Consider the following 55,743-nt stretch of genomic DNA (forward strand, 5'->3'; position numbering starts at 1 on the left):
CACCGTGATCAGGCTGCGCGCGTGCCGGAGCCCGGCGGCGATGTGCGTGCCCCCGCCCACGCTCACCTCCAGGAGGAGCGCGAGGGGGTCGCGCACATGGCCGGTGAGGTCGACGACCTCCGTGGAGAAGGCCAGGAAGTGGGTGCTCAGGGCCGGTACCCCGGCCAGCACGGCGGCGGTCAGCGCGGACCAGACCGTCGACGCCTCCATGGATCCGGAGACGTCCGTGACCAGGATCAGGCGCCAGTCGGCGGACCGGCGGGCGCGGCTGCGGAACACCGGCTTCTCGGGGACGACCTGGACCGTACCGTCCTTGGTGCGGCGGGCGGTGGCCAGGTTGGCGCGCAGCGTACGCGGCAGGTCCAGCCGTCCGCCCGGGCGGCGGGTGGGCCGGGCCAGCATGGTGCCGGTGAGGGCGGGCCGCAGCCGGGTGGCCAGTTGCCGGGTCAGTTCGTCGACCAGGCGACGGACCAGCGGCCGGAGCGCCGCGAGGCGTGCCTCGGGGAGGCCGCCCGCGTAGCGCAGGACCGTGCGGAGCAGCTCCACGGAGGGAGTGGCGGCTGCCGGGTCGAGTTCGGTGAGCACGTCCTGCCGCCCGGTCGCGGCAGCGGCGGCGAGGACCTCCTCCCGGACGCCGGGGCCGAAGAGCGCGGCGAGTTCCTCGGACCACTCGCGGACGCCGGGGAACGACGCCTCGCGGCCGCCTCGGCCCTGGCCGGGCAGGGGCAGGCAGCCGCGGGAGCCCTCGCCGCGCCCCGCGCCGTACAACTCGTCCAGGGCGGTGGCCAGGCGGGCGGCACCGGAGGGCAGTTGGTCAGGGCGGCGACCGAGGACGAGCCGCCACCGGTCGGCGGGGGCGAGGGTCCGCACGAGGGCAGGGGCGGGAACGGGGGCGGGGGTCCCCTGGGGCCCGGTCCCGGGGCCGGCCGACGGGGCGGCGGTCCCGGTGGTGCCGTCGGGGGCGGCGGGACCGGATGCCGGGGCGGTGCCGGTCGTGGTCCCGGTCCCGGCCTCGGTCCCCTCCTTGGCAGTACGGGGACGGAGGTGCGCCGGATCAGCGGGAGACGGGGCGGTGGCAGCGGGGGCCACAGGCTCCGGCGCGGCTGCGGACGTCGCCCGGCCGGGCTCGGTGGCCGCCTCGGTGGTACGGGAGTGCTCCGGGTCGGCGGGAGACGGGGGGATCGTGGCGGGGGCCGAGGGCACGGAGGCGTGCCCCTCGGTGCCCCCGGGGGCCGGGGCCGGCAGGCCGAGGCCGGTCAGGAGATCGCGGGCCGCGAGGTCGGCGGCCGTACGGCGAGCCAGCTCAGCCGGGTCCTCGGCACCAGGGATGTCCACCCGTTCCCCCAAGCGCTCCTCGACGGTGTCCAGCAGGCGGTCCCGGGCGGCCGGGCTCAGGGTGTCGAAGCCGCCGCGCAGGGCGGGCAGCCGGGCCAGGAACGCGGCGTCGTCCAGCTCGACGACCCGGTGCAGCAACGGGTCCAGGGCAGCGACACCGACGGTCAGGAGCGGCCCCGCCGCCGTCAGGACGCCGGTGAGACGGGCGGTGAGGGCAGCCCTCGACGGACTGTCCACCGCCGCGTCCACCCAGGAGGCGACGCGCACCCCGAACGTGCAGGCCTGCTCGTGGCCCGTGAGCACCCGGACGGCCCCGGCGGCCGCGGCGATCAGCGGAGTGCCGTCGGCGGCCAGCCGGGCGAGGGCGTCGGCGAGCCGGATGCCACCCACCCGGTCGGCGCGCTGCGCCAGTTCGAGCAGCGCCCGGGCGTCCGCGGGCTCCTCGGAACCGGTGAGGCCGTCGACCTGGCGGACCGCCGCCGAGGTCAGGAGTTCCACCGCGTGCGCGATGCGGGTGGGAAGGGTGGAGAGGGCGTCCGGGGTGTCGGAGGGAGACGGGTCGCGAAGTGCCGCCAGGCCGGGCAGGGAGCCCGCGGCGACACGGTCCAGGAGGTCGAGCCCGGCGAGGAGTTCGGAGAGGGTCCCGCTCGCGGGGAGTACGGCTGCCAGCTCCGTCAGGCGCTCGTCGGCCAGGGCGGGGAGCCCGCACTCCGCGGCCTCCGTCAGGCCGCGCACGACCTGCGCGGCCGTCGGACCGCCCTCCGCGCGTTCGGTCGCGTGCCGCCCGCGCAGTACGCCCTCGGCCGCCTGGGCGGGGGTGACGCCGCGGGCTCCGGCCGCGGTGAGCATCGCGGCCGTGGCCGGGGTCCACCGCACCTGCCAGCGCGTGGTGAGCCCCTCCGAGCCCGCCGCGCCGCTCACCTCCTGCTCCTGCGCGTACGGGACGCCGCAGACCGTCAGCCGGCGCAGCAGCAGTTCCCGGCGGCCGTCGAGTGCGGAGCGGGCTGGGTCGAGCCGCAGGTCGCGCGAGGTCTTCTCGGCCGCGTCAGCGGGGCCGGGAAGGGACAGCGCTTCGGTCTCGGCCTCCACGGCGGGGCCGAGGCCGCTGCGCGGGGCGGCGGACGTGGGGCGTCCGCCGCGGGTGCCGACCAGAACGCGTTCGAGCGCGTGGGCGACGGCGCGGCCCGTGCCGTAGGTCTCGCCCCGGCCGAGCACCGTCTGCACGGCCTCCAGGAACTCACCGCGCCCGGGGGCGGGCAGGTCGCGCAGCCGGGCCAGGTCCCCGGCGACCCGGACGACTTCGCGGCCGTCCGCCGGGCCGTAGGGGTGGCCCTGTTCGCGCAGGGCGGCGCAGACCCGGACCGCCGTACGGATCAACGCCTCGTGCAGGGCGGCGGGGTCCCCGGCTGCGTCCAGGACCATGTGCTGCCATTCGGGGTCCCGGATGCCCGCCGGGTAGCCGGAGCGGGAGTCCAGCAGGGGGTAGGTGTACGGAATCAGGGAGACGGTGCAGGCCGCCCCCGCGCCCGGTGCGTGCGCTGCCGGGTGTCTGTCCGACCCTGGCGCGGTGGACGACAGCAGCGCCGGGGTGTGGAAGGCGCCCACCACCACGGCGGGGCGCCGCCCGTTGGCCAGGGCCTCGGTGATGTGCCGGCGCATGCACGCCTCGCGCGCCAGGTCGGTGCCGTCGACGCCGTACCGCGCCTCGGCCTCGTGCCGCAGTGCCCAGCCGGTGAGCAGGGCGGCGCGGCGGAGCGCCTCGGGTGAGGAGCCGGGGGCGGGGGCCTCCACCAGGCGGTCCCACAGGTCGTCGCCGTCGCGGCCGGTGAGCCGGGACCGGAGGGCGGCGGACAGCCCGCGGCCCTCCCCCGGGACGCGTGCGGAGTCGGCGCCCGGGGTGGATGCGGGTACGGGTGTTCCCGGACCGCCCCGCGCCCAGGCCCGGTCCGCGAGCGGGAGGTCGCAGGCCACGGCCGGGACGCCGTTCCGGGCCGCCCAGCGCAGGGCGGCCAGCTCGGGCGAGAAGTCCGCGAACGGGTAGAAGGCGGGCCCCCGTTCGCCGTGCGCGCCCTGCCCGGTGGCGGGCACGGCGGCCAGCGCCACCGGGGCCCGGGTCTCCTCGTGGGCGAGCCAGCCCAGCCAGGGCTGGAACTCTCCGGGCAGTTCCACGAGGAGGACGTCGGGGGCCGCCGCGTCCAACAGGGCGGGGACGGCTGCCGCGAGGGAGGGCGCGTGGTGGCGCACTCCGATCAGGAACGGCAGCCCGGGCCCGTCCGCCGCGAGCGCCGCCACCGCGGCCTCCGGGCCCTGCGCCGGGACGGCGGTCGGCGCGTCGGCGACCGGCCGCGTCGGCACGGCAGCCGGTGGCGTCGTCCCGGCGACGGCCGTCCGCTTCTCGGGGGTGGCCGCCCGGTCCTCGGCGGCTGCCGTCCGCCCTTCCGGCATCGTCGCCCGCCTCTGCGGGGTGGCTGTCCGCGTCTCGGGCGTGGTCGGCTCGCTCATCCGTCAGTTCTCCAGCACCGCGCGCAGGTCCCACAGGGCGCGCCAGGTGGCCGACCCCTGTTCGGCGCGCCTGCGGACGGGGCCGTCCCAGTACCCCAGCAGCCGTGCCGCGTCTGCCGGGTCGTCCTTGCGGACGACGCCGAGCAGGTGGCCGGGCAGGAGGGAGAGCACGTCCCGGTCCCCCGGGAAGTAGGCGGCGGCCAGGCCGAGGGAGCCCGCGACGGAGACCGCCTCCGCCGTGCTCATCACCGTGGAGGGGCGCTCGACCTCCCAGCCCTCCGTGGAGCGGCCCTCCCGCAGGTCCCTGAAGGCGGTGACCAGTGCTTCGAGGACCGCGTCGTCCACCTGGTAGGCGGCGCCCGCGCGTTCCACCGCGGCGCGCGACTGGCGGCGGACGAGCGCGGTCTCGGCGTCCACGTCCCCGATCGGGCCGACCGTCTCGAAGTTGAAGCGCCGCTTCAGCGCGGCGGACATCTCCGAGACGCCCCGGTCCCGCAGGTTGGCGGTGGCGATGAGCGTGAAGCCCGGGGACGCGTGCACCTGGGCGCCGTCGCCACCGGCGAGTTCGGGGACCGCGATCCGGCGCTCGGACAGCAGGGAGACCAGGGCGTCCTGGACCTCGGGCAGGCAGCGGGTGACCTCCTCGACGCGGGCGACCGCTCCCCGGGTCATGGCCGTGAGCACCGGGGAGGGCACCAGGGCCTGTTCGGTGGGGCCCTGGGCGAGCAGGAGCGCGTAGTTCCACCCGTACTTGAGCTGGTCCTCCGTGGTGCCCGCGGTGCCCTGCACGGTGAGCGCGCTGGTGCCGCAGACGGCCGCCGACAGCAGCTCGGAGAGCATCGACTTGGCGGTGCCGGGCTCGCCCACGAGGAGCAGTCCGCGCTCCCCGGCGAGGGTGACCACGCACCGTTCGACCAGGGCTCGTTCACCGACGAACTTCTGCTCGATCACCAGGCGGCGCGCCACCCCGGCGTCCGGCCGGGCGTCCTTCGGCAGGCTCAGCGCCTCCCCCGCGCTGCCGGTCACGAAGGTGACGACGGCGCGCGGGGTGAGCCGCCAGCCGGGCGGGCGGGGGCCGGTGTCGTGGGCGGCGAGGAAGGCCAGTTCGGTGGCGTACCGGTCCTCGGGCGGGGTGACCTGGCGGTGTTCTCTGCGGGGTTCTGCCGCCTGGTCCGTGGCGCCGGCCGCGGTGGTGCTGTCCATGTCGCTGCTGCTGGTGGTGGTGTCGCTCGTCATCGGCGGCGGCCCTTCCGGGAGGTGCGGGTGTCCAGTTCTTCGAAGGCGGGGCCGTCGCCGCCGCGCACCCGTGCCCAGGCGGCCGCGAACAGCGCGGGCAGGGGGAGGTGGGGGATGGTGCGGACGTCCCCGATCACCGGGTACAGGCCTTCCTTCCAGGTCTCCAGCGGCAGCGCGGGGGCGTTGCGCTCGATCCAGCCGCAGGGCAGGAACAGGGTGCGGCCGGCGCGGGAGCGCTTCGCCTCCACGACGAGGTCGGTGGCGGCGAGTTCGGCGCGTGCCTTCTTGACGCGGGCCGGTTTCCACTCCGTCCAGCGGACGCAGTTGCGGTCCGTCGGGTCGGGCAGGGTGAGCAGCATCAGGTGGAGGGCGGCGGCGTCCGCGCTCAGGCCGAGGGTCTCGGCCGCCTCCGCCACCAGCCCCGGCACCGCGCGCGTCGGGTCCTGCGCCGGGTAGTACGGCAAGCCGTCAGGACCGGGGGCGCCTTCGGAGGACTCGGTGCCGTCACCGGGCACGGTGGCGTCAGCCTCCGGAGAGCCTTCGGGGAGGCCCGCCGAGACCAGCGCGTCGGTCTCCTCGTCGAGCAGGGCACGCAGGGCGAGGAGGTCACCGGTGGCGTGCGGGGCGACCGTGCCTTCGGCGAGGCCGAGGGCCGGGTCGTCGGGGCCCGTCAGACCGGCCGGGCGGATCAGCAGCTTCTCGTTGTTGCCGTAACCGGCGCCGAGGAGCAGCGCCGCACCGGCCCGGACCAGTCCGTCCGGGCCCGCCCCGCCGGACTCGGGCAGGCCGAGGGCGGCACGGATCGGGGCACCGATCGACTTGCCCTCCTCCGTCCAGTCCAGACCGAGGTCCAGGACCAGCGCCGGGTCGGCGAGGCGGTCGCGCAGGGCCGCCAGCCCGGTGGGCAGGTGGGCCCGCAGGGGGTGCCCGTACGGCAGGGTGTAGGCGAGGGTCCGCAGCGCGGTGAGGGCGGAGGCGACCGCGCCATGGGCGCCGACCCGGCGCAGGCCGGGGCGGCCGGTCCCGTCCGGGACATCGGTGCCGTGGGTGAGCCAGCTCCGGGAGCCTGTGTTGAGGATCAGGTCGACGGCGCCGGGGGTGGTGCCCGACAGGTCGAGGTCCAGTTCCTCGGGGACGCGGACGAGGGAGGCCAGGCGCTCGCGCCAGACTCCGGCGGCGGCTTCGACGTCCGGGCCCTTGGTCCACAGCTCGGCCGGATCCTCGGGCAGCAGCGCCCTGAGCAGGGCGTGCCGCTCGTCGCGCGGCAGGGCGTCCAGCCTGGCCCGGGCGGCCTCGAAGGCCCGGGTCTTCGCGCCGAGCAGGGCGAGCGCCTCGGCGCCGGGCTCCGCTACGGCGGCCGAGAGCAGGGCGACGGCCTGGAGCGGTCCGATCCCGGTGGCCGAGTGGAACGCCTCGGCGGCCTCCGGGCGCCAGGGGGCGGGGCCCTGTTCCCGCAGCAGGGCGGTGAGCCGGGTCAGCCGGTCACGGGCGATGCCGTGGCGGTGGACGTGCTCGCGGTCCAGGGTGAAGCCGGGGACGGGTCCGAAGGCGCCGGTCGGGTCGTGGTCCAGGGCCAGCCAGCGGGCCGCGTCGTCGCGGCTGTTCCGGCCGTGTTCGGCGATGACCACCACCGTACGGGCGCCCTTGCGCAGCACCTGGCCGAGGCGTTGCACAACCTCCTGCCCCTGCCCGGGCGTGCTGCTGCACGGCTCGATCAGCTCCACCTGCCGGACGGTGCCCGCGGGGTCGGCCAGCGGGCCCGCCGCGAGGGTGTCCAGCAGTACCAGGAGCCCGGCGCGGTGCTCGGTGGACAGGGCCGACGAGGCGGCCCGGTAGGCGAGTTCGGGCAGCTGGTCGAGGAGGGAGGTCCAGGGCAGGGAGCCGCCGGGCACGGTGCTCTCGTCCCGCTGCCAGCCGTCGACAGGGGTGAAGGGGGCCTTGGACGGCACGGGCGGGCCGAACGCGGGTTCGCCGCCCAGGACATGGTTGACGGCGAGGATCTGCCGGATGGCGGTCCACCAGGGGCCGCCTCCCCACCAGCCGCCGTACAGACGCTCGGAGCCGAATGCGGTGGCCTCCCGCAGGGTCGTGTCGTCGCCGTGCTCGGGCGCGTGGTCGAAGAACATGCCCTGGGTGCGCGCGGTGTTCCGGGGGGTGGCCGGTTGCGCAGGCTCGGGCGGTGTCACGTACCGCACGGCCGCGGCGGCGCGGTCCACCGCGTTGCGGACGAGGCCGGTGACGCCGGCGAGGAGCCGTACGTCGGACACCTCGGGCAGGACCCGGGCGACGGCCTTCTCGCTCAGCTCCCGCGACGAGGGCCCGGTGTACTCCTCGACCGCCCGGAACGCCTCCCGGTGCCGGGCGACCGCGGCGGCGACCTCCTTGAACAGCTCCCCCGCCCGTGAGTCCGTCAGGGCCCGCAGGGCGGCGGAGCCGCGCTCGTCCCTCGGACGCAGGGCGTGCCAGTAGGCGACGGGCGGCACATAGGGGGTGCCCGCCGCGTCGTTCCCGCCGGAGGAGTCGGGGGTGACGGACCACAGGGTGCCGCCGGTGCCGTCGGTGTTGGCCGGGCGCGCTTCGACGGAGCGGTGGTGCAGGGCCATGACCGGCAGCGATCCGCCGGGCAGGGCGAGGGCGCCGAGGGGCACCGGGGCGCAGTCGGCGCAGAGCGGGTACGGCAGGGTCACCGCGCGGCCGTCAGGGGTGCCGACGACGATCCGGTGCCCGTCCGCGGGGGCGGCGGTGCCGGGCTCGGTGACCGTACGGCGGACCCAGCGGCCCAGGACCGTGCCGTCGGTGCCGAACGGGGTGTTCTCCAGACCGGGCTGGAGGGGCAGCACCTGGCAGTGCTCGGTGAGCAGCCGGGTGCCGTCCTGGATGCCGGAGCGGAGGAAGGCGGGCAGGGAAGCACGGCCGTGGGTACCGGTGGCGGGGTCGTACTCCAGCCATACGCGCTGTTGGCCCTGGTGTCCGTCGCGCCAGTATCCGGTGCCGTCGGAGATGACGGCACGCCGCGGCGGGAGGGAGGTGTCGCCCGCGTGCAGGGCCTTGCCGCCGGTGGCGCGGCCGCCGCCGGGCAGCGGCAGGCAGACCTCGTCGGAGGCGCCGGAGCGGCCCCAGCGGGGGATCTGCTCGCCGCCGACGGTGAACACCTCGGCGGGGCGGTGCGACCAGTAGCCGCGCTGCTTGCCGTCTTCCCACCAGATGACGAGCAACTCGCCGTCGACGTAGCGGAAGCCGAGGGTCCACCAGCGGTCCAGGGTGGCGGGCAGCCGCAGGGTGTGCCGGAGCAGTACGCCCTCGGGGCCGACGACGACCGCGCGTTCGAAGGTGTTGAGGATCAGCGCGGGCCAGGCGCCGGTGAGGCCGACGCTCTCCGAGCGGTGGCGGTGGCCTGCCGAGGCGGCGGCCGCCTCCGCGGCGAGTTCGGCGTACGTCTCGTCCAGTGCGGGCCAGCCCAGTTCGTCCAGGATGCCGGTACGCAGGGTGGCGGCGAGCAGCGGCACCACGTCGTGGGCCTGGAGAAGCCGCACCGCCTCCGGGGCGACCTCGGCGGCCACGGCGCGGAACCCCGAGAGCTTGTTGAGGGCGGACTGCAGTCCGGAGAGTCCCCTGGCGGCCGTGTACTCCTCGGCTCGGGCGGTCAGCCACTCGCGCAGGACGCCGGAGAGCACGGGGTGCGCGGCCAGCTTGCCCATCCCCGCGTCGCTCACCCGCTGGCCGCGTCCGCCGCCGAGTCGGCCGACGGCGCGGCTCAGCAGGGCGCGGAAGACGGGGTGTCCGGCAAGGGTGGTGAGGTCCCGCGCGCCGGGCGCGGTGTCGGTCAGCCAGCCGTCGAGGGGGAAGCCCGGGGAGTACCTGGTGCCCTGGTCCCCGTCGTCCGGCTCGGCGACCGGGACTCCCGAGGCGAGGCAGAGGTCGAGGATGTCCAGGTCGGCGGTGCGCTGCCAGCGGCCCTGGAACAACTCGACGGGGCGTCCGTCGGCGCGCAGGCGGTCCGCCGCGCGGGCGACCAGCGCGAGGGTCTGCGGACTGCGGCCGGCCGTGGCCCGGTTGCGGCGGCGGTGCGCCTCCCAACGGGCGAGCCAGTCCGCCGGGGAGACGGCGGGCGCGCCCTCGCCAGAAGCGCCGGAGGCCGAGGTGCCGACGGTCCCGGAGGCGTCGGAAGCGCCGGGGAGGGCGGTCAGCAGGTCCTCTGCGCCGGACTCGGCCAGCAGCGTGAGCCAGCCGCGCTCGCCGTCCTCGCCCCGGCCGCCGTCCTCGGTGAAGGTCTCCGGGAAGAAGCCGAGGAGCCGGGCGCGCACGGCCGGATCCCGCTGGGCGAGGGCGACGACGGCGGGGCGGTAGGCCGTCCAGAACGAGGCGGGGGCGCGGACGACTCCCGGGGAGCCGATCAGATCGGCCACCAGCTCGCGTTCGGCGCTCTCGCGGTCCAGCCCGGCGGCCTTGACCAGGGCCCGCACGTCCTGGGGCAGCGCCGCGTAGGGCGGCATGCCCGCCGCACAGCGCTCGACCAGCAGACGGCGGAACTGCGCCCAGGCGTCCGCCGGGGCGAGCCGGGCCACCAGGTCGCGTACGTGCTGCCGCAGCGCCTTGACGGTGAGCGCACCCGCGAAGGCGAACTCCAGGAAGACGGCCCGCTGCCGGTCCTCGTCCACGGCGAGGCCGTGGACCCGCTCGGCCTCGCGGGCCTTGCCGAAGAAGGAGGCGGCGTAGACGGTGTTCTCCGCCTGGAGGAAGAGGCGGGCGACCTGCTCGTAGTAGGTGGGAAGGAAGTGGGGCACGGCCCGGCCGAGCCGGGCGCCGAGGTCGTCGAAGCCCTCCTTGGCGGCACCGGCGCGGGTTCTGGCCTGCCGGCCCAGCCGCTCGATGTCCTTGACCAGGGCCAGGGCGTGGTGCCCGTTGGCCGGGTCGTTGACCAGGGCCCAGGCGGGGAAGCCCAGGGTCTCGCGGCGGACCTGGCCCACGACGGGGGCCTCGGCGGCCCGGGACAGCCCCAGGAACTCCAGGGCCAGGTCCTCGGCCTCGCCGAGGGTGCCGGGCACGAGGCGGACCACGGGGCGGTCACCGAGGGCGGGGTGTGTGTAGGTGCGGGCGGTGAGCGCGTCGGCGTCGTCCCGGTCGGTGGTGCCGGCCCGGAGGACGGCGCCCGCGTCCAGCAGGGCTGCCGCGCGGGCGTCGGCGGGGTTTCCGGTGGTACGGCCACGGGCCTGGTCGCCCGCCTGGGCGGGGAGGGCCGCCACGCCCACCGCCGTACCGGTGCCGGTGGTGGCGTCGGTGCCCACGTTGCTGTTCGCGGTGCTGTTCGCCTCGGTGTCCGTAGTCGTGGTGATCATGCCGCTCGCTCCTCGTCCTCCACGTCGCGACCGGCGTAGAGCGCCGCCGCCATGCGCATGCCCTCGGACCACGCGACGGGGCCGACCTCGGCGGCCGTCAGCGCGCGCCCCGAGGGGTCGGTCCAGCCCAGCGGGCCCGTCTCGGTCCCGTACTCGCCGTATCCGTCGTGCTCGCCGATCCAGATGCGCGCCTCGACGGTGGTGCCGTCCTCGATGACCGGGCAGACCGCGTAGCCACCACGCGACCGGTAGCCGAGCTGGGTGACGCGGCCGTGCAGGAACCGCAGTTCCCTGAAGGCCCCGCCGGCGTAGGTGTCCACGGAGGCGGTGTCCGGGGCGAGGCCGGGCGGGCGGCGCCACACCTCCCGGAACAACTGCTCCACCTGCTGGCTCACCCCCAGCTCGACCGCGAACTCCCGCAGCTCGTCCAGGTCTTCGAGGAGCACGGGGTGCGGAACGCTCACCACGTCCGGGGTGATCCGGACCGTGTCACCGTCCAGGTCGACGAGCCCGAGGCCGCGGTCGGGGTCGACATGGCGCAGGAACCCGGCGACCCCTCCGTCCGCGCCGGTCACCACCACGTCCCGCAGGGCCGCCTGCCACGCCGGGTCGGGCCAGACGCGGGCGAGGACGGCGGTGGGGACGGGCAGCGAGCGCACCATCCACTGCTCGACGTCGGTCAGGCACCGGTGCTCGTGCCGCTCCAGCCACTCGGTGAGCTGCCGGAGGCCGACGACCGCCGGATCGTCCTTCAGTTTGGCCGGGACGGACTTCAGCCGCCGCCCCTTCCCGTTGCGGCAGACCACCTTGCCCGCCTCCAGGGCGACTTCGTAGTCGCCCGCCGGTACCCACCCCATGCGCTGTTCTCCCCGTGTTCGGTGCGGCGCCGCCGAGCGGCGGCACGCTGATGAGACCCGACGACGGCAACGCACCGTGACGAGTGGAAAAAACTCTAGGCGCCGCCACTGACAATGCGGTCGGATCCCGTCCGCCATCCCTTACGGCCCCCGGCCCGGCCCAGCCCAGCCCGGCCCCGGAAACGATCAAGGGCTGGTCCCGGATTTCTCCGGAACCAGCCCTTGTTCTACGACTCTCACGAGTCGGGACGACAGGATTTGAACCTGCGACCCCTTGACCCCCAGTCAAGTGCGCTACCAAGCTGCGCCACGTCCCGCTGCGGTTCCTCCCGGTGGTCCGGGTGGCCGCGCAGGACAAACATTACCTCACTCGGAGGACCGGATCGACGTCCGTGCCTGCTGCGCGCGGGCCGCCAGCCCCTCGGCGCCGCAGGCCATGGCCTGCTTCTGGGCCCGGGCCAGTTCCCGGTGGGAGCCGATCGCGATGCCGTAGTCGACGCGCGCCAGTGCGTGTTCGTAGGCCGAGGAGGACCTCTCCAGGTGGCGGACGGCCTCCGCGAGGAGCCGTTCGGCCTCCTCCGGCGGCGCGAAGAGGGCCACGCAGCGCAGGGCCTCACCGATGGCGGTGTCCGTACCGAACCGTTCGGCGTGCACCCGCGCCCGGGACGCGAGGTGGGCGGCACGCACCGGGTCGTCGTCGGCCAGGGCGCGGGCGAGGTCGCCGGCCCAGGGTGCCCAGATGCCGTTGAACCGCTCGCGCGACTCCAGGGCGGCACCCGCCGCTTCGAGTTCGGCGATCGCCTCCTCCTTCCGCCCCTCGGCCAGCAGCAGGCGGCCCAGGATGCACGGGCCGTCCGGCAGGACCATGGCGCTCGGGTAGGGCGGGCCGAAGTGGTAGCGGTCGGCGATCCTGCGGGCCTCCGCCGTACGGCCCCGGGCCAGCAGGGTGTCGATGAGCAGGCACGCCGCGTCCCAGTGGACCGGCAGGCCGGAGCCGACACGGTCGGCCAGGCGGAGCCCTTCGCGCAGGAAGCCTTCGGCCTCCGCGAGACGGCCGCGACGGCGGTGCACCATGCCGAGCAGGGTGTGCGCGAACGCCAGGTGGGCCCCGCTCCAGCCGGAGATCTCGAAGGCGCGTACGGCCTCGCCGAAGAGACTCTCGGCCCGGTCCAGCTGGTCGGTGAACGCGTAGGTGATGCCGACCATGGTGGGCAGTTCGAAGCCCCACTCGGAGTCGGTCCAGCCGAGGCCGCGGGCCGGGCTGCCGTCGATCAGGGCGCGTTCGCAGAGGTCGACGATGAGCTGGGCGTTCTCACCGCGCAGCATGGCGTCGAAGGCCCGCAGGGTGAGCAGCGCCCGCTCGGCGTTGTCCCGGCCCTTGAGGTGGTCGGCGTTGCGGGTGAGGCGGCGGGAGCGGGTCGGACCGTCGTCCTCGGTGGCCTGCATGCCCTCCCACATGAAGTGCGCGGCCTGCAGCCGCATCAGGCCGGGGCCCGGTGCCGTACGAGCAGCTTCGGCGGCCAGGGCGAGCGCGGCCTCCTTGAGCTGGTTGTTGTGGGCGAGCGCGGCGGCGAGCCGGAACGTGGCGTCGACCCGCAGGCCGTCGTCGAGGCCGGGCATGTCCAGGGCCGCGCGCAGGTGCTGGACGGTGGTGGGCGGGGAGCTGAGCAAGGTGGCGCAGCCCAGTTCGTACAGGAGGACCGCGCGGTCCTTCGGGCGGGGCGGCTCCTCCAGGGCCCGCTCCAGGCAGCGCCTTGCCGCTTCGGGGGCGCCGACGGCGAGGTGCTGGCCGGCGGCTTCGCGGAGCTGGGCGACCAGTTCCTGGTCGTCGTCGGGGTGGACCTCCAGCAGGTGCCGGGAGGCCGCGGCGGCACCGAGGCCGGCCCGGGTGATGGCCCAGGCGGCGCGTCCGTGCATCGCGGTGCGGGTGGCGGGCGGGATGGAGCGGTAGACGGCGGTCGCGATCAGCGGGTGGACGAACTCCAGCGGGTCGAATCCGGTGACGATACGGGCGTCGCGCAGCCGGGCCGTGCAGTCGGCGGCCTCCGCCGAACTCATCCCGGCGAGGGTCGCGGCCAGTTCCTGGGAGATGTCGGTGCCGAGCACGGCGGCGGCCCAGGCGAACCGGTTGGCGTTGGTGCCGAGCCGTTCCAGTCGGGCGACCAGTCCACTGCCCCGGGCGGAGGCGCCCAGCTCCCGCAGCTTCCCGGCCGACTCCTCGACCGGCGCCAGCTCCTGGTCCTGCACCTTGGCGACCAGCTCGACCGCCTCGTACGGGTTGCCGCCGGTGACCGCCCAGACCTCGCGGCAGAAGGGGTCGTCGGCGTGTTCGCCCAGGGCCGCGCGGGACAGTTCGGCGGTGGCGTCAGGGGTCAGCGCCCGCAGGGCGACCCGGGTGACCGTGCTGTCGCCGTCCGAAACACGTTCGGCCTCGCGGTCGACCACATAGCTCGCGTTGCGCTCGGCCATCTCCTGCGGCCGGTACGCCTGGACGACGAGGAGCGGGAGTTCACCGAGGCGGGCCGTGAACGAGGAGAGCCAGGTGAGGGATTCGCCGTCCGCCCAGTGGGCGTCGTCCACCAGTAGCAGTAACGGCCGGTGGCTGAGGCGCGAGGCGAGCCGGGCGACGACGAAGTCCAGGCCGTCCCGGACGCCTTGCGGGTCGGGCTGCGGGCCACTGGGCTCGGCCAGTCCGAGGGCCGGTGCCGTGGTGTCGTACCAGTCGCCGAAGAGCGCCCGGGTCTCGTCGGGCGGGAACTGGTCGAGTGCCGGCTGGAGCAACTGCCGTACGACGTGGAACGGCACGGACGTGACGGTCTCGCCGCCCCGGGCGGACCAGATCGTGCAGCGGTCGGCGGCCATCGCCCGGATCTCCGCGAGCAGGGCGGTCTTGCCGAGCCCCGCCTCTCCACTGAAGACCAGGAGCCCACCGACGGCCTGCGCTCCGCACAGGTCGTCCACCGCCCTCGCGGCAGCGGCGAGTTCCGGTTCACGTTCGTACAACGGCCGGGACGGCTTCATGCCCACCCTTCCCCACATGGCATGCAGTGACGACGGTCGAGCCTAGTCGTGCGCGGGTGCTCACCGACAGGGTTCGGCCGATTCCCTGCAGGTACGAGGCACAATCGAGTGGTGAACGAGACGCACAGGGACCGTGACACCGAGGGCCGGGCGCGCAATGCGCGCCCCCGGGACGGGCTGGGGCGACCCCTGCCGTACGGCAGCCCCGGCGTAGAGCGGCAGCCCGAGGGCGTCGTCCGGACGCCGGACGAGACGCTCCGGGAGGCGCAGCGGCTGCTGGACGCGGGGATGCCGTTCCACGCGCACGAGGTGTTCGAGGACGCCTGGAAGTCGGGGCCGCAGGATGAGCGCGAGCTGTGGCGGGGGCTCGCGCAGTTGGCCGTGGGGCTGACCCATGCCGCGCGTGGCAACAGGGCGGGCGGTGCGCGGCTGCTGCGCAGGGGCGCCGACGCGCTCACCTCGCAGGGGGAGGCATGGCCGTACGGGATCGGGGGCGGCACACTGGCCGAGTGGGCGCACGAGTTGGCGGGACGGGTGGAGGCGGGGCATCCGGTGGACGCGGAGACCGAGGCTCCGCGACTGCTGGGGTAGGTGGCCGCGGCCCGTGGGCGGGTCCGGTGGCGGAACCCCGTGGCCCGGGAACGGGTCCGACGTGCAGCCGTTACGATCCGGCCCTATGAGCACTTCTGACCAGGACCGGGGCCGTACCCAGCGCCAGGGGCGGGACCGGGGCACCGAGACCCCGACAGCCGAGGGCACGACGGCGCAGGCCACCGAGGACACCGCGAGCGACGCCCGTACCGGGGCCGACCCCCGTACCGGTTCCGCCGGTGCTGGTGCCGATGCGCCTGTCGAGGCCGGTCTCGATGACGGCGCGGACACCGACGGCGATACCGAGAGGAGGCTGACCCCGCGTCAGGCACGTCGGCTGCGGATCGTCCTCTCCTCCGTGGGCATGGCCGCGATGGGCGTGGTCCTTGCCCTGCGGATCGCGAGCCGGTCGTCGGTGCTGGTCGTCGGGGTGTACGGGCTCGCGCTCATCCTGTGCGGCGTGGTGATCGAGCTCAGCCGCAACGGCCGCACCCGGCTGGGCAGCTGGCTGCTCGGGGCCGGTCTGGTGGCGGCGGTCGGGGCGGACTGGCTGCTGCTTCCCTGAGTGCCGGGCCGGAGCCCTGGTGAGGAGGGGCGGGGCTGCTTCCCGAAGACATGGCCGCCTGGCGGTGGGCCGGCTCGGGCGGGGCGCTGCTCGACCTGTCGGGGCCGCCGTCGCGCTCCGACGGGCCGGAGTGCCGTGCGCGGACCTTCCTGACAGCCGCCTTCCGGGTCGCCGGGGCCGAGGGGAAGCCCCCACAAATGGCTGGATCGCTACGCGCGCGGCCTGGCGGCCGGGGCCCGTACGCCAGGGCGGGAGGACTCCGAGTCCTGGCCGGTCGTCCTGGACCGCCCTCTGCGGGGGCGGCCCATGGTGGAGTCGGCCTCCCTCGCACTCGGGCTGCGGCCGACCCGGCCCCGGTTCCGGAACCGGCTGGGGCCCGGGGCCCAGGACCGCGAACGGGCGCCGTCCAACCTGCTCCGGGAGCTCGGGGGCGCGACCGTCCGGAGCTCAGCCGGTACGCGGTCGGCGCGGGCCTGATCGAACCGTGAGGCGGTTCGGTCATGCTGCGGTCGGTTCATACGATTCTCACCCGGCCCGCATAAGGTGCACCCGTGACCCAGATGACCCCGCCCGGCTGGCACCGAGACCCCGGGCACTCAGGCAAAGGCCCCGTTCAGGAACGCTGGTGGGACGGGGCGCAGTGGACCGGCCATGTCCGCCCGTCGCCCGCCGCGGTCCGCCGCCGTGGTCTCCGTGTCGGCGTCGGTGTGACCGTCGGTGCGGTGGTGCTCACCGCGATCGGGGGCGGGATCCATCTGCTGGGCGAGCGAGACGGTGACCGGCCGGGCATCGCTGCCGCCTCACCGTCCGCCGCCCCCTCCGCCCCGGGCGAACCCGACGGCCGTGACCACGGAGGCGGGAACGACGGCGGCGACGGCGGGACCGAGGACGGCGGCTCTCAGGGCCCGGACGGGCAGCTCCCGCCGACGGAGCCGGGTTACGCCACGGACCTGGCCGCCGGAATCAGCATGCCGGTGCCCCAGGGATGGAAGGGCAGGTCGGCCGCGGTCGGCGCGGGGCTGACGACGGGTGAGCACCCCTGCCCCGGCGGATCCGCCAAGACGTGTGTACGCGGAGGGGTCTTCTCGGCCCCGGCCGCGGCCCTCAAGCTCACCGCCCGGTCCCCGGAGGAGGCGGCAAGGAAGGACATCGCCGCCAACGCCGCGGAGTCCTACGGCGGGGACGCCTACGGGAAGATCACCTCGCACGAGGAGATCAAGTCCGCCGAGGTGACGGTGGCGGGCCAGAAGGGGTACGCGGTGCGCTGGAAGGTGGTGACGGAGAAGGGCGACGACGGATACGTGGAATCGCTGGTGTTCCCCTCCCCCGCCTCCAAGGACATGCTGGTGGTGGTCCGGGCCGGGTTCGACATCAACGAGGACGCGCCGAAGCTGTCCGTCCTGGACGAGATCACCAAGGGGATCAAGAAGGCCGCGCCGGGTACGGGCGCGGACAACGGCAGAGCCGCCTGAACGGCAGCACAGCACCGACACGGAGGCGGACCGGACCCCACCGACGGGCAGCCGGGCCGTACGGTCCGGCCCGGCCCCTCCCACGGGTCAGCCCGTGACGGTCGCCGGATCGCTGACCCCGGCGGCCCCCGTCTCCACATGGCCCGCGAACCTCCGCAGGAAGCCCGGCTCCCTGTCGAGGGTGACGGACACGTCGTACCAGCGCCTGCCCGCCCGCAGGTCCACCGTGCGCGAGACCGTGGCTCCGGGCCGTACCGTGAGGGCCTGCGCCGCTCCCCCGTAGGCGTTGGCGATCGTCAGTACGGCGTCGGTGGCGCCGGAATTGGTGAGCGTGAGGTCCAGGTTGCCGCTGGTGGCGTTGTGGCGCGCGGTGGCCTCGGGCCCGGCGGTGGCGCCCGGGCTCCGGAACGTACGCAGGAAGCCGTTCGGGCCGTGCACGGTGAGGTCGTGGCTGCCGCCGGAGTAGGCGGAGTTCCAGCGGTCGGTCAGGGTGCGGCCCGCGCCCGCGGTGTAGGTCCACGGAGCGTCGGTGCGGTTGCCGGAGGTGACGTAGAACTGCGCCCCGGCCGCCGTGCCCGAGCTGAACGTGAGCGCGATCCTCCCGCTCTCCGGCTCCACGGCCGCGTCCACGTACGGCTCGTACGGCAGCGGCCGGGCCGGGCGGCTGCCGGGCTCCTGGGCGGGCATGGCGCCGACGGCCGGCGGGTGGGCCGGTAGTCCGGGTGGCGCTCGCGGTCCGGGGGCTCGTACGCGGAGGTGTCCGGCAGGTCGTCGGGGGCGGGCGCGGACCGGCCGAAGTCGAAGGCCGAGGTGAGGTCGCCGCAGACCGCCCGCCGCCAGGGCGAGATGTTCGGCTCGTGCACGCCGAAGCGCTGTTCCATGAACCGCAGCACGGAGGTGTGGTCGAAGACCTCGGAGCAGACGTAACCGCCGGTGCTCCAGGGCGAGATGACGAACATCGGCACGCGTGGGCCGAGCCCGTAGGGGCCGGGTCCGTAGGAGGGTCCGCCCGGGTGGATCTCCGTGGTGGTGTCGGCAGTGGAGAGGCCCTGGGCGGCGGAGGACGGCGGGTAGGGCGGGACGACGCGGTCGAAGAACCCGTCGTTCTCGTCGTACGTGATGAACAGAGCGGTACGGCTCCACACCTCGGGGTCGGAGGTCAGGGCGTCGAGCAGCCCCGCGATGTACCAGGCACCGTAGTTGGAGGGGAAGTTGGAGTGCTCGCTGAAGGCCTCGGGGGCGGCGACCCAGGAGATCTGCGGCAGCTTCCCGGACCGTACGTCGGCGGCGATCTCGTCGAAGTAGCCGCCTCCGGCCGACACGTCGGTGCCGGTGCGCGCCTTCTCGTACAGCGGGTCGCCGGGCTCGGCGTTGCGGTAGTTGTGGAAGTAGAGCAGCGAGTTGCAGCCGTAGTTGCCCCGGTAGGCGTCATCGATCCAGCCCCAGCGCCCGGCCGCGTCCAGCCCGTCCCCGATGTCCTGGTAGATCTTCCAGGAGACCCCGGCCTCCTCCAGCCGCTCGGGGTACGTCGTCCAGCCGTACCCCTGCTCCTCGTTGCCGAGCACCGGCCCGCCGCCCGCCCCGTCGTTGCCGGTGTAGCCGGTCCAGAGGTAGTAGCGGTTGGGGTCGGTGGCGCCGATGAAGGAGCAGTGGTACGCGTCGCAGATGGTGAAGCGGTCGGCGAGCGCGTAGTGGAACGGGATGTCCTCGCGCGTCAGGTAAGCCATGGTCGTTGGCGTCTTGGCCGGCACCCACCGGTCGTAGCGCCCCCCGTTGTACGCCCGGTGGCCGCCGGGCCAGTCGTGGTTGAGCCCCTGGAGGAACCGCATCCCGAGGTCGTCGGCGGTCGGGTGGAACGGCAGTGTCACCTTCCCCGCCGCATCCGCCTGGTGCCAGACGGACTTCCCGCTCGGCAGCGTCACGGGCCGCGGATCACCGAACCCGCGGACGCCCTTCATCGCCCCGAAGTAGTGGTCGAAGGAACGGTTCTCCTGCATCAGGACCACGATGTGCTCGACATCCCGGATCGTCCCGCTGGCGCGGTGCGCGGGGATCGCGGCAGCCCGGTCGATACTGCTCGCCAGGGCGCCGAATCCCGCGGTCGCACCGGCTATCTGGAGAAACCGGCGCCGATTCATCTCAGTCATGCGTGGGGCCTCTTGGAGTGGGGGAACAGAAGCGAACAGAATGCTCCAAGAGAAGCGAACAGAAAGGAAGAAGCCGTGGCCTGCCGGTGAATGCGGGAGGTACGGCCCGCCACGGGCCGGGCCCCTCGCCCCCGGCCGGTCAGCCCGCCCGGCCGCTCGGGGCCTCGCCTTGATGCGCAGCGGCGCGGGACGGGCGTTCCGGCAGTCCCGGCCGTCCCGGCCGTCTGGACTGTCTGGACTGTCCGGGCCGTCTGGGCTGTCGAGCGCCCGCGCGGCGTCCGGCGAGGGCTTGGGCAGTGCAGGGCCGTTTCGCCGGTCGTGGAGGGCGACGACGTCGCCGGACACCAGCCCCGGGCCCGGACGCGACGGCGACGGTCGCGAAGGGGCTGTGGGGCCCTGGCCCGGCTCCGTGCGACGATGCGCGCGGCCCCGGGCGTGGCGGGCCTGCCCGACGGCTGACGGCCCGCCCGTCCCGGCAGCCGCCCCTCAGCGCAGGGTCTTCAGCATCTCCGCGCCGAACGGCGTGATGTCCCCGGTCCGACCACGCAGGGTCTTGGCCGCCCACTCCGGGTCCGCGATCAGGGCGCGGCCGACGGCGACCAGGTCGAACTCGTCGCGCTCCAGCCGCTCCAGGAGCCGGTCGATGCCGGTGACGCCGGAGTCGTTGCCGGCGAAGGCGCCGAAGAAGTCGCCGTCCAGGCCGATCGAGCCGACCGTGACCGTCGGCCTGCCGCTGATCTTCTTCACCCAGCCGGCGAGGTTCAGGTCGGAGCCCTCGAACTCCGGGAGCCAGTAGCGGCGGGTGGAGGCGTGGAAGACGTCGACGCCCGCAGCGGCCAACGGGGTGAGCAGGGCGTCCAGTTCGGCGGGGGTCTGCGCGAGCTTGGCCTCGTAGGCGTTCATCTTCCACTGGGACATGCGGAAGAAGAGGGGGAAGGAGTCGGAGACGGCGGCCCGGCAGGCCGCGACTATCTCGGCCGCGAACCGGGTACGGGCGACCAGGTCACCGCCGTAGGCGTCGGTCCGTCGGTTGCTGCCCGCCCACAGGAACTGGTCGATCAGGTAGCCGTGGGCTCCGTGGAGTTCGACTCCGTCGAAGCCGAGGCGCTCGGCGGCGGCCGCCGCGTCGGCGAAGGCGGCGATGACGTCGTCGAGATCCTTCCGCGTCATAGCGCGCCCCTTGGGCTCACCGGTCAGGGAGATCCCCGAGGGGCCCACCGGTTCGGCATCGGCCACCGGCGGCGCGCCCTCGGCGCGGGTGACGCCCACGTGCCAGAGCTGCGGGATGATCGTGCCACCCGCCCCGTGCACGGAGTCCACGACCCCGGCCCAGCCCGCGAACGCGTCCTCGCCGTGGAAGCGCGGAACCCGGTCGCTCGTCCCGGCGGAGTCGTGGTCGATGTAGGTGCCCTCGGTGATGATCAGCCCGACACCGCCCGCGGCACGCCGGGCGTAGTAGTCCGCCACGTCACGGCCCGGCACGCCCCCGGGGGAGAACTGCCGGGTCATGGGAGCCATGGCGATCCGGTTGCGCGAGGTGAGCCCGCGGACCGTGAAGGGCCGGGAGAGTGCGGCGTCCGCGCGGCCGGTTTCGAGGTCGGTCACATCAAGTCCTGTTCATCGGCTTCGACAGCTTCGACGACTGTGCCGGCGCGAGGCACGCGCCACCCCGTGCCAACGTCGGAGCCGGGCGAAGGCATCCCGGCCGGACCCGGATGTGGTCCAGGTCTCGCCCGCGTACCTACGCCGTCCGGGGCATCTGCGGAGCTGTCGGGCGGGCGGGAAGGGCTCGCCCATCAGGGCGTGCTGTCGTGCCGGATACGGGAGATGATCGGGGCATGAGCGGCGAGGAACCCCTGGTGTGCCGTACGGCGCCGAACCGGTACCGCTTCGCGCCGGCTCCGGCGGGCGCGGCGGGACCGCTGCCCCGTCATGCCCGCACCGTGGGCCGCGGCCCCGCTCCCGGCCCGCACAGAGTTGGTCCGCCGCCGGACGGGGCCGAGCCGTCGCCGGGTGGGCGCCGGAGGCGGGGCCGGTGAAGCAGGAACGTCTCCTCCGGCACTACGCGGCACTCATGGAGGCCGTGCCGCAGTCGGTCTGGGTGCTGTCGGCCGACGGGGTCGTCACTCTTCTGGCGGGCAGCGGGATCAGGGAGCAGCTCTGGCACCCCGATGGCGGGGCCTCGTGGATGGACGCCCTGCACCCCAAGGACCGGGACTGGTTCGGGCGGGCCTGGCGCAGGGCCGCCAGGGAGAGGACTCCGCTCGACACGGTGGTGCGGGTGCGGCTCCAGGGCGCCCCCGACCGCTTCCGCCACATCAAGATCATCGCCGCCCCCGTGCCGGACGAGGACGGTGCCGTGGAGTGGGTCGGCACGGCCAGCGACGCCGAGGACCACTGGCGCCTGCGGATGCGGGAGAAGCTGCTGGCCCGGATGGCGGCGGTCCCGGCCGCCCACGATCTGTCCGAGGCCTTTCTGACGACCGCGGCCGCCGTCGTCCCCGAACTCGCGGACGCCGTCGCCATCTTCCACGTACAGGGCGAACCCGGACCGGGCGCCGGGCTGCCCGGGGGTGCGGCGGACCCGGCGCCGACGGGGAGTGTGGGACTGGCACCCGGGCTGCCCTCGCTGCATCCGCTGGACGGGGACATCCTGTGGGGGGAGGCCTCACGGCGGGTCATCGAGAGCCAGGAGGCGCGGCTGTTGACCTTCCCACCCGGGGAGCCACCCGAGGACGGCCTTTCCGACGCGGCCGTCCGGTGGCTCCGCAAGGCCCGTGCGACCAGCGTCGCGCTCCTTCCCGTCGTGGTGGACGGCAGGGCCGTGGCGCTGGCGACCACGACGACCTGCCGGGGGAACCCGCCGCCGGACGAGGCCGACCTCCAGCTGTTGCGGGACGTCTTCCAGCAGATGAGCGGGCCACTGCGCCGGACCATGGAGCTGCAGAGCATCCGTGACCGGGCGCTCGCCCTGCAGCAGTCCTTCCTCACCCCTCCGCAAACCGTCGACGGCCTCGCGATCACGGCGCTCTACCATCCGGCGGACTCGGCCGCGGAGATCGGCGGGGACTGGTACGACGCCGTCCGCCTCTCGGCCGACGCGCTCGCCCTGTCCATCGGTGACATCGCGGGCCACGACCTGGACGCCGCCACCTCGATGGGCCGCGTCAACAGCCTGCTGCGGGGACTCGCCTACGAGAGCGGGCCCGCCGCGGGCCCGGCGGGCACCCTGAGCCGGCTCGACCGCATCGTGCAGGCGCTCGACGGACCGTCGATGGTCACGGTGGTGCACGCGGTCATCCGCCGACTGGGCCCCGGCGTCTGGCGCGTCACCCTGTCCAACGCGGGTCACCCGCCGCCGCTGCTGCTCCCCCGCGACGCGCCGCCTCGGTACCTGCACGACCTCGCGGCACCGGACCCGCCGCTCTGCGTCACCGACGCCCTGACGCGTACCGACCTTCATACCGTCATCAGGGAGGGCGACACGCTGGTCTTCTACACCGACGGGCTGGTGGAGGCCCCCGGGACGGACATCGGTGACAGTCTTGAGGGGCTGCGGGAACGGACCGAAGCCCTGGTACGGGCCGGGGTGCCCCTGGCGACACTGATCCGCAAGCTCCTGCCGCCGGTCCGGAGCCGCCGGGACGACATCGCCGTCATCGCCCTGCAGGCCCGCTCGGAGCCGTAGCCGGCCCCATCCGGCAGGCTCGCTTGCGGACCCGACACCGCGTTCCTACCGTCGAACAAGCCGTACCTGACCGAAAGAGGCCCCGCATGAGCACCTCCCCCGACCGGCAGAGCGGACTCGCCACCTCCCGGGCGCACTCCGCCCGGGTCTACGACTACATCCTGGGCGGCAAGGACCACTACCCCGTGGACGCCGACGCGGGCGACGCGATGTGCCGCCACTGGCCCGCCCTGCCCGTCCACATGAGGGAGAACCGCCGCTTCATGCACCGCGCCGGTCGATTCCTCGCCGAGGAGTGCGGCATCCGGCAGTTCCTCGACATCGGTACGGGGCTGCCGACCTCACCCAACCTGCACGAGGTCGTGCAGGAGGCGGCCCCGGACTCCCATGTGGTCTATGTGGACAACGACCCGATCGTTCTCGCCCACGCGCGCGCCCTGCTCCAGAGTTCGCCCGAGGGCGCCACCGCGTACGTCGACGCCGACATGCACGACCCCGACGCCATCCTCGGGAGCCAGGAGTTCCAGGAACTGATCGACCTGGACCGGCCCGTCGGGCTGATGGTGATCGGCATCATGCACTTCATCCTGCCGCCCGATGACCACCGGCTGGTCAGGCGGCTGCTCGATCCCCTGCCGTCCGGCAGCTATCTGGCCATGACCATCGGCACCGCGGACTTCGCACCCGAGGAGGTCAACCGGGTGGCGCAGGAGTACCGCGAGCAGGGCATGCCCTTCGTCCTGCGCGATCTGCCCGCCGCCACGTCGTTCTTCGACGGGCTGGAGTTGCAGGAGCCGGGGGTCGCCCAGGTGCACGCCTGGCGCCCCGGCCCGGAGCAGGACGGCGTCGACGGCGGGGACATCGCCATGTACGGCGCGGTGGCCAGGAAGCCCTGAGACCGGGGCGCCACGTAGACCGGCCAGCGGGACAGGCCCGACTATACACTCCACGTATAAACCACATGTATAGTCGGGCCATGTCCACCACGCAGTCCCTTGAACACCCCGTCTCGCCGTTGACGAAGGCGGCGGGCCCACCGGCCGCCTCCCTCGGCGCGGGCCTCGCGCTCGGCGTCCTCACCAACCTGCTCCAGGGCTGGCTCCCCTGGCCATGGAGCCAGTCGGCGAACTCCGGCGGCGTCTGGTCCGCGTTCGCCTTCGTCGCGGGAGCACTCCTCGCCCGCCGTACCGACAGCCTCCGCGGGGTGGCGGTGGCCGGAGCGCTGACCGAGATCGGGCTCGTGGTCGGCTACTACGGCTACGCCGAGTTCGGGCGGGACGGGATGGGGTCGCTCATCTTCCCGTTGCTCTGGCTGGCGATGGCATGCGTCGCGGGGCCGCTGTTCGGCATCGCGGGCTCCTGGTGGAGGCGGGGTACGCGGCGCCGGCAGCGGTACGCGGCGCTGGGCGCGCTCGGGGGCCTCTTCGGGAGTGAGGCGCTCCACTCCTGGCTCGCCCTCGGGTACGCACCCCAGGCGGCGGCCTGCGCCGTCGTCGCCTGCGGCCTCCCGTTGCTGCTGGGCCGCACGGGGAAGGAGCGCGTGTGGAGTCTGGCCGCGACGCTCGCGGCCTCCTTCGCCGCGTACCTGGCCGTCTACGGCCTGCTCGACAAGGTCTCCGCCTGACGGAGGCCGCCGGCGCTCGGCGCCCGTACCGGCGGGTCCGCGGGCGGAGGGCGCGACGCGGGTCAGCCCCGAGTTCCCCGGCCCTAGATACGCGAGTTGCGCAGCGACTGCCAGGCGGCGCCGGCCAGGGCGCGCGTCGACCGGGCGACCGACAGATGCTCGTGCTTGCGGTACAGGGCCCAGTTGTACTGGACGAGTGAGAGCTTGTTGGAGGAGAGCGACCCCGCCTGGTGGGCCCGGTACACCGCGAGCGGCTCGGCCAGCCCCCGGGCGTCGGCCCCGTTCCGCATGATCGAGAGCCAGAGGGCGTAGTCCTGCCGCTTGCGCATCTCGGGCATCAGCCTCGTGCCCAGAACGGTGCGGTCGTACATGGCGGTGAGAGCGCCGATGTGGTCCCGGACCAGCATGGCTCGGTAGTCCACATGCTCCCGAGCGTGGATCACACGGTCGGTCGGGACCCAGTCGGTGCTCTCACCTGCGTGGTCGGCGTCCATCTTGAAGTACGAGGTGAACGTCAGGGGCGCATCGCCTTCCGCGGCGAAGGCCAGCTGCTTCTCGGTCTTCTCCGGCAGCCACATGTCGTCGGAGTCCAGAAAAGCGATGTACTCCCCGCGGGCCCGCTGGATCGCGAGGTTACGGGCCCGCCCCGCACCACCCTGTTCGGGCGCCCTCTCCGGCAGGACCCGCTCGTCCCGCTCGGCGAACTCGCGCAACAGGTCCATGGAGCCGTCGGAGGACTGGTCGTCCGTGACCAGCAGCTCCAGGTCGGCATGGGTCTGGGTGAGCACCGACCGGACGGCAGCGCCCAGGGTCGCCGCCGAGTTGTACACGGGCATCACGACCGACACCAGGGGCACAGCGCATCTCCTTGACAGATCAGGACCGACGGGTTCATTCAAGCATCGCCACGGAGGAGTACCTGACGCGAGGGCGGTCCTCACCGGTCAGGGCCGCGGGGGCTCCACCGGCCGCGCGCCACCGGGACAGGGCACCGCGTCGTCGGTGACGCCGTGGACGTGCACCACCCCCGCAATTGAACAAGAGAGCAGCCATCCGTCGCCATCCGCCGTGTTCAGCCAGGCCCTCGCACGACAACCGGTCGGCCCATAGCGCCGGCCCCGGCGATCCTCCGGCATCAGCAGAACCCGGATTCACGCCTGGCCGCCCCGCGCCGGCCTCAGGCCGGTCCCGGGAAACGATCAGGGGCCGGTTCGGATGTCTCCGAACCGGCCCCTGATCAACGACTCTCTCGAGTCGGGACGACAGGATTTGAACCTGCGACCCCTTGACCCCCAGTCAAGTGCGCTACCAAGCTGCGCCACGTCCCGGTGCCCGTCTGACCTGGGGTTTCCCCTGGCCGAACGCGCATGAGAACAATACCGCACTTCAGCAGGTGGTCACGAACCCCTTTCCCCGCTTGACCTCAAGTCCACTTGAGGTTGAATGCTCGGAGCATGACGAACCTGACCACCGCGCCGGTACGCGGCCTCCACGACTCCTACGGCTTCCACGACCTCGGGCGTCTGATCTCCCTGATGACCGGCGCCGAGAAGCACGCCCCCGCCGCGCACTCCACCACGGACGCGCTCTGGGTGCTCTACGACCGGGTGCTGCGCGTGACGCCCGCCACCGCCGACGCCCCCGGGCGGGACCGCTTCCTCCTCTCCAAGGGCCACGGCCCCATGGCGTACTACGCCGTCCTGGCGGCCCGCGGGTTCTTCGACGAGGAGGTGCTGCGCGGCTTCGGAACGTACGGTTCCCCGCTCGGGCACCACCCGGACCGGCTGCTCGTCCCGGGGGCGGAGATCGGCAGCGGCTCGCTCGGACACGGTCTGCCGCTGGCCGTCGGAACCGTCCTCGGCCTGCGGGCACAGGGGCTCACCGACCCCCGGGTCTGGGTGCTGGTCGGCGATGCCGAGCTGGACGAGGGCAGCAACCACGAGGCCATCGCCCACGCCGGACCGGCCGGGCTGGAGCAGCTCCACACCCTGGTGATCGACAACGCCTCCGCCACCCACGGCTGGCCCGGTGGCATCGCCTCCCGGTTCGAGGCCGCCGGCTGGTCGGCGGCGACGGTGAACGGCCGCGACCACGACGCCCTGTACGAGGCCTTCACCGCGCCCCACCCCGGTCGGCCGCGCGCCGTGGTCGCCCGCGTCGAACCCAAGCACTGACCCTCCCCCTACACCCCGGCCCAGGCCGGTCCACGACCGGCGGATTCCCAGGAGGACCCTTCCCATGGAAACCATGCGTGACCGCTTCATCACCACCGCCTCGCAGCTCCTGGAGGAGGAACCCCGGCTGGCCGTCGTGCTCGCCGACATCAGCGCCGACGGTTTCGCCCCGGCCCGGCGGGCGCACCCGGACCGGGTGGTCAACGTGGGCATCAGGGAGCAGCTGCTGATCGGCGCCGGGGCGGGCATGGCGCTGACCGGGATGCGGCCGATCATGCACACCTTCGCCAGTTTCCTGGTGGAACGGCCCTTCGAGCAGGTCAAGCTGGACTTCGGCCACCAGGGGGTGGGCGGAATCCTGGTGAGCGCCGGGGGCTCGTACGACTGGCCCGCCGGGGGCTTCACCCATATGTCACCGGGGGATGTGGCACTCCTGGACACCTTGGAGGGATGGAGGGTCCATGTGCCGGGCCACCCGGACGAGGCGGAGGCGCTGCTCCGGGGCGCGGTGGACGGCGATGACCGGGTGTACGTACGCCTCTCCCTCCAGGCGAACCGGGAGGCGCGGCCGATGGGCGGTGACGGAGGGTTCTCCGTCGTACGCGAGGGGCGGGGCGGGACCGTCGTCGCGGTCGGCCCGATGCTCGACAACGTCCTGGCAGCGGTGGAGGGGCTGGACGTGAGTGTGCTGTACGCGACGACCGTGCGGCCGTTCGACGCGGCGGGCCTGCGCCGGGCCGTGGGGGCGGGACCGGGTGCCGACGTGGTGATCGTGGAGCCCTACCTGGCGGGCACGTCGACGGCCCGGGCGAACGAGGCCCTGGTGCAGCTGCCGCACCGGGTGCTCGGCCTGGGGGTGGGTCGCGCCGAGCTTCGACGGTACGGGCAGATGGACGAGCATCTGAGGGCTCACGGGCTGGACGTGCGGGGGCTGCGGGGGCGGATCACCGGGTTTCTGCGCGGCTGAGACGGAGACCCGGGCCGGGACCGGTGTGCGTGTGCGCGAAGGGGGCCCGGTCAGCACCCGCCGGGGCGTGCTCCGCACCGGATCCCAGCTCGGCCAGCCCCTGGCGGGTCGATCGGCGCCGGACACGGGCTCGGTCCGCTCCACTCCGGCAGGTCGAAACGCGGCTCGCCTCCTCGCGCTTCGGCGTGGACGCGCGGTGCGGCCGGGACCCGTGCGCGGGCCCAGAACCGGGGACCGTGTGCGGAGCGAATGCGGTGATGGTCATGATGTGCCCCTTGCCCCCGTCGAAGGCCCCTCACTTTCGTCAGGGGAGGCGACTTCGGCGACGGCCCCTGGCAAGCGTGCTTGTTAGGCTCTGCAACAGGGGCAGGCACGGTCGGCGAGAGGGGATCGCCATGGAACGGGCCCAGCAGCAGGGACCGCGCGCCCGGTACCGGGAGCAGACCCGCGCGGAGATCAAGGGCCTGGCGCTGCGGCAGCTCGCGGCAGGCGGTGGCGGCGCCCTCGCCCTCACGCGGATCGCCAAGGAGATGGGCCTCTCCGGCCCCGCCCTCTACCGCTACTTCAGCAGCCGGGACGATCTGCTCAGCGCCCTGATCAGGGACGCGTACGACGATGCCGCGGCCGCGATGGCACGGGCGGCGGTCCGCTCGGCACGAGGTTCACACGGCGGGCGCGCCCGGCTGCACGACCTGGCCTCCGCCTACCGCGCCTGGGCGATCGCGGAGCCGCACCGCTATCTGCTGATCCAGGGCGATCCGGTCCCCGGTTATGTGGCCCCGGCCGCCACACTGGAGCGGGCCCGTGCGGTGCTGGGCCCCTTCCTGCCGCTCTTCGCCGCCGGGGAACCCGGCCCGGCGGTGGTCGGCACGGTGGAGGAGATGGCCGCCTGGCTGGCGGCGGACGAGACGGTGGGGGCGTGGGTGGCCCGGTACGCACCGGACGCGGTCGGCCCCGACGCGGAAGCCGACGAGGCCGAGGAGGCCAGGAGGGACAGGGCCGTCGTGGAGGCGGGGGCAGGCGGTGGAGCCCGGGCCGGTGGGGCGGGCCGGGCTGCTTCGGCGCTGGCGGGGGCGGTGCTGGCCTGGACCCAGTTGCACGGCTCGGTGAGCCTGGAGGTGGCCGGCCAGTTCGCCGGGATGGCACACCGGGGCGGCACGCTGCTGGGCGCCCACATGGAGCTGCTGGCGGACGCGTTCGGGCTGGAGTGAGGCGCCGGGGGCACGGGAGGCAGTGCCGTCGGCGGCCGTCCCACGAGAAGGCCGGGGATCGCACGCCTGGCGCCCCTACCGTACGGACTCACGCCCACCCCCGTACGGCTGCCGCCCACAGCCCTGCCCCGCGCCCCCTCACTCCTGCACCGACACCGCCCCCGCAGCCCGCGGGAGCGTGCATCGGGCCGCGTCGGGTGGCCGCGGGGCGCTCGCCCGGGAGTCGGGGCGCGCGGTGCGGGGGCTCAGGGGTGTTGGTAGCCCTCCCGGTGGTCGATCTGGCGGACGAGTTCCTGGGCGAGGGACTTGATGGTGTCGAGCCCGGCGCGGCCCCAGGGGCGCGGCACCGTGTCGACGGCACAGACGGTCCCCAGGGCGATGCCCGTACGGTCGATGAGGGGTGCGCCGAGATAGGAGCGGACGCCTATGTCGTCGACGACCGGATTGCCGGCGAAGCGCGGGTAGTCGCAGACGTCGTCCAGGACGAGGGCCTTGCGCCGCACGACGACGTGCGGACAGTAGCCCCGGTCGCGGGCCATGTAGCGCGCGCTGCGGCTGCTGCTCGCCGCGGTGGCCCCCAGGTCCCGTCCGCCGCTGTTGCCCGCCGGGGTGTGCAGTCCCGCGAAGAACTGCCGGTTCTCGTCGATGAAGTTGACCATCGAGAAGGGCGATTCGGTCACTTCGGCGACCTTGTCGGCGAAGGCGTCGAAGTTGTCGAACGAGGCGTCGGGCCGTTCACCGAGGTCCAGCCTCCGCAGCCGCTCCGCGCGGGCCGGGCCGTCCCGGTCGGCGGAGGTCAGCAGCATTCGGCCGGTGGCGAAGGACGTCACTGGCGGGCTCCGAAGGCCTGGAGCGGAGCGGGCGCGGAGGTCGCGTTGATCAGATGCTGTACGAGGGTGACCAGCGCTCCCGTACCGGAGCTGGCGATCCGGGCGTCGCACAGGACGACGGGGACCTCGGGTCCGAGGTCGAGTGCGGCCCGGATCTCGTCGGGTTCGTAGCGGTAGGCGCCGTCGAACTCGTTGACGGCCACGATGAAGCCGATGCCGCGCCGCTCGAAGAAGTCCACGGCGGCGAAGCACTCGGCCAGCCGCCGGGTGTCGGCGAGGACCACGGCGCCGAGCGCGCCCTGGGAGAGTTCGTCCCACATGAACCAGAACCGCTCCTGTCCCGGCGTGCCGAACAGGTACAGCACATGCTGTTCGGAGAGGGTGATGCGGCCGAAGTCCATGGCGACGGTGGTGGCCGTCTTGGACTCGACACCCTCCAGGTTGTCGGTGCCCACGCTGACCTGGGTGAGCAGCTCCTCCGTGCTCAGCGGGGCGATTTCGCTGACCGCGCCGACGAAGGTCGTCTTGCCGACGCCGAAGCCGCCCGCGACCAGGACCTTGAGGGCCACGGGGAAGAACTCGGCGGTTCCGGTGCGGTCAGAGCTGTCGTCGTAAACCATCGAGCACTGCCTCCAGCAGGGATCGGTCGGTGGGTGTGTCGTGGAAAGCGGGAGCGTGCGCGGTGACCGCGCCGCAGTCGACCAGGTCGGAGAGGAGAACCTTGGTGACGACCGCGGGCAGCCGGAGGTGTGCGGCGATCTCGGCGACGGACATGGGCCCCTCGCACAGTCCGAGGGCCACGGTGTGCTCGGGGCCGAGGTGGATGTCCGGTTCGATGCCCGTGGCCATGACCAGGGAGAGCAGATCGAAGCCGGTGGACGGCCGGGTGCGGCCGTTGCTGACGGTGTACGGGCGGATCAGCCGGCCGGCCGCGTCGTCGAGCAGGGGCCCGTCATGCGGGGCCGGCATCCTCACAGCCCCGGGGTGAACGGGGCCCCGGCAGGCTGCCGCAGCGGGGTCATCAGGTAGGGCCGGACGCTCTTGACGAGCATCGCCATCTCGTAGCCGAGCACGGCGGCGTCCGCCTCGCGTCCGGCGAGGACGGCGAGGCAGGTGCCGGAGCCCGCCGTGGAGACGAACAGCAGGGTGGAGTCGAGTTCGACGACCACCTGCCGGACGTCTCCGTTGTCCCCGAAGCGGGCCCCGGCGCTGCGGCCCAGGGAGTACAGGCCGGCGGCCAGGGCGGCCATGTGGTCGGCGCTGTCGGGGTCCATGCCGTGGACGGACTTCACCAGTCCGTCGGCCGAGAGAAGCACCGCGCTGCGCGTGTAGGGCACGCGCTGGACCAGTCCGCTCAGCAGCCAGTCCAGGTCCGAGACCTGACCGGACGCCATGTCGCTCGCCATCGTGTCTACTCCTTGAAGGTCGTGTCTTTACGGGGTTCCGGCACGGTGTGGCCCGGCAGGAAGGGGTCGTGCCCGGTCCGCGGGCGGCCGAGGGACGGGGGCGCTTCGGCGGCCCCTCGTACGGGGAGGGGGGCGAGGGTCTCCGGCGGGGTGTCGAGCGCGGTGGGGGCGGCGGGGCCGCCGGATGCGGCGGCGGTCTCCTCCTCCTGGGCGTTCTGCGCCTCGGCGAGGTCGACGCCGCGCCGGAAGGCGGCCATGAGGCCCGGGTCGTGCAGGGCGTGCTCGTCCTCGACCCGGTGGGCGGGCGCTACGCGCAGCTGCGGGACGAGGTGTTCCTGGTTGGCGCGCTTGGGCAGTTCGGGGCGGTCGGCGGGCGGTGCGGGCCGGTCGACCCGCCGGGGGGTGAAGGGGGCCGGTGCGGGCCGGTCGGGGACGGCCGCGGGGGGCACGGCCCGGTCGGGGGCGGTTGCCGCTCGCACGGCCCCATCGCGGGTGGCTGCCGGTGCTGCGGGCCGGTCGGGGGCGGATGCGGGCGGGGCGGGCCGGTCGGCCCGCTCGGCGCGCAGGGGCAGGGGCGGGGCCTCGCCGCCGGGTCCCGGCGGGCGGCTCTCCGGTGCGGCGTGGGCGTGCGAGCCCGGCGCCTGGGCGTCGCGCGGATGGCCGACGGGTGCCGGGGCGGCCTGCGGTGGTGCGCCCTGGACCTGCGGGGGCGCGGGCGGGGCGGGTGTCCCGGCGTCCGCGGGCGGCCGGTGTACGGCTCCGGGGGGCGGTACGGGGGCGGTGCCCGGGGCGGTCGCGGTGTCGGCGTCGGCCCCGAGGAGGGTCTGCGGCAGAACCAGGACCGCCTGGGTGCCGCCGTAGATGTTGCTCTGGAGACGTACGGCGATGCCGTGGCGGCGGGCCAGGGCCGAGACGACGAAGAGGCCGATCCGGCCGTCCTGGAGGAGATGGGCGACGTTGACCCGGTCGGGGTCGGAGAGGAGCGCGTTCATCCTGTTCTGCTCGTGGTCCGGCATGCCGAGGCCGCGGTCCTCCACCTCCAGCGCGATCCCGGCGGTGACGCGCTGGACGCGCAGCAGGACCTGGGTGTGGGGGGCGGAGAACACCGTGGCGTTCTCGACCAGTTCGGCCAGCAGGTGGATGACGTCGGCGACGGCGTGGCCGCGCAGGGTGCCGTCCATCGGGGGGACGAGCTTGACCCGGGGGTACTGCTCGACCTCCGCGATGGCCGAGCGCAGCACCTCGGTCATGGTGACCGGGTTGCTCCACTGGCGCCGGGAGACGGCCCCGCCGAGGACGGCGAGGTTCTCCGCGTGGCGGCGGATGCGGGTGGCCAGGTGGTCGACCTGGAAGAGGCCCTTGAGCAGATCGGGGTCCTCGACCTCGTGCTCCAGCTCGTCCAGGATCTGGATCTCGCGGTGGACCAGGGACTGGAGTCGGCGGGCGAGGTTGACGAAGACCTCGACCTTCTGTTCGTTGCCCGCCGAGCTGAAGAGCTGGGAGGCCTGGACGACGGCGGTCACCGCTGCGTCCTGGGCCCGGCCCATCTCCTGGGCGAGCAGGTCGAAGGCGTCGCCGTCGGCGGTGGCGGGCGGAGGCCTGCGTGGTCCGACGGGCTCCCCTGCCCGGAGCTGCTCGACCACCCGCTGGATCTCGGCCTGGTTCTGGGCGCTGGTGCGGCGGAGCGTCAGCGCCCGGTCGAGCACGGCGCCGGCCACCCGGTGGGCGCCGAGGTAGGCGGCGGCCACGGCGGCGACGGCCAGGGCGGCCGACCCGCCGAGTGCGGCCCAGAGGCCCGGGGACGGGTCGACGGCGCCGTCGCGGATGGTGAAGATGACGGCTGCCGCGCCGCTGAGCAGGGCGGCGACGGTGGGCAGCAGCGCGGTGCGCAGCACCTGTGGGCGTATGCGGGACTCGGGGGAGGGCTGTGCGGCGCGCGGCCTGCGGGTGGCCGAGGGGGTGCGAGCGCCGGGGCGGCCGTGCCGCCCGCCCTCACGGCGGTCCGGTCGCGCGGCGGGTGCGCGAAGTTGAGACATCAGCGTCCTCGGTACAGGGGGCATCAGGAAGCGGCGTTCCTGTCGCCCCTGTCGGCGTTCCTACGGCGTTCATGCGGTGGCACCCACGGTGGCGGCTCCCGTTCGGGCCGGCGGTCGGCCGGCCCGGGACACAGGAGCCCCCCGTTGATCACCGAGCACACACGGTAGTCGCGACCCACCTGTGCGCGACGGGCAGTTGGGGAACTTGCCCGCCATCCGTCCCGCTCTGGTATGAGCCCTCGCGTGAATGTCCGATTACGCCGCATTGACACCCGTGCACCCACCCGGCCGCCCCACCGAAGGGGGACCACCTGAAGGATGATCGGACCGGGGCAGCTACCATATGAGCGCCGCCTAGCTCGAAAGATAAACACGTGACTGTCAATGACGACTCGTTCACCAACTGGATGCACCGCGAGGAGATCGCGGAGTCGATGATCCCGATCATCGGGAAGCTGCACCGTGAGCAGGACGTGAACGTCCTGCTGCACAGCCGCTCCCTGGTGAACAAGTCGGTGGTCAGCATCCTCAAGACCCACCGCTTCGCCCGGCAGATCGCCGGTGAGGAGCTGTCCGTCACCGAGACGATGCCGTTCCTCAAGGCACTGACGATGCTGGACCTCGGCCCCTCCCAGATCGACATCGGCATGCTGGCCGCGACCTACCGGGCCGACGACCGCGGCCTGTCCATCGAGGAGTTCACCGCCGAGGCCGTCGCCGGGGCGACCGGCGCGAACAAGATCGAGCGCCGCGACTCCCGGGACGTCGTGCTCTACGGCTTCGGCCGTATCGGCCGCCTGATCGCCCGGCTCCTCATCGAGAAGGCCGGTTCCGGCAACGGACTGCGACTGCGTGCCATCGTCGTACGCAAGGGCTCCGGCCAGGACATCGTCAAGCGCGCCTCACTGCTGCGGCGCGACTCGATCCACGGCCAGTTCTCCGGCACGATCACCGTCGACGAGGCGAACAGCAAGATCGTCGCCAACGGCAACGAGATCAAGGTGATCTACTCGGACGACCCGACCGCGGTGGACTACACCGAGTACGGGATCAAGGACGCGATCCTGATCGACAACACCGGCCGGTGGCGGGACCGCGAAGGGCTCTCGAAGCACCTGCGTCCCGGTATCGCCAAGGTGGTCCTGACCGCTCCGGGCAAGGGCGACGTCCCCAACATCGTCCACGGGGTCAACCACGACACGATCAAGGACGACGAGCAGATCCTGTCCTGCGCGTCCTGCACCACCAACGCGATCGTCCCGCCGCTCAAGGCGATGGCGGACGAGTACGGCGTGCTGCGCGGCCACGTGGAGACCGTCCACTCGTACACCAACGACCAGAACCTGCTGGACAATTACCACAGCTCCGACCGCCGCGGCCGTTCGGCGGCGCTCAACATGGTCATCACCGAGACCGGGGCGGCGTCCGCCGTGGCCAAGGCGCTGCCCGAGCTGGACGCGCCGATCACCGGCAGCTCCATCCGCGTCCCGGTGCCGGACGTCTCGATCGCGATCCTGAGCCTGCGCCTGGGCCGCGAGGCGACCCGCGAGGAGGTCCTCGACTACCTCCGCAACGTGTCGCTGGCCTCCCCGCTGAAGCGGCAGATCGACTTCATCAGCGCCCCCGACGCGGTCTCCAGCGACTTCATCGGCTCGCGCCACGCCTCGATCGTCGACGCGGGCGCCACCAAGGTCGACGGCGACAACGCGATCCTCTACCTCTGGTACGACAACGAGTTCGGCTACTCGTGCCAGGTCATCCGGGTCGTCCAGCACGTCTCCGGCGTGGAGTACCCGACGTACCCGGCCCCGGCGGCCTGACCCGTCCGCCGGTCCTCCGCACGGAGGACCAGCTCCACCGCCGCACCACGGCCTCGCGGGCCGGCACCCCTTCCGTACCGGGGTGCCGGCCCGCTCGTGTCCCGCCCGTGCGGCCGACTGTCGCGGGACGGTGTCGGGCCGGTGACGGATGCGCCCCCGGCCCCGGCGGTCACCGCTCCCCGGCCACGTCCAGATCCCGGCGTGCCACCGGGGCGGCGGTGCCCGGAACCCTTTCCGCTGCCGCCGTACGCCAGCGGGGCGGCGCCATCGGGGCGGAGACGGGTCGCCACCAGGGGTCCACCGGGAGCGCTCCGGCCGGTTCGAAGGGTTCGCCCGGCCGGGGAAAGGCCGCCGCCTGCTCGGCCTCCTCGGCGGCGTCCTTCACCCACTCCCCGGGCTCGGCCCAGGCGTGCGGGGCGAGGTTGAAGGTGCCCCAGTGGATCGGCAGCAGCACCCCGTGCGGGCGCCCGCCCTGGAGGTCCAGGTGGGCGCGCATGCCCTCGGCGGGGGTCATGTGGATGTCCGGCCAGTACTCCGAGTACGCGCCGATCTGGATCATCGTGGCGTCGAACGGGCCGTGCTCGGCACCGATGTCCCGGAAACCGGGGAAGTAGCCCGTATCGCCGCTGTGGTAGATGCGGTGCTCCGGGCCCCTGACGGACCAGGAGGCCCACAGGGTGTGCTGGTTGTTCCGCAGGCCACGGCCGCAGAAGTGGCGCGCGGGGGTGGCGGTGAGGCTGATCCCGTTGACCTTCGCGGTCTCGTTCCAGTCGAGTTCGCGCAGCCGGTCGGGATCCACGCCCCAGCGCTCCAGGTGGGCGCCGACCCCGAGCGGTACGGCGAAGACGGTGCCGGTGCCCGCCAGGGCCCGGATCGTCGGCAGGTCGAGGTGGTCGTAGTGGTCGTGGGAGATCACCACCACGTCGACGTCGCCGAGCGTCGTCAGCGGCACGGGCACCGGGTGCAGCCGCTTGGGCCCGACGAACGGGAACGGGGAACACCGCTCGCCCCAGACCGGGTCGAACAGCACCCGGCGGCCGTCGATCTCCGCGAGGACGCTGGAGTGGCCCATCCAGGTCAGCCGCAGCCCGGTGGCGGGCGGTGCGGCCAGATCGGCGAGGGTGGTGGCATGGACCGGCACGGTGCCGGCCGGCGCCCTGCGGACCCGTTGCTCCTTCTGGAAGTAGACCTTCGCGAATTCCAGCATGGAGCCGGACGGCCTGGTCCGGGCGCCCAGCGGATTCTGGAACACCCCGTCGGCGAAGTTCGGCGAGTTCAGGATGCGCTGCATCCGTGCGCCCGCCGGATCGGCCCCGAAGGGCTCGGAGCGCATCGAACGCAGCTTCGTACGGAAGGGGACAAAGTAGTCGGCGCCGGTCACAACATCTCCAGGGGGAGTCGGTGTCGTCTCATTATGGTCGGACGGTCCGACAGGGCGAGAAGAGAGCGCCGAACGGAGCAGAGGCCGGGTGCCCCTCAGCCACGCGGCTGTCCGTACACATGCTCGATGCGCAGCGTGAGCACCACCCTGCGGTCCTCGACCATGGCGCGCCGGTAGTCCTCCCAGTCCGGGTGCTCGCCCCGCACGTCGCGGTAGAGCGCGATCAGGGCCTCCACCGTGGCATCGTCTCGTTCGGCGGCGGGCGGGGTCAGCTCGGCGGTGCCCTCGGCCACGGTCCAGGCCCAGCGGTCGTCGCTGGTGACGTGGTAGCTCGCGCGGGGGTCACGCCGGAGGTTGCGGGTCTTCGCCCGGCCCTCGGTGATCGACACCCGGATCGCCCGCTCGTCGGGGTAGTAGGCGTGGCTCACGTTGGACAGCTGGGGCCGCCCGTCCCGCTTGAGAGTGACCAGCACTCCCCCGTCCTGCTCACCGATGAGCGGGAGCAGCGCTTCCTGTGCCGGTTCGAATGACGTCATGACCGGTCCAACGTGCTTGCCGCCACGAGGATTCCGGCCCGGCCGCTTCCAGGTGGGGGTGTCACATCCGGGAGGCACCGTCGCGTCGTCCCGGTGACGGCATGATCTCCGGTGACCGGACGTGACCGGGACATTGATTAGGGTGGTCGGGTGGCTAGAGTCCGGTTGAACGTGGCGGAGCGGCGCGAGGAGCTGCTGCGGGCGACGGTCGAGCAGATCGAGATCCGCGGGGCCTCCTCCGTGCGCATCGCCGATGTGGCGTCCGCGCTGGGGGTGAGCAACGCGCTGGTGCTCTACCACTTCTCGACCAAGGAGAAGCTGGTCGCCGCCGCCTTCGCGTACGCGGCCGAGGCCGACCTCGCCCATCTGCGCAAGCTGCTGGCCCGCCGCACCACCGCCGTACGCCGTCTGCGCGCTGCCGTGCGGTGGTACGCACCGACCGGACAGGCCAAGGGATGGCGGCTGTGGATCGAGGGATGGGCGGCCGCGCTGCGGGAACCCGCCCTGCGCAAGGTGGCGGGCGACCTCGACCAGCGGTGGAAGACGGAGTTGGCCGAGGTCATCGAGGAGGGCGCCGCCGCCGGGGAGTTCCGGTGCGCGGACCCGGAGTCGGCGGCCTGGCGGCTGACCGCCCTGCTGGACGGTCTGGCCGTGCAGATGACCTCGTACGAGGGCCCGCTCCCCCGGGCCACGATGCTGCGCTGGACCGACGAGGCGCTCGCCCGCGAGCTGGGCATCGACGAGGCCGCGCTGACCGCCTGACGCCCCGCCCCACCGGTCCGCCGCGCCGGGGGCACCCGGTCCGCCAGATCTGAGGCCCCTGGCCGGCCCGCCCGCCCAGGCACCCCGCCTGCCCGCCCCGGCACCTCAGGTCTGGCGGACCGGGGCGTAGGCAGCGCCCTCCAGCCCGAACGTCCAGGCGACCCCGTCCTTGGCGGTCCGCGTCCCGGGGGGCACGCGCAGCCAGTACGTGCGGTGGGTGCCGTCCGGCTCCGGGGTGGAGTTGACCACCTCGACCATCACCACGTCCTCGTCCCCGTCGAGGGCGATGCGCCAGAGGATGCCCGTCTCGTCGCGGTGGACGGGCTCGGCGCCCGACTCCGTGAGGTAGCGGTCGTAGCCGTAGTACTCCAGCATCACGCGGCGCAGCTCCGCGTTCTCCTCCTCCCGGATGCGCTGCGGGGTGAGCGAGGCCAGTTCCGCCAGGAACGCGGCGGGCACCGGCATCCCCCGCCAGGCGTACAGGGCGAACCCGTCCCGGTAGGCGAGGGCCGGCCCTTCCCCGTGGTCGAGCCTGCCCGCCTCGTCGCGGTGCAGGACCACGGGCCGCTCGCTGATCACCACGGCCCGCTCGTAGGGCCACCACCAGCCGGCGCTCCGGGCGACCTCGGCCAGGCCGGTCAGCCGGTCACCGCGCCCGTCGAAGGCGGCGAGCCAGGCGGCGTCGTGCTGGCCGAGCACCGCGTCGAGCAGCACCAGCCGCACGGCGCCCTCCTCCGCGGGCCGGGGCGCCAGATCGGCGACGACCCCGGACCGTATCCGCTCGGCGAGCGCGGCCGTGGTCTCCCAGAGCTGGGCCCCGGTGGCGGACCAGAGGGCCGACCAGCCGGCCGGGCCGAGCTCGTCGTACATCCGCCGCCGCTCCTCGGCCCACGGCCGGGTGCGGACCTCCTCGCGCACCGACCGTCCGGCGTCGGTGAGCTTCTCCACGGCCTCGACGGCCGCCCGGGGCGACTCGGCCCAGACGATCCGCTCGGGCTCGGCCAGTCCCGCCAGGCGGTAGGCGCGCCGCACGCCCTCCTCGGCGGCCGCCCGGTCCGCCGCGCCGGTGGCCGCCGCCACGTCCCGCCAGGAATTCACGTGCTGCATCGGTTGTCCCCGTCCCCAGTTCGCTGTGTGCTCGTCGTGCTCGGTGGTCGTACTCGGTTCGCGATCGGTTGTCGCGCCCGGTCGTCGTGCCCGGTCCGTCGCCGTACTCCGTACGGGGGTCAGTCCGCGACGATGCGGACCGCGCCGGGCGCGTACTCCCGCTGGCGCACCACCCGGAACCAGCCCTGCGGCAGCGCGATCGTGGCGTGCTCCTCGTGCACCACCCGGCCGCCTTCCGGGAGATGGAGCAGCATCGGGCCGAACGGCCCCGCCTCCCGGATCAGTCGACCGGGCCCCTGCACGGCGTGGGCGTGCCCCGTCACCTCGCCCAGCGCGAGCACCAGCCGTCCCCGCCCGTCGCGCAGTTCGCCCGACGCCTCGAGGAAGGGGGCGGGCACCGCCGACTCCTCCAGCGCCATGATCAGTACATCACCCTGACGGTACACAGAGGTCTCCCCTCGGTCGCGGCACCCGCTGTGCCGACCACGGGAAAAACGCTACGGGCCGGGTCTGACAACAGCCCCCCGCGGCGGGCTCGGAGCGGTCCGCCGACGGGTCGGAAGCGGTCCGGGCGCCAGGAACCGAGACAGGTCCCGAGCGGCCCGCCGACCGGTCCCGGGCGGTCCCGGCCGCGGCATTGTCAGTGCGGCTTGATAGACCTTGCGGACATCAGCAGTCCCCAGGATCAGGAGCTCAGGGCCATGTACGGTGCGCAGCATCTGCACGAGTTCGGCGGCCTCCCCGCCGTCGACTTCCAGCACACGGGCGCCGGGGGCTCCCGGCCCGCCGCCGACGCCGCCGCCTGGCGCGTCTCCGTCGATCCGTACGGCGACGAGGGGCGGAACCGGCCCTGGGCCGAGGAGTTCGCGGACTTCCTGGGCGCGGTCGACCCGGCCGGGGTCAAGGCCCTGATCATCGGCCAGTGGGGCGAGGCGTACGAGGAGGACTCCTCGGTCCCGATCGATCTGGTGACCGCCGCCGCCGACCGGCTGACCTCGCTGGAGGCGGTGTTCGTCGGGGACCTGGAGGCGGAGCAGGCCGAGATCACCTGGATCGAGCAGTCGGACGTCACGGCTCTGCTGACCGCCTTCCCGGCACTGACGGAGTTCGGGGTGCGGGGCGGCACCGACCTGGTGTTCCCGCCGACGAAGCACCAGCGGCTGCGGGCGCTGACGATCCAGGCGGGCGGCCTGCCCGTGCAGGTGGTCCGCGGGGTGATCGACAGCGAACTGCCCGCGCTGGAGCGGCTGGACCTGTGGCTCGGGGTATCGGCGTACGGCGGTGACACCGAGGTCGCGGACCTGGCACCGCTGCTGTCGGGCACCCGCTTCCCGCGCCTGCACCACCTGGGGCTGCGCAACAGCGAGGTGCAGAACGAGATCGCGGCGGCCCTCGCGTCGGCGCCGGTCGTCGCGCAGCTCAGGACGCTCGACCTGTCGAACGGGACGCTGGGCGACGAGGGCGCGGCCGCACTCCTGGAGGGGCAGCCGCTCACCCATCTCGAACTCCTCGACCTCCACCACCACTTCCTCACCGAGGCGATGGAGCAGCGGGTCCGCTCCTCGCTGGAGCCGCACGGGGTGCGCGTCGACGTGTCCGAGCGGAACGAGCCGTGGGACGACCGCGGCGCCGAGGGCCGCTACACCGCCGTATCGGAGTGAGAGATGACGACCTGTATCGGCATTCGCCACCCCGAGCGCTTCCACGGCCTGCCGGTCCACACCCCGGCGGCGTCCGTCCCCCTGCCCGGCGCCGCCACGGTGGCCTGGCGGCTGGAACGCGACTACGGGGAGGAGAGGAGCTTCACCGACCTGTGGCGGCAGTTCCTGGACACCGTGGACACCGCACAGGTCAGGGCGCTCCTCATCGGCCCCTGGTGGCGTGAGGACTACACGCCCTTCGCTCCGGTACGGGACCTGCTCGTCGCCGACGCCGACCGCTTCCCGGCCCTGCGGGGGCTCTTCCTCGCCGATGTGGTGGGCGAGGAGTGCGAGGTGTCGTGGCTGCGCATGTGCGACATCACGGCGGTGCTCGAAGCGTTCCCGCTGCTGAAGGAGTTCACCGTACGCGGCTGCGGCGAGGAGGGGCTGGCTCTGCGGCCGATCCGACATGCGGCGCTGACGTCGCTGCGCTTCGAGTCCGGCGGGCTCCCCGGTGAGCTGGTGCGGGCCGTCGCCGCGAGCGAACTGCCCGCGCTGGAGCGCCTGGACCTCTGGTTCGGCAGCTCGTGGTACGGAGCCGACGCCACGGTCGAGGACATCGGACCGGTCCTGTCGGGCGGCACCTTCCCCCGCCTGCGCCACCTGGGCCTGCAGAACAGCGAACTCCAGGACGAGATCGCGGCGGCCGTGGCCTCGGCGCCCCTCGTCGCCCAGTTGGAGACCCTCGCCCTGTCCATGGGCACCCTCAGCGACACGGGCGGGGAGGCTCTGCTGAACGGGCAGCCGCTCAACCACCTCACCACGCTCGACCTGCGCCATCACTACCTCACCGACCCGGTGCTCGACCGGATCAGGAAGACCTGCGCCCCGGCCGTGGTCGAGGCGGACGAGCCCGAGGAGGACTACGGGGACGACGACGGGGAGCCGGAGCGCTATGTCGCCGTCAGCGAGTAGCCCCAGGGCGGACGTTCCCGGGGCGAGCGTCCCGGGGACCACGACGGCCCCGCGCTTCGCCGTGGTGGGCAATCCGGAGAACCGCCGGGTCGCCTTCTTCGAGGAGGCCGTACGGGCCGCCGGGCTGCCCCCGGCCCGGGTGGTCCCCTGGCTCCAGGTGCTGGGCGGCAGAGCGGCGTTCGAGCCAGACGAGTCCGTACGGATCGACTCACCCGGCGAGAACGCGGAGGTGGAGCGGTTGCTGCGCGGGGTCGACGACCCGACCCGGGTGGAGGGGTCGGCACGGTGGTACGCCGCGTTCCGCACGGCGGTGGGCGAGGTGGCCCGGGCCGCCTCCGCCGCCGGCGCAAGGACGCTCGCCTCCCCCGGTGACCTCGCCGCACTCTTCGACAAGCGGCTCTGCCACGCCCGTCTGGAAGCGGCCGGGGTCGCCGTGCCCGCCTCCCCCACCTCCGGGCCGCATGGCGCGGAGGTGCGGGGCTGGTCCGACGTACGGGCGTTGATGCGGGAGCACCGGATGCCCCGGGCCTTCGTGAAGCTCGCGCACGGTTCCTCCGCCTCGGGGGTGCTGGCGGTGGAGACCGCGGGCCCCGGCCGGGTCCGGGCCTGCACCTCGGTGGAGCGGGACGGCGAGGGGCGGCTGTTCAACTCGCTGCGGGTCCGCCGGTACACCACGGAGCAGGAGGTGGGCGCGCTCGTGGACGCGCTCGCCCCGGACGGGCTGCACATCGAGCGCTGGCTGCCGAAGGCGTCCCAGCGGGGGCGGGCCGCCGATCTGCGGATCGTGGTGGTGGGCGGCCGGGCGACCCACGCCGTCGTCCGCACCAGCCTCTCCCCCATGACCAACCTCCATCTCGGGGGCGCCCGCGGCGATCTCGACGAGGTCCGGGCCGCCGTGTCGGCGGTGGGCGGCTGCTGGCGCGAGGCGCTGGCGACGTGCGAGCGGGCCGCCGCCTGCTTCCCGGGGACGCTGTGCGTGGGCGTCGATCTGCTGCCCTCGGCCGGCTGGCGGCGCTTCGCCGTCGGCGAGGTCAACGCCTTCGGCGATCTGCTGCCCGGACTGACCGGTCTGCCCGGCAGCGGTGCCGAGGGGCTGGACACCTATGCGGCGCAGGTCGCCGCCGTACTGGACCGAACGAGGAACGACCATGCCGTCACGTCTCCCTGACCACCCACGACCCGATATGGCCGAGGTCGTGGGCAGCCATGACCTGCTGCTGGTCACCCTGGACACCCTGCGCCACGATGTCGCCGTCGAGCTGGCCGCCGCCGGGCGCATCCCGCATCTGGCTGCCCGTCTTCCCGGCGGCGTCTGGGAGGAGCGGCATGCGCCGGGCAGCTTCACCTACGCCTCGCACCAGGCGATGTTCGCCGGGTTCCTGCCGACACCCACCGCCCCCGGTCGGCACCCGCGGCTCTTCGCGGCCCGGTTCGCGGGCAGCGAGACGACGGCGGACGGCACGTTCGTCTTCGACACCCCGGACCTGGTGTCGGGGCTCGCCGCCGAGGGGTATCGCACGGTGTGCGTCGGCGGGGTCGGGTTCTTCAACCGGCAGGGTGCCCTGGGCTCGGTGCTGCCCGGGATGTTCCAGGAGAGCCACTGGGAGCCGGAGTTCGGTGTCGCCTCACCGACCTCGTTCGAGGAGCAGGTGGCCCGGGTGGAGCAGGTCGTCGCGGAGCTGCCGCGGGAGCAGCGGCTCTTCCTCTTCGTCAACGTCTCCGCACTGCACCAGCCGAACTGGTTCCACATGCCGGGCGCGACCCGCGAGACCGGGGACTCCCGGGCCACGCACGCGGCCGCCCTGGAGTACGTCGACCGGCACATCGGCCGGCTCTTCGCCGCCGCGAGCAGCCGCCGCCGGTGCTTCGCCATCGTCTGCTCCGACCACGGTACGACGTACGGCGAGGACGGCTACACCGGTCACCGGCTCGGCCACGAGGCCGTCTGGACCGTGCCGTACGCGCACTTCTTCCTGGAACCGCCCGCACCACAACCATCCGCACCGCTCGCACCGGGGGCTGCTCGATGACCATCACCGCCGGCGTTTCCGCGCCGCCCGCCGTCAGGCCGTACGAGAGTTACGTCTACGCCTATCCGCACAAGACGGCCTACCGACCCCTGCCGGAGCGGCCCGCGCTGCGCGAGCTGTGGGCGGCCGAGCGGAAGGACGCCCTCTCCCTCTACCTCCACATACCGTTCTGCGAGGTCCGCTGCGGCTTCTGCAACCTCTTCACCCGGATCGGCGCGCCCGAGGAGCTGACCACGCGCTATCTGGACGCGCTGGACCGGCAGGCGGTGGCCGTCCGGGACGCGCTCGGCGACGACGCGCCGGTACGGTTCGCGGCGGCGGCCTTCGGCGGCGGGACACCGACCTTCCTGACGACGGCCGAACTGGAGCGGCTCTGCGACATCGCGGAGCGGCGGATGGGCGCCGACCTGCGCGCGGTGCCGCTGTCGGTGGAGACCTCGCCCTCCACCGCGACCGCCGACCGGCTGGCGGTGCTGGCCGACCGGGGCACGACCCGGATCAGCATCGGGGTGCAGAGCTTCGTGGCCGCCGAGGCGAAGGCGGCCGTCCGCCCGCAGCGCAGGGCCGAGGTCGAAGGTGCCCTCGGCCGGATCCGGGACGCCCGGATTCCGGTGCTGAACATCGACCTGATCTACGGCATCGACGGCCAGACCGAGCGCACCTGGCTCACCTCGCTGGACGCCGCGCTGGCCTGGCGGCCGGAGGAGCTGTATCTGTATCCCCTCTACGTCCGTCCGCTGACCGGCCTGCACCGGCTCGGCGCGGGCGTGACCGGCCGGGAGGCGCAGGCCCTGGAGCAGACGGCCTGGGACGAGCAGCGGCTGCGGCTCTACGCGGTGGGCCGCGACCATCTGCTGGCCCACGGCTACGAGCAGGTGTCGATGCGGATGTTCCGCCGCGCGGACGCGCCCCGGGGATCGGCGGACGGTCCGGAGGACCACGCCTGCCAGACCGACGGCATGATCGGCCTGGGGTGCGGGGCCCGCTCCTACACCTCCGCCCTGCACTACTCCTTCGACTACGCGGTCGACATGCGGGAGATCCGTTCCATCATCGACTCCTTCACCGCCACCCAGGACTTCTCCCGGGCCGAGGTCGGCCGGTATGTCGACGCGGAGGAGGCGCGCAGGCGTCACCTCCTCCAGTCGGTCCTCCAGGCGGCCGGTCTCCCCACGGCCCCCTACCGGGCCCGCTTCGGTACGGACCCGTGGACGGACTTCCCCGCCGAACTGGCGGAGTTCGCGGCCCGGGGCTGGCTGGACGAGCGGGCGCCGGAGGGGCTGCTGCGGCTCTCACCGCTGGGCCTGGCCCACTCGGACGCGCTGGGACCCGCGCTGTTCTCCCCCGGGGTGCGGGCGGCGATGGCCGCGTACGAGCGGAAGTGAGCGGGCCGTGGACCTGACCATCCTCTACCGGGGCCCGCTGGCCTCGTGCGACTACGACTGTCCGTACTGCCCGTTCGCCAAACAGCGGGACAGCCGGGCGCGGTTGGCCTCGGACCGGGAGGCGCTGGAGCGGTTCACGGCGTGGACGGCGGCGCAGACCGGTGACCGGCTCTCCGTACTGTTCACCCCGTGGGGCGAGGGGCTCGTCCGGTCCTGGTACCGGCGGGCGATGACCGAGCTGTCGCATCTCCCGCACATCGGCCGGGTCGCCATCCAGACCAATCTGAGCGGGCGCACCGCCTGGCTCTCGGACGCCGATCCGGAGCGGATCGCGCTCTGGTGCACGTACCACCCGGGGCAGACGCCCCACGAGCGGTTCCTCTCCAAGTGCCGTGACCTGTCCGCCCGAGGCATCCGCTTCAGCGTGGGCGTGGTGGGGTTCGAGGCCCACTTCGAAGAGGCCCGACGGCTGCGGGCGGCGCTGCCCGCGGAGGTCTACCTCTGGGTGAACGCCGCCGAGGGGCGGACGTACACCGACGAGGAGGCGGCCCGGTGGACGGAGCTGGACCCCCTCTTCCCGTACAGCAGGCATCCGCACCGCTCGGCCGGGCTGCCCTGCCGGACGGGCGAGTCGGTGGTCTCGGTGGACGGCGACGGGACCGTGCGCCGCTGTCACTTCGTCAAGGCCGAGCTGGGCAATCTGTACGACGGCAGCTACCGCCGGGCGCTTCGTCCACGGGCCTGTCCGCTCGCCGTCTGCGACTGCCACATCGGCTATGTGCACCTGGAGACGCTGCCCCTGTACGACGTGTTCGCGGGCGGTGTCCTGGAGCGGATACCGGCAGGGCCGGGCGCGGGCCCGACGCCGGACGGCCCCCCGGTCCCGGGCCCGAACCGGCGTTCGCTCCCCCTGCTGAGCCCCTGAGCCTGCCCCTACAACGGCAGCAGGTCCGGGCGCTTGGCCTCGACGTGGTCGCCGGACGACTCGCCACGCAGCCGCCGCCCGATCCACGGCACGAGGTACTCCCGCGCCCACTGGATGTTGTCGCGCCCTTCGTCGAAGGGGCTGCGCTGGGCCTGCGGGGGCCAGGGCTGGTCCGGATCGGTCGGCACATCGTGTCCGAGGACCTGGGCGGCGCGCAGGGCCACCCTGGTGTGGCCCTCGGGCGAGAGGTGGAGCCGGTCGGCGTCCCAGGCGCGCCGGTCCTGCACCGAGCGGAGCGACCACAGGTCGAGGACCGGGCAGTGGTAGCGGTCCGCGATGGCCCGGAGGTGGACGTTGTACGTGGCGATCTTGCCGCGCATGTGGCGCAGTACGGGGACGCCCCGGGTGTCGAAGCCGGTGGTGATCATGACGGTGCCGACCGCCTCGGTCAGCTCCGCGACGGCCTTCTCGTACCGCTCGGCCAGGTCGTCTGGGTCGGTGCCGGGCCGGATGATGTCGTTGCCGCCCGCGCAGAAGCTGACCAGGTCGGGGGCCAGCTCCTTGGCGCGGGGGATCTGCTCCTCGACGATCTGGTCGAGGAGGCGTCCGCGTACGGCGAGATTGGCGTAGCGGAAATTCCCGTGCCGGGTCTCGTCCGGGTTCGTCGCCGCGTCGGGGGCCGGGAGCCGGTCGGCGAGGAGAACCGCGAACCGGTCCGCCCAGCCGACGAAGGTGCCGTCGGGGCCGGGGTCTCCGACGCCTTCGGTGAAGCTGTCCCCGATCGCCGCGTACGACCCGATGGTGTGCTGCTGCTGGGTTCTCGAATCGTCTGCCACAAGCACATATCCTGCACCGTTCAATGTGACCTACGCGACCGTAATACAGGGTTGACGGGTGGTGACATAGACCACCCGGTCAGATGTGGGTAAAGCTGGAATAAGTAGAGGGCGGTATGCCACAGCAGCACACCGCCCTCGATCACTTCACGCCCCGCGCGGGCAGCCCTCGGGTCAGAGGGAGACGCCGTGCTGGCGCAGGTAGGCGACAGGGTCGATGTCCGAGCCGTAGCTCGGGCCGGTGCGGACCTCGAAGTGGAGGTGCGGGCCGGTGGAGTTGCCGGTGGAGCCGGAGAGGCCGATCTGCTGGCCGCCGGTGACGGTCTGGCCAGTGGAGACGCTGAGCGAGGACTGATGGGCGTACTGGGAGTACATGCCGTCCGCGTGGCGGATGACGACCTCGTTGCCGTACGAACCGCCCCATCCGGCCGAGACCACGGTGCCCGGGCCGATGGCGCGGACGGGGGTGCCGGAGGCGGCACGGAAGTCGGCGCCGGTGTGGTAGCCGCTGGACCAGCTGGAGCCGGAGGCGCGGTACGGGGTGGTGACCTGGGCGCTGTCCAGGGGCGCGGTCCAGCCGGAGCCGGCGGCCTGCGAGGAGCCGGTGGGCTGCGAGGACCCGGCCCGGATGGCGGCGCCGGACTGCGCGTCCGACTCGTCGGCCGAGATGGTGTCGCCCTTGGGGGCCTGCTCGGCCTTCTTCGGCGCGGCCTGGGGGGCCGCCTTCTTCTCGGCCTTCGGCGCGGACCTGGGCGCCGGGGCGGCCTTCTTGGCCTCGGACGGCGCGGCGGAGCCGGTGGCCTTGGCGCCGAGGGTGAGCTTCATGCCCGGGAAGATCAGGCTGGGGTTCTCGCCGACGGTGGAGCGGTTGTCCTGGTACAGCTTCTGCCAGCCGCCCTTGACCCGGTGCTCGGCGGCGATCTTCGCGAGGTAGTCGCCGGAGACGACGGAGTACGTCTTCGAGGCGGTCTTCGCCTGGGCGGGCGCGGCCTGCGGGGCGGTCTGCGCGGCGGCGGCCGTGGCGGCGGCGGGCTTGGTGGCGGGGGCGGCCTTCTCCGCGGCGTGGGCGCCGGTGGCTCCGATCAGCGGGAGGGCCAGTACGGCGCCGCCGGTGCCCGCGGCGAGGACGCCGCGGTGGATCGGGCCGGACTTGGGACGGCGGTGCTTACCCTGTGCGGGCATGGGGGAGTTCCTCTCCGTCGCCTGCGAGGTGAGCTGTCGGGTTCGGGCTGGAGATGCCCGGCCGCCGGACGGCGACTTCACCCCTAGCCGGTCCGGATCGCTCCGGGCCGGCGGCTTACCTGGTTCCCCCGCTCCTGCCACACGTGAGTGGGTGGGTGCGAATTCCGGGCGGCGGCAGGATTAGGCGGTCCGTCCGGATTGACGGTGACCGTAAACGAGTCAGGACGACGGGAACAAGCCGTCGGTTGCCTCCCGGAATCATCGATTCGATTCCGTTCCGGATTTCCCGTCACCCTCCGTGGATTACGGATCTTGGCTTTCCGTACGGATCCCGGGGAAACGCCGGGGCGCCGCAGCCACGGTCCGTCACGGATATGATCCCGCTCACCTGCGGAATCCCATCTCCCCCATTAGCGGGGCATGTTCTGCGAAATACACCAATACGGACATGGCGGTGGCGTCATTCCTGACTCCACGTCATCCGGCCCCTGATTTCCGGCCGAATCGATGTCGTATCGTCACAGGAGCGCCCTCGCCGGAGAGCCGCGCCGACGCCGAAGACTTCAGGAGCCACCGTGACGCAGCAGGTGCCGCAGGTCCCGCCGACCGAGACCGCACTGACCGGAGTCCGCAACTTCCGCGACGTGGGCGGGCTCCCCACCACGGACGGGCGGCGCACCGCCTTCGGCCGGCTCTACCGCAGCGGCCACCTGGCGCACGCCACCGCCGAGGACGCGCTCTTCCTCTCCGGGCTCGGGCTGCACACCGTCTTCGACTTCCGGAACTCCGCCGACCACCAGCTCGACGGGTACGACATCGAGTTGACCGGTGTCCGTAATGTCAGCATTCCGCTCTCCGACCCGGCCGACGGAGCCGAGTTCTGGCGGCTGGTGCGCGACGGGAACATCGAGCAGCTGCGCTCGATCCTGGCGAACGGCAAGGGCGCCGAGCGGATGCTGCGCATGTACCGCGCGACCATCGTGGACCGCACCGCCGAGCACAGCCGCGTGCTCCACGCACTGGCGGAGGACAGCGTTCCGGCCCTGATGCACTGTGCGGCGGGCAAGGACCGGGCGGGGCTGTCGATCGCGGTCTCCCTGCTCGCGGTCGGCGTCGAGCGCGAGGCGATCGAGGCGGACTACCTGAAGTCCAACGACCCGCACCGCCGGTACAAGGTGAAGCGCTCGGACATGTCCGAGACCGGGATGTCCCCCGAGGTGATGGAGCTCCTCAACCCGCTCTTCGGGGCCCAGGCCTCCTACCTCGCGGCGGCGTTCACGGCCATCGACGAGACGTGGGGCTCGACCGACCGCTACCTGTCGGAGGGGCTGAACATCTCCCCCCGGACCCGGGAGCGGCTGCGCGAGCGCCTGCTCGACCAGGGCTGAGCGACTACTCCGCGCCCGCCACCACGAAGAGCAGGTAGAGGAAGGCCGCGATCACGTGGCCGACCACCAGGTAGGCGACGAGGCGGATCACCAGACCGCGCGGCATCCGGCGCTCCTGCGCGTCCTTCGTGGCCCTCGGCCGCCGCGGACTCAGCGGGTCGTAGTGTTCGGAATCGGACATGACGGTCCTCTCTGCCGGCCTCGCGGCCGGTGGGTACGAAGGGTCCGGAGGTATGGAGGTACGCAGGGGCCCTGGTGGTATGCCGGGTCAGCGCGCGTGGAGGGCGTTGCCGAGGCACAGCTCGGCCGCCGGGCTCTGGAGCAGGGAGTGGACGAAGAGCAGCTCCGCCCCGCCGCGGTCCAGGGCCGCGATCCGGTGCGGGGTGAGCGAGTCGAAGTGGGCGCTGTCGCCCGGGTCCAGGTCGTGCACGGTCTCCCCCAGCGCGACCCGCAGCCGTCCGCCGAGGACGTACAGCCACTCCTCACCGGGGTGCACCCGGACCAGATCGCCCTGGGCGCCGTACGGGACACGGACCCGCAGCGCCTGCATGGCACGGCCCGGACTGCCGGCCCGGCGGTACATCCAGCCGTCGGCCTCGGCGCCCTCGAAAGCACCGCCCCGGATGATCGCGTCGCGCTCGGGCGGCTTCTCGCCGAGCAGCTCGGAGACCGTCGTACCGTAGATGCGGGCGAGACCCAGCAGCATCGGCAGCGAGGGCTGGCGGCGGCCGGTCTCCAGCCGGGAGAGGTGGGCCGGGGAGAGTCCGGCCCGCTGGGCGGCGGTCTCCAGAGTGAGGCCGCGCCCACGGCGCAGTTCGCGCAGTCGGGGGGCGACGCCGGGAAGCTCCTCGGCCGCCCCCTCGTCCGGAGGGTTCATGGTTCCATTGGGCCAGGAACTTTCCTCCTGGGCAAATAAATTGCCCAGGAGGCAAATCCCCTGGTCTCAGCGGTTGGCCACGGCCTGCTTGACCAGCGTCCGGCCGAAGTCCCACATCAGTCCGCCCCCGTCGTGGGCGTCGTCCATGACCTCGGTGAACGCCGTCACGAAGCGGTCCACCTCCGGCTCCCCGATGATCAGCGGCGGGATCAGCTTGATCACCTCCAGATGGTCGCCGGAGACCTGGGTGAGGATGCGGTGCTTCTGGAGCAGCGGCACCACGACCATCTGGGCGAAGAGTCCCTTTCGGGCCGCCTGGAGCATGGTCCAGCGGCTGCGGAGCTTCAGCGACGACGGGCGGCCGAACTCGATGCCGATCATCAGCCCCCGCCCGCGCACCTCGTGCAGCAGCTCGTAGCGGTCCACCAGCGCCGCCAACCGCTCCCGCAGCAGATCACCGGTGCGCCGGGCGCCCGCGACGATCTCCTCGTCCTCCATGACGGAGAGCACCGCGAGCCCGGCCGCCATGGCCTGGGCGTTCGAGCCGAAGCTCGCGGAGTGGACGAGGACCCGGTCCATCGAGGAGTAGACCTTGCGGAAGATCCACTCCTTGCCGAGGGTGGCGCCGACCGGGACGTAGCCGCCGGAGAGTGCCTTGGCCACGCAGACCAGGTCGGGCTCGACCCCCTCCTCGTGCTGGTAGGCGTAGAAGGCACCGGTCCGCCCGAGACCGGTCTGCACCTCGTCGGCGATCAGGAGCGCCTTGTGCCGGTGGAGCAGCGCCTGGGCCTCGTACAGGAAGCCGGGGGGCGCGGCGTGCACGCCCTTGCCCTGGACAGGCTCGACGACCAGTGCCGCCACGTCCCCCCGCTTCAGCTCCCGGCGCAGCGCGTCCAGGTCGCCCAGCGCGATCGGGGTGTCGGGCAGCAGCGGGGCGAAGCCGTCGCGGAAGCCTCGCTCCCCGTTGACCGAGAGGGAGCCGGTGGTCAGCCCGTGGAAGGCGTGGTCGCAGTAGAGGACCCGGGGCTTCCCGGTGGCGTACCGGGCGAACTTCAGCGCCGTCTCGACCGCTTCCGTACCGCTGTTGCCGAAGAAGACCCGCTCCAGGTGCGGGCTGTGGCCGAGCAGCTTCTCCGCGAGCAGCCCGGGGAGCGGCTGGCAGTCGAAGCGGGTGAGGTCGGCGAGCTGGGCGTCGAGCACGTCGTGCAGGGCCCGGCGGACGACCGGGTGGTGCCGGCCGAGCCCCATGACGCCGAACCCGGCCAGCATGTCCAGGTAGTCCTGGCCCTCGGCGTCCCAGAAATACGCCCCCTCGGCCCGCTCGTAGACCTTGTCGAAGCCGATGGTGTGCAGCATGCGCGGCAGCTGGTGGTTGAGGTGGCGTGCGTGCAGCTCGTACCGCTCGCCACCGCGCTCCGCCAGCAGCCGCCCGAGGTCGAAGCCCTTCGGCCCGCCGTCCGTCACCGCTTGCCGCCGACGCTCTCCCGGGCCGCGCGCAGCGACTCCTTGAGCGACCCCATGGTCGCGAGGACGGCGGTGGGTTCGTAGCCGCAGTGGGCCATGCAGTTGGCGCAGCGCGGGTCCTTGCCCCGGCCGTACTTGTCCCAGTCGGTCTCCTCGATGAGCTGGCGGTACGTCGGCACGTAGCCGTCGCTCATCAGGTAGCAGGGGCGCTGCCATCCGAAGAGGGAGTAGTTGGGGATGGCCCAGGCGGTGCACGGGAAGTCCGCCTTGCCCTCCAGGAAGTCCAGGAAGAGCGGCGAGTGGTTGAGCCGCCAGCGGGCCCGGTTGCCGCCCGCGAAGGCCTTCTTGAAGAGTTCGCGGGTCTGGTCGACGCCGAGGAAGTGCTCCTGGTCGGGCGCCTTCTCGTAGGCGTAGGCGGGCGAGATCATCATCTCGTCGACCTTGAGGTCGTCGTTGAGGTAGTTGAGCACTTCGATGACGGTCTGCGGGGTGTCGGTGTTGAAGAAGGTGGAGTTGGTGGTGACCCGGAAGCCGCGCCGCTTGGCCTCCTTCATCGCCTCCACCGCCTCGTCGAAGACGCCCTCCTTGGCGACCGACTCGTCGTGCCGCTCCCGCAGTCCGTCGATGTGCACGGCGAAGGCGAAGTAGGGCGAGGGGGTGAACTTGTCGAGCTTCTTCCGCATGAGCATCGCGTTGGTGCAGAGGAAGACGTATTTCTTCCGCGCGACGAGCTGGCGCACGATCTCGTCGATCTGCGGGTGCATCAGGGGCTCGCCCCCGGCGATGGAGACCATGGGGGCACCGGATTCGAGCACCGCGCCCACGGCCTGGGCGACCGGCATGCGCTGCTTCAGGACACCGGCCGGGTGCTGGATCTTCCCGCACCCCTCGCACGCGAGGTTGCAGGCGAACAACGGCTCGAGTTCGACGATCAGCGGGAACTTCTCACGCCTGCGGAGCTTCTGCTCGAACAGATACGTCGCGACCTTGATGGACTGGCGGAGCGGCATGGCCATCTGGCTCACCTCCTGGGGAGCAGTAAAGATCGGTGCCATTCGTAGAAAGCGGGAAGGACGGCACGGAGAACACGGAAGGCCGATATTCCACCGCGCACCGTGCCGATACGGACGAGCTCATGCTCCGGAGCGTCCACGACCACCCGGACGGCCGCAACCGGGCGCGGCCCGTGGCACAGGGCGGTCCGCAGGGTGGCGGCGGACTCCATGTCCACGGCGATGGCCCCGGTGGCCCGCAGCGCGGCCCGCTCGGGGCCGCGCACGACGTGGTCGGAGCCGGTCAGGGGGCCGGTGTGGACGGTTGCGCCGGGGGCGGCCCGGGCCAGGGCGGCGACCAGCAGCCCGGTGCCGGTGCAGGGGGTGACGCCGTCCGCGTCCCGGGTCTCCTCGGCGACGACCAGGTCCCCGGGGTGCATCCCGGGGGCGAGACCCGCGCAGAAGCCGGAGGCCAGGACCGCGGCCCCCGGGGTGCCACCGGGGGCGAGGGCGGCCGCCACGGCCGCCTCCGCCGCCCGGGGGCCCATCCCGGTCCGCAGGACCCGCACCGGGCCCGCGGGACGCCTGCCGCTGCGCAGGGCCACCTGCTCGATGCCCAGCGCGCAGGCGACCAGCAGCGACGGCTGCGGGCCCGCGGGCCCCGGTGCGCCGGCCATCAGGCGCCCTGGGCGGCGCCCGGACGGTCGGCGAACGGGTCGCCGTACACGTAGCGCCCGAGTGCCGTGAGAGGGAAGACCTGACGGTAGAGGTGGTAGTTGATGGAGAAGTCCCAGGGGAAGCCCGTGCCGGTGAAATAGGGCTCGTCCCAGGAGCCGTCGGCCTGCTGGGCCTCGGTCAGCCAGGTCACCCCGCGGGCGACGGCGAGGCTGTCGCGGCGGCCGGCCGCCAGCAGGGCGAGCAGGGCCCAGGCGGTCTGGGAGGCCGTGGACTCACCGTGCCCGATCCACTTCTCCTCCCGGTACGAACGCAGGTCCTCGCCCCAGCCGCCGTCGTCGTTCTGCACGGACTCCAGCCATTCCACCGCCCGGCGGATCGAGGGGTGGGCTGCGGGGAGTCCGGCGGCGACCAGCGCGGGGACCACCGACCCTGTCCCGTAGACATAGTTGACGCCCCAGCGCCCGAACCAGGCTCCGCACGCCTCCTGTTCGGCGAGAAGCCACTCGATCCCCCGTTGTGTACGGGGGTGTCGAGCGCGCCCCTCCACGGCGAGCATCTCCACCACATGTCCGGTGACGTCGGCCGACGGCGGGTCGATGACCTCGCCGAAGTCGCAGAACGGCAGGCGGTTGGGGAAGGAGCTGGTGTTGTCGGCGTCGAAGGCCCCCCAGGCTCCGTTGCGGGACTGCATCCCGAGGTTCCAGCGGACCCCGCGCTCGATGGCGGCCTCCACCCGGGCGGGGTCGGGGTGGCGGACCCGGCGCAGCGCCAGGACGACTTCGGCGGTGTCGTCGATGTCCGGGTAGTTGTCGTTGTGGAACTCGAACGCCCAGCCGCCGGGGGCGAGTTCGGGTTTGCGTACGGACCAGTCGCCGGGCCGGGTGATCTCCTCGGCGAGCATCCAGTCGGCGGCCTTCACCAGCGCCGGGTGGTCGGGTCTGAGTCCGCCGTCGACCAGGGCGATGGTGGCCAGGCAGGTGTCCCAGACGGGCGACTGGCAGGCCTCGACCATCCTGGCGCCGTCCTCGCGGTGGACGGCGAACCGGTCCAGCGAGGCGAGGCCCGCCTTCATCACCGGGTGGTCCAGGTCGTAGCCGAGCAGATGCAGGGCGATGAGGGAGTAGACGGCCGGGGGCTGGATACCGCCCCAGCAGCCGTCGTTCTCCTGGCGTTCGACGATCCACCGGGCCGCCACGTTCATCGCGATGCGGCGGAGCGGGCGCGGGGCGACCTTGTGGTAGAGGTGCAGCCCCTTGTCCAGACGCTGGAAGAGGCCGTCCCAACTGGCCGCCGGGGCGAGCTTCCTGGGCGGATTGGGGCGGGCGGGGTCGGTGTGCAGCTCGTCCAGGGCGAAGGGCGCGGGCCGCACGGGGCGCTTCGCGGAGACGATGGTCAGGGGAACGATGGTCTGCCGGGCCCAGCAGCCGAAGTCATAGATGTTGAGCGGTACCCAGGAGGGCAGGAACATCAGCTCGGGCGGGAGTTCGGGGAGGTCGTCCCACTTCCACCAGCCGAAGAGCGCCAGCCAGATCCGGGTGAAGACCCGGGCGGCGGCGATGCCGCCCTGCTCCCTGATCCAGGAGGCGGCGCGGGCCATGTGCGGCTCGTCGGGGGTGTCCCCGGCCAGCCGCAGGGCCACATAGGCCTCGATGGTGGCGGAGAGGTCGCTCGGTCCGCCGTAGAAGGTGTTCCAGGTGCCGTCGCCGAGCTGTTCGCCCCGGATGAAGAGGGCTGCGGCCCGGGTGGTCTCCGGGTCCTGGATCCCGAGGAACTGGCGCAGGAGCAGGTCCTCGGCGTCCATGGTGACGTTGGTGGCGAGGTCCCCCTTCCACCAGCCCTGCTCGTCCTGTCTGCCGAGGAGGTGCTCCACGGAGCGTTCGGCGGCCCGCCGCGCGGCGGCGAGCACCTCGCCCGGGGCGAGGGTCGTGTGGTCCGGACGCCCTGCCGTGGTCGCGGAGAGTTCCGCGGCCCCGGTGGGTCCGTCGGTCGTCGCTGTCATGAGCTTCCCCTTACGTGCAGTGGCTTCTCTGCTGTGCTGGGGTCTCCGTCGGCCGACGCCCCGGTGGGGGCGCCGGCCGGCGACTGCGCGTCATATACGGGTGCTGGTCACCTCTTCCGCACCACCACGAAGTCCGCGAGCGCGGTGAGCTGTGCCCGTACCCGGTGCGGCATGTCGACACCGTGCAGCGCCTCGATGGCGACCGCGTGCTGACGACGGGCTTCCTGGGCGGTCCACTCGCGGCCGCCCGCCTCCTCGATGAGCGCCGCCCGGGCGGCGAACTCCTCCTCGGAGAAGCTGTCGAAGTCGCTGCTCTTGGCGTCGGCGGCGAGCAGCTCCCCGAGCCGCTCGGAGGCCGGGCCGCCCGCGGCGAGCGCGGCGACGACCGGGAGGGACTTCTTGCGCTGGCGCAGGTCGCTCCAGGTCTGCTTGCCGGTGGCCTCCGGGTCGCCCCAGATGCCGAGCAGGTCGTCGACGGCCTGGAAGGCGAGGCCCAGGTGGTAGCCGTACGCCTCCAGGGTGTCGGCGGTGCGGTCGTCGGCGCCGCCGAGCACCGCGCCGATGGAGACCGCGCAGGCCAGCAGGGCGCCGGTCTTGTTGCCCTCCATCTCCAGGCACTCCTCGACGGTGACCCGCTCGCGGTGCTCGTAGGAGATGTCCTGGGCCTGCCCGTCGATGAGCTTGCGGGTGGCCTGGGTGAGGCGGGGGGGGGGGGGGGACGCGCCGGCCGATCCCCGTTCCCGCCCTCGGCCGGGAGCGAGAGGGGAA

At 73.4% G+C, this 55,743-nt stretch carries 42 protein-coding genes, 2 tRNA genes, 3 pseudogenes and 1 riboswitch (1 of these 48 cut by a window edge); of the genes and pseudogenes, 19 read left to right on the forward strand and 28 right to left on the reverse strand.

Annotated features, from left to right (window positions below):
* From AC0682_RS06425 to AC0682_RS06450, 6 genes are all read right to left on the reverse strand, one after another.
* Positions 1 to 3,837, reverse strand: the 5' portion of a protein-coding gene (locus tag AC0682_RS06425; protein WP_478531267.1) for a DUF5682 family protein. Its footprint begins 246 nt before the window's first position; 3,837 of the gene's 4,083 nt are visible here — the first part of the coding sequence; its start codon is at positions 3,835 to 3,837; its stop codon lies beyond the left edge, outside the window.
* A 3-nt stretch (positions 3,838 to 3,840) separates the two neighbouring features.
* Positions 3,841 to 5,073 carry an ATP-binding protein gene (locus tag AC0682_RS06430; protein ID WP_478531269.1) on the reverse strand — a complete coding sequence of 411 codons (1,233 nt, stop codon included), beginning with the start codon at positions 5,071 to 5,073 and terminating at the stop codon, positions 3,841 to 3,843.
* A complete protein-coding gene (locus AC0682_RS06435; protein ID WP_478531270.1) occupies positions 5,070 to 10,409 on the reverse strand; it encodes a hypothetical protein in 5,340 nt (1,779 codons plus the stop codon). The genes AC0682_RS06430 and AC0682_RS06435 overlap by 4 nt, the downstream gene beginning before the upstream one ends.
* Positions 10,406 to 11,266, reverse strand: a complete 861-nt coding sequence (locus AC0682_RS06440; RefSeq protein WP_478531271.1) for a DUF4132 domain-containing protein — start codon at positions 11,264 to 11,266, stop codon at positions 10,406 to 10,408. Before AC0682_RS06440 ends, AC0682_RS06435 begins: the two co-directional genes overlap by 4 nt.
* A 243-nt stretch (positions 11,267 to 11,509) precedes the next feature.
* Positions 11,510 to 11,583 (reverse strand) — tRNA-Pro (locus AC0682_RS06445).
* Between the two features lie 49 nt (positions 11,584 to 11,632).
* A complete protein-coding gene (locus AC0682_RS06450; RefSeq protein WP_478531272.1) occupies positions 11,633 to 14,287 on the reverse strand; it encodes an ATP-binding protein in 2,655 nt (884 codons plus the stop codon).
* Between the two features lie 111 nt (positions 14,288 to 14,398).
* On the opposite strand from AC0682_RS06450, the gene AC0682_RS06455 reads away from it, so the two are divergent.
* From AC0682_RS06455 to AC0682_RS06470, 4 genes and pseudogenes are all read left to right on the forward strand, one after another.
* Positions 14,399 to 14,878: a DUF309 domain-containing protein gene (locus AC0682_RS06455; RefSeq protein WP_478531273.1), complete on the forward strand. Its 480-nt coding sequence runs from the start codon at positions 14,399 to 14,401 to the stop codon at positions 14,876 to 14,878.
* Between the two features lie 85 nt (positions 14,879 to 14,963).
* Positions 14,964 to 15,443 (forward strand): hypothetical protein, encoded by a 480-nt coding sequence (locus AC0682_RS06460; RefSeq protein ID WP_478531274.1) that lies wholly within the window; start codon positions 14,964 to 14,966, stop codon positions 15,441 to 15,443.
* Positions 15,444 to 15,496: 53 nt separating this feature from the next.
* Positions 15,497 to 15,836, forward strand: a pseudogene (locus AC0682_RS06465) (DUF2264 domain-containing protein); the annotation flags it as partial.
* A 167-nt stretch (positions 15,837 to 16,003) separates the two neighbouring features.
* A complete protein-coding gene (locus tag AC0682_RS06470; RefSeq protein ID WP_478531479.1) occupies positions 16,004 to 16,915 on the forward strand; it encodes a DUF2510 domain-containing protein in 912 nt (303 codons plus the stop codon).
* A gap of 87 nt (positions 16,916 to 17,002) precedes the next feature.
* On the opposite strand, the pseudogene AC0682_RS06475 reads toward AC0682_RS06470, so the two are convergent.
* Together AC0682_RS06475 and AC0682_RS06480 are read right to left on the reverse strand one after the other, a co-directional pair.
* Positions 17,003 to 19,062 (reverse strand): annotated as a pseudogene (locus AC0682_RS06475) (phosphocholine-specific phospholipase C).
* Positions 19,063 to 19,548: 486 nt separating this feature from the next.
* A complete protein-coding gene (locus tag AC0682_RS06480) occupies positions 19,549 to 20,667 on the reverse strand; it encodes an NADH:flavin oxidoreductase (RefSeq protein WP_478531275.1) in 1,119 nt (372 codons plus the stop codon).
* Positions 20,668 to 21,097: 430 nt separating this feature from the next.
* Here AC0682_RS06480 and AC0682_RS06485 point away from each other — a divergent pair, with 430 nt between their 5' ends.
* From AC0682_RS06485 to AC0682_RS06495, 3 genes are all read left to right on the forward strand, one after another.
* Positions 21,098 to 22,750 (forward strand): PP2C family protein-serine/threonine phosphatase, encoded by a 1,653-nt coding sequence (locus AC0682_RS06485; RefSeq protein ID WP_478531276.1) that lies wholly within the window; start codon positions 21,098 to 21,100, stop codon positions 22,748 to 22,750.
* A gap of 86 nt (positions 22,751 to 22,836) precedes the next feature.
* A complete protein-coding gene (locus AC0682_RS06490; protein WP_478531277.1) occupies positions 22,837 to 23,646 on the forward strand; it encodes an SAM-dependent methyltransferase in 810 nt (269 codons plus the stop codon).
* A gap of 80 nt (positions 23,647 to 23,726) precedes the next feature.
* Complete coding sequence (locus AC0682_RS06495) at positions 23,727 to 24,374, forward strand: DUF6518 family protein (protein ID WP_478531278.1); 648 nt, start codon at positions 23,727 to 23,729, stop codon at positions 24,372 to 24,374.
* An 83-nt stretch (positions 24,375 to 24,457) separates the two neighbouring features.
* Here AC0682_RS06495 and AC0682_RS06500 read toward each other — a convergent pair whose 3' ends face one another.
* Positions 24,458 to 25,231, reverse strand: coding sequence for a glycosyltransferase family 2 protein (locus AC0682_RS06500; protein ID WP_478531279.1), 774 nt, complete (start codon positions 25,229 to 25,231; stop codon positions 24,458 to 24,460).
* A 397-nt stretch (positions 25,232 to 25,628) separates the two neighbouring features.
* Positions 25,629 to 25,702, reverse strand: a tRNA-Pro gene (locus AC0682_RS06505).
* A gap of 126 nt (positions 25,703 to 25,828) precedes the next feature.
* Here AC0682_RS06505 and AC0682_RS06510 point away from each other — a divergent pair.
* From AC0682_RS06510 to AC0682_RS06520, 3 genes are all read left to right on the forward strand, one after another.
* Positions 25,829 to 26,548: a transketolase gene (locus tag AC0682_RS06510; RefSeq protein WP_478531280.1), complete on the forward strand. Its 720-nt coding sequence runs from the start codon at positions 25,829 to 25,831 to the stop codon at positions 26,546 to 26,548.
* Between the two features lie 64 nt (positions 26,549 to 26,612).
* Entirely contained in the window at positions 26,613 to 27,515 is a 903-nt protein-coding gene (locus AC0682_RS06515) for a transketolase family protein (protein WP_478531281.1), read from the forward strand.
* 395 nt (positions 27,516 to 27,910) lie between these two features.
* Complete coding sequence (locus AC0682_RS06520) at positions 27,911 to 28,726, forward strand: TetR/AcrR family transcriptional regulator (protein ID WP_478531282.1); 816 nt, start codon at positions 27,911 to 27,913, stop codon at positions 28,724 to 28,726.
* Positions 28,727 to 28,971: 245 nt separating this feature from the next.
* Here the strand turns inward: AC0682_RS06520 and AC0682_RS06525 are convergent, their stop codons facing one another.
* The 5 genes from AC0682_RS06525 to AC0682_RS06545 are packed head-to-tail and all read right to left on the reverse strand — an operon-like array spanning position 28,972 to position 32,998.
* Positions 28,972 to 29,556, reverse strand: a complete 585-nt coding sequence (locus AC0682_RS06525) for a GAF domain-containing protein (RefSeq protein ID WP_478531283.1) — start codon at positions 29,554 to 29,556, stop codon at positions 28,972 to 28,974.
* Positions 29,553 to 30,176 (reverse strand): GTP-binding protein, encoded by a 624-nt coding sequence (locus AC0682_RS06530; RefSeq protein WP_254811275.1) that lies wholly within the window; start codon positions 30,174 to 30,176, stop codon positions 29,553 to 29,555. Before AC0682_RS06530 ends, AC0682_RS06525 begins: the two co-directional genes overlap by 4 nt.
* Positions 30,154 to 30,525, reverse strand: a complete 372-nt coding sequence (locus AC0682_RS06535; RefSeq protein ID WP_254811276.1) for a DUF742 domain-containing protein — start codon at positions 30,523 to 30,525, stop codon at positions 30,154 to 30,156. The genes AC0682_RS06530 and AC0682_RS06535 overlap by 23 nt, the downstream gene beginning before the upstream one ends.
* Before the next feature lie 2 nt (positions 30,526 to 30,527).
* Complete coding sequence (locus tag AC0682_RS06540) at positions 30,528 to 30,962, reverse strand: roadblock/LC7 domain-containing protein (RefSeq protein ID WP_019763720.1); 435 nt, start codon at positions 30,960 to 30,962, stop codon at positions 30,528 to 30,530.
* Between the two features lie 5 nt (positions 30,963 to 30,967).
* Entirely contained in the window at positions 30,968 to 32,998 is a 2,031-nt protein-coding gene (locus AC0682_RS06545) for a sensor histidine kinase (protein ID WP_478531285.1), read from the reverse strand.
* 374 nt (positions 32,999 to 33,372) lie between these two features.
* Between AC0682_RS06545 and AC0682_RS06550 the strand changes: the two genes are divergently transcribed.
* On the forward strand, positions 33,373 to 34,818 hold the full coding sequence (locus tag AC0682_RS06550) for a glyceraldehyde-3-phosphate dehydrogenase (RefSeq protein ID WP_478531287.1): 1,446 nt from the start codon (positions 33,373 to 33,375) through the stop codon (positions 34,816 to 34,818).
* Between the two features lie 169 nt (positions 34,819 to 34,987).
* Here AC0682_RS06550 and AC0682_RS06555 read toward each other — a convergent pair whose 3' ends face one another.
* Entirely contained in the window at positions 34,988 to 36,199 is a 1,212-nt protein-coding gene (locus tag AC0682_RS06555; protein WP_254811279.1) for an MBL fold metallo-hydrolase, read from the reverse strand.
* 95 nt (positions 36,200 to 36,294) lie between these two features.
* Positions 36,295 to 36,735 (reverse strand): PPOX class F420-dependent oxidoreductase, encoded by a 441-nt coding sequence (locus AC0682_RS06560; RefSeq protein WP_254811280.1) that lies wholly within the window; start codon positions 36,733 to 36,735, stop codon positions 36,295 to 36,297.
* A gap of 150 nt (positions 36,736 to 36,885) precedes the next feature.
* On the opposite strand from AC0682_RS06560, the gene AC0682_RS06565 reads away from it, so the two are divergent.
* Entirely contained in the window at positions 36,886 to 37,497 is a 612-nt protein-coding gene (locus AC0682_RS06565) for a TetR/AcrR family transcriptional regulator (protein WP_478531289.1), read from the forward strand.
* Positions 37,498 to 37,602: 105 nt separating this feature from the next.
* On the opposite strand, the gene AC0682_RS06570 is transcribed toward AC0682_RS06565, so the two are convergent.
* A complete protein-coding gene (locus AC0682_RS06570; RefSeq protein WP_478531290.1) occupies positions 37,603 to 38,604 on the reverse strand; it encodes a DUF6745 domain-containing protein in 1,002 nt (333 codons plus the stop codon).
* 119 nt (positions 38,605 to 38,723) lie between these two features.
* Positions 38,724 to 39,050 carry a hypothetical protein gene (locus AC0682_RS06575; protein WP_254811283.1) on the reverse strand — a complete coding sequence of 109 codons (327 nt, stop codon included), beginning with the start codon at positions 39,048 to 39,050 and terminating at the stop codon, positions 38,724 to 38,726.
* Positions 39,051 to 39,305: 255 nt separating this feature from the next.
* Between AC0682_RS06575 and AC0682_RS06580 the strand changes: the two genes are divergently transcribed.
* Genes AC0682_RS06580 through AC0682_RS06605 form a run of 6 tightly spaced genes read left to right on the forward strand, consistent with a single transcriptional unit; the run spans position 39,306 to position 45,559 of the window.
* Complete coding sequence (locus AC0682_RS06580) at positions 39,306 to 40,265, forward strand: STM4015 family protein (RefSeq protein ID WP_254811284.1); 960 nt, start codon at positions 39,306 to 39,308, stop codon at positions 40,263 to 40,265.
* Positions 40,266 to 40,268: 3 nt separating this feature from the next.
* Positions 40,269 to 41,219: an STM4015 family protein gene (locus AC0682_RS06585; RefSeq protein WP_478531292.1), complete on the forward strand. Its 951-nt coding sequence runs from the start codon at positions 40,269 to 40,271 to the stop codon at positions 41,217 to 41,219.
* Positions 41,200 to 42,387, forward strand: a complete 1,188-nt coding sequence (locus AC0682_RS06590; RefSeq protein ID WP_478531293.1) for an STM4014 family protein — start codon at positions 41,200 to 41,202, stop codon at positions 42,385 to 42,387. Before AC0682_RS06585 ends, AC0682_RS06590 begins: the two co-directional genes overlap by 20 nt.
* Positions 42,388 to 42,403: 16 nt before the next feature.
* Positions 42,404 to 43,249, forward strand: a complete 846-nt coding sequence (locus AC0682_RS06595; protein ID WP_478531294.1) for an STM4013/SEN3800 family hydrolase — start codon at positions 42,404 to 42,406, stop codon at positions 43,247 to 43,249.
* On the forward strand, positions 43,246 to 44,634 hold the full coding sequence (locus AC0682_RS06600; RefSeq protein ID WP_478531295.1) for an STM4012 family radical SAM protein: 1,389 nt from the start codon (positions 43,246 to 43,248) through the stop codon (positions 44,632 to 44,634). The genes AC0682_RS06595 and AC0682_RS06600 overlap by 4 nt, the downstream gene beginning before the upstream one ends.
* Positions 44,635 to 44,641: 7 nt before the next feature.
* On the forward strand, positions 44,642 to 45,559 hold the full coding sequence (locus AC0682_RS06605; protein WP_478531296.1) for an STM4011 family radical SAM protein: 918 nt from the start codon (positions 44,642 to 44,644) through the stop codon (positions 45,557 to 45,559).
* An 8-nt stretch (positions 45,560 to 45,567) separates the two neighbouring features.
* On the opposite strand, the gene AC0682_RS06610 is transcribed toward AC0682_RS06605, so the two are convergent.
* Together AC0682_RS06610 and AC0682_RS06615 are read right to left on the reverse strand one after the other, a co-directional pair.
* The gene (locus AC0682_RS06610) at positions 45,568 to 46,395 is read right to left on the reverse strand and encodes an SGNH/GDSL hydrolase family protein (RefSeq protein WP_478531298.1); all 828 of its coding nucleotides are present in this window, start codon (positions 46,393 to 46,395) and stop codon (positions 45,568 to 45,570) included.
* A 174-nt stretch (positions 46,396 to 46,569) separates the two neighbouring features.
* Positions 46,570 to 47,577 carry a peptidoglycan DD-metalloendopeptidase family protein gene (locus AC0682_RS06615; RefSeq protein ID WP_478531299.1) on the reverse strand — a complete coding sequence of 336 codons (1,008 nt, stop codon included), beginning with the start codon at positions 47,575 to 47,577 and terminating at the stop codon, positions 46,570 to 46,572.
* Positions 47,578 to 47,582: 5 nt separating this feature from the next.
* Positions 47,583 to 47,741: riboswitch (cyclic di-AMP (ydaO/yuaA leader) on the reverse strand.
* A 411-nt stretch (positions 47,742 to 48,152) separates the two neighbouring features.
* On the opposite strand from AC0682_RS06615, the gene AC0682_RS06620 reads away from it, so the two are divergent.
* Positions 48,153 to 48,965: a tyrosine-protein phosphatase gene (locus AC0682_RS06620; protein ID WP_478531301.1), complete on the forward strand. Its 813-nt coding sequence runs from the start codon at positions 48,153 to 48,155 to the stop codon at positions 48,963 to 48,965.
* 4 nt (positions 48,966 to 48,969) lie between these two features.
* On the opposite strand, the gene AC0682_RS06625 is transcribed toward AC0682_RS06620, so the two are convergent.
* The 7 genes and pseudogenes from AC0682_RS06625 to AC0682_RS06655 form a co-directional block, all read right to left on the reverse strand.
* Positions 48,970 to 49,146, reverse strand: a complete 177-nt coding sequence (locus AC0682_RS06625; RefSeq protein WP_478531303.1) for a DUF6126 family protein — start codon at positions 49,144 to 49,146, stop codon at positions 48,970 to 48,972.
* Between the two features lie 87 nt (positions 49,147 to 49,233).
* The gene (locus AC0682_RS06630) at positions 49,234 to 49,842 is read right to left on the reverse strand and encodes a helix-turn-helix domain-containing protein (protein WP_254811288.1); all 609 of its coding nucleotides are present in this window, start codon (positions 49,840 to 49,842) and stop codon (positions 49,234 to 49,236) included.
* 66 nt (positions 49,843 to 49,908) lie between these two features.
* Positions 49,909 to 51,306, reverse strand: coding sequence for an aspartate aminotransferase family protein (locus tag AC0682_RS06635; protein WP_478531304.1), 1,398 nt, complete (start codon positions 51,304 to 51,306; stop codon positions 49,909 to 49,911).
* Positions 51,303 to 52,322 (reverse strand): adenosyl-hopene transferase HpnH, encoded by a 1,020-nt coding sequence (hpnH, locus tag AC0682_RS06640; RefSeq protein WP_254811290.1) that lies wholly within the window; start codon positions 52,320 to 52,322, stop codon positions 51,303 to 51,305. The genes AC0682_RS06635 and hpnH overlap by 4 nt, the downstream gene beginning before the upstream one ends.
* Before the next feature lie 5 nt (positions 52,323 to 52,327).
* Positions 52,328 to 52,975, reverse strand: coding sequence for a phosphorylase family protein (locus tag AC0682_RS06645; RefSeq protein ID WP_478531305.1), 648 nt, complete (start codon positions 52,973 to 52,975; stop codon positions 52,328 to 52,330).
* On the reverse strand, positions 52,975 to 54,975 hold the full coding sequence (gene shc / locus AC0682_RS06650) for a squalene--hopene cyclase (RefSeq protein WP_478531307.1): 2,001 nt from the start codon (positions 54,973 to 54,975) through the stop codon (positions 52,975 to 52,977). The genes AC0682_RS06645 and shc overlap by 1 nt, the downstream gene beginning before the upstream one ends.
* Before the next feature lie 107 nt (positions 54,976 to 55,082).
* Positions 55,083 to 55,679, reverse strand: a pseudogene (locus tag AC0682_RS06655) (polyprenyl synthetase family protein); the annotation flags it as partial.
* Positions 55,680 to 55,743: the final 64 nt, after the last annotated feature.

This window comes from Streptomyces sp. NPDC043746 (genome assembly GCF_056436485.1).

Bases quoted from the DNA above. Each gene is read 5' to 3' on its own strand.
- AC0682_RS06430 (WP_478531269.1), bottom strand. From the start codon at position 5,073: ATGACGAGCGACACCACCACCAGCAGCAGCGACATGGACAGCACCACC.
- AC0682_RS06435 (WP_478531270.1), bottom strand. From the start codon at position 10,409: ATGATCACCACGACTACGGACACCGAGGCGAACAGCACCGCGAACAGC.
- AC0682_RS06440 (WP_478531271.1), bottom strand. From the start codon at position 11,266: ATGGGGTGGGTACCGGCGGGCGACTACGAAGTCGCCCTGGAGGCGGGC.
- AC0682_RS06450 (WP_478531272.1), bottom strand. From the start codon at position 14,287: ATGAAGCCGTCCCGGCCGTTGTACGAACGTGAACCGGAACTCGCCGCT.
- AC0682_RS06460 (WP_478531274.1), top strand. From the start codon at position 14,964: ATGAGCACTTCTGACCAGGACCGGGGCCGTACCCAGCGCCAGGGGCGG.
- AC0682_RS06470 (WP_478531479.1), top strand. From the start codon at position 16,004: ATGACCCCGCCCGGCTGGCACCGAGACCCCGGGCACTCAGGCAAAGGC.
- AC0682_RS06490 (WP_478531277.1), top strand. From the start codon at position 22,837: ATGAGCACCTCCCCCGACCGGCAGAGCGGACTCGCCACCTCCCGGGCG.
- AC0682_RS06495 (WP_478531278.1), top strand. From the start codon at position 23,727: ATGTCCACCACGCAGTCCCTTGAACACCCCGTCTCGCCGTTGACGAAG.
- AC0682_RS06510 (WP_478531280.1), top strand. From the start codon at position 25,829: ATGACGAACCTGACCACCGCGCCGGTACGCGGCCTCCACGACTCCTAC.
- AC0682_RS06515 (WP_478531281.1), top strand. From the start codon at position 26,613: ATGGAAACCATGCGTGACCGCTTCATCACCACCGCCTCGCAGCTCCTG.
- AC0682_RS06520 (WP_478531282.1), top strand. From the start codon at position 27,911: ATGGAACGGGCCCAGCAGCAGGGACCGCGCGCCCGGTACCGGGAGCAG.
- AC0682_RS06530 (WP_254811275.1), bottom strand. From the start codon at position 30,176: ATGGTTTACGACGACAGCTCTGACCGCACCGGAACCGCCGAGTTCTTC.
- AC0682_RS06535 (WP_254811276.1), bottom strand. From the start codon at position 30,525: ATGCCGGCCCCGCATGACGGGCCCCTGCTCGACGACGCGGCCGGCCGG.
- AC0682_RS06540 (WP_019763720.1), bottom strand. From the start codon at position 30,962: ATGGCGAGCGACATGGCGTCCGGTCAGGTCTCGGACCTGGACTGGCTG.
- AC0682_RS06545 (WP_478531285.1), bottom strand. From the start codon at position 32,998: ATGTCTCAACTTCGCGCACCCGCCGCGCGACCGGACCGCCGTGAGGGC.
- AC0682_RS06560 (WP_254811280.1), bottom strand. From the start codon at position 36,735: ATGACGTCATTCGAACCGGCACAGGAAGCGCTGCTCCCGCTCATCGGT.
- AC0682_RS06570 (WP_478531290.1), bottom strand. From the start codon at position 38,604: ATGCAGCACGTGAATTCCTGGCGGGACGTGGCGGCGGCCACCGGCGCG.
- AC0682_RS06580 (WP_254811284.1), top strand. From the start codon at position 39,306: ATGTACGGTGCGCAGCATCTGCACGAGTTCGGCGGCCTCCCCGCCGTC.
- AC0682_RS06585 (WP_478531292.1), top strand. From the start codon at position 40,269: ATGACGACCTGTATCGGCATTCGCCACCCCGAGCGCTTCCACGGCCTG.
- AC0682_RS06590 (WP_478531293.1), top strand. From the start codon at position 41,200: ATGTCGCCGTCAGCGAGTAGCCCCAGGGCGGACGTTCCCGGGGCGAGC.
- AC0682_RS06595 (WP_478531294.1), top strand. From the start codon at position 42,404: ATGGCCGAGGTCGTGGGCAGCCATGACCTGCTGCTGGTCACCCTGGAC.
- AC0682_RS06600 (WP_478531295.1), top strand. From the start codon at position 43,246: ATGACCATCACCGCCGGCGTTTCCGCGCCGCCCGCCGTCAGGCCGTAC.
- AC0682_RS06615 (WP_478531299.1), bottom strand. From the start codon at position 47,577: ATGCCCGCACAGGGTAAGCACCGCCGTCCCAAGTCCGGCCCGATCCAC.
- AC0682_RS06625 (WP_478531303.1), bottom strand. From the start codon at position 49,146: ATGTCCGATTCCGAACACTACGACCCGCTGAGTCCGCGGCGGCCGAGG.
- AC0682_RS06630 (WP_254811288.1), bottom strand. From the start codon at position 49,842: ATGAACCCTCCGGACGAGGGGGCGGCCGAGGAGCTTCCCGGCGTCGCC.
- hpnH (WP_254811290.1), bottom strand. From the start codon at position 52,322: ATGGCCATGCCGCTCCGCCAGTCCATCAAGGTCGCGACGTATCTGTTC.
- AC0682_RS06645 (WP_478531305.1), bottom strand. From the start codon at position 52,975: ATGGCCGGCGCACCGGGGCCCGCGGGCCCGCAGCCGTCGCTGCTGGTC.
- shc (WP_478531307.1), bottom strand. From the start codon at position 54,975: ATGACAGCGACGACCGACGGACCCACCGGGGCCGCGGAACTCTCCGCG.